Here is a 57,671-nt window from a genome sequence, read left to right on the forward strand (position 1 = left end):
ACCGCTGCCAGCACCGCGCCCACGACTGCGGATCCGGTGGAGCTGCCGATCTGGCGCATGAGCGTGTTGAAGCTGTTCGCAGAACCGGTGGCCGCGGGATCCACGGATCGCATGATGAGAGCCGGCATCGCGCCGTACGCGATGCCGATCCCGCCCTTGATGATCATGTGACCGATCATCAGCCCGACCGCGCTGGAGAGGACGACCTGCATGGTGCCGTAGCCGGACGCGATGATGAGGATGCCGGTGATGAGGGCGACCTTGGGTCCCTTCGCGTTTATGAGGCGACCGCCCACGGGCGCCAGCAGCATCTGGATGACACCGCCGGGCAGCAGGAGGAGACCCGCGGCGAGCAGGGAGATTCCCAGTCCCGGTCCGTCGCCCACCGGCAGCTGGAGCAGCTGCGGCGTCGCGACGAGTGTGATGTACATGGCCATGCCGGTGAAGATCGACGCGATGTTGGTCAGCAGGACGACGGGTGTGAGCGCTGCCCGGAGGTCGACCAGGGGCTGGGCGGTCCGCAGCTCCCACGCGGCCCAGGTGACGAGGGACGAGGCGGCGAGTGCGAACGCGCTGATCGTCACCCAGGCGGTCCACCCCCACACGGATCCCTGCGACACGGCGATGAGGAACGAGACGAGCCCGACCGCCAGGAGCAGTGCCCCCAGGGCGTCGAAGCGCTGGCCAGGGGCCGGAGGCATACCTGCGGGCACGAAGAGTGCGATGAGAAGGACCATGATCGCGCTGAGTCCGACGAAGATCCAGAACAGCGCGCGCCAGTCGAAGAACTGCGCGAAGCCTGCGGACAGGGGCAGCGCGATGCCCCCGCCGATCCCCATCGACGCGCTGGCCAGGGCGATCGCGGTCGCACGGCGGTGCGGTGGGACGACGTCCTGGAGCAGTGCGATGGCGACGGGGATCGCACCGATCGACATGCCCTGGAGGGCCCTGCCGACCAGCATGACCGGCAGGTTCGTCGCGACTGCGGAGATCGCACAGCCGAGCAGCATGGGGATCAGGAGTCCGACGATGACGGTCTTCTTCCCGAGCATGTCGCCCAGGCGTCCGGCGATCGGGGTGGTCACTGCTCCGGCGAGCAGGGTCGCGGTGACCGCCCAGGTGAAGGCAGCGGGTGTGGTGCCCAGCTGCGGCGGGAGGATCGTGAGGAGGGGTGCGATGAGCGACTGCATCATCGCGACGAGTGTGCACATGAACGCGAGGAGTGCGATCACGCGTACGGGTGACTGGGCGCGCGGGGGAGCCGTGTGAGGACTGGATGAGTCGAGGTCGGTGGGGGACGAGGTGGCCGCAGCCGCGCGCATGGGTCTCCAGACGATCACGCATTTGTAGGATGCAATTTCATTGCAGTATACAAACCTCCCGGTGGGGCCGGAAGGGGCGGGTCGGGATGTGTGCGGCGAGCGCGACCCTGCGACAATGGCGTGATGCAGGACGATGTGCTCGAGACGCTCGTGCGGGAGCAGATGCTCTTCACACGGTTCGTTCTCCACGGGGTGGCCCCCAAGGACAGGGACGTGCCACTGGACCGCAGTGCTGTCATCCTCCTGTCGCGGCTGCAGGCGCAGGGGGCGATGACCGTGGCGGAACTCGCGGAGGCGTTCGATCTGGACGTCTCGACCATCCACCGTCAGACCGCTGCGGCGATGAAGGCGGGGCTGCTGGAGCGGATCGCGGATCCGGACGGCGGGATCGCGCGCAAGCTGCGACCGACCGATGAGGGGCGACGGCGCCTGTCGGCGGAGCTGGAAGCGCGGAAGTCGGGCTTCGGCCGGATCCTCGACGACTGGTCGGACGAGGAGGCCCGGGACTTCGTGCAGTATCTGCAGCGGTACAACGAGGCGGTGGAGCGGCGCCGCGGCAAGGGCTGGCCGCGCGACTGACGGTCGGATCAGGGAACCCGCGGCCAGCCGCCCACCCTCAGATTCCTGTAGCGCCTCACGCCCTCAGCGCGTAGTGCCGTCCCGTCAGTCCGTCGAGGATGATCTCGACCGGTTTGTCCTCCCGCGTGCCGGTGAGCCACCAGTTGGGCTTGCCGAACAGGAACGGCTCCCGCAGCGGGTGGAGCTTCCCGGGCGCCCCGAGTCGCCGCCCCCGCAGGAGGAAGCTGCGGACCAGGTCGCGTGCGGCCCGCTCCGCCCGCGCGTCGTCCAGCACGCGCACCGGATCGGTCACGGTCCCGGCAGCCGGTGATTCCGAACCAACCGTGCCCGAGGCGCCCGCCCCACCCGCGTGGGTCGCACCGTTCGTGGCCCTCGCGGTGGCTTTCGCCTCGGCGATCGGGACGAAGGTGATGTGGTCCCACGGTTCCGCGCCGTACGCGCGTCCGCCCACCAGGTCGACGATCGCGTGGGCGGTGGCGGACTCGTCGCGCTTCCGCACCTCGTACGCGGCGGCGAGCATCGGGTGGTGGTAGAGCTGTGCGCGCGCGTCCTCGATGCCGGACTGCCGCTTGCGCAGCCATGCGAGAGCACGCGTTTCGTCGATGCGGGTCGGCCAGGCCAGGGTGGGCGCCGGAGCACCCACCCTGGCCTGCTGCGGTGAGAACGTCACGCGGGGTCACCGGGACGCTGCGTGGCGAGCTTCGCGTCCTCCCCGATCGCCAGGTGCTTCGGGATGGGCGCGACCCGCATCGTCTCCTCGACGGCTGCGAGGACCTCGGGCGGGACCGGGTGCGACTTCTGGGTCGCCAGCGATCCGATGATGATGCCCAGCACGGAGGCGACGATGCCGGCCATCATCGGATCGATGCCGTACGCGTCGCCGGTGCCCAGCAGCTGGGCGCCCACGGCACCGGCGGCACCCGCGAGCATCGAGATGATGGCGCCCGGCGTGTTCGCCTTCTTCCACCACACGGCGCACACGTATGCCGGGACGAACGCGGATCCCATCGTGGAGGTCGCGAAGACGACCAGGTCGAAGACTCCCGGCGGCTGGATCATCGCGAGGATGAGTCCCACGATCGCGATGACGAAGATGACGATGCGGGAGATGTTGACCGCGGCCTTCTCGCTGAGGTTCTTGATGAGCGTCCCACCCAGATCCTGCGAGGCGATCGTGCCGGCCTGCAGGAGGATCGAATCCGCTGTCGACATGATCGCAGCCATGATCGCCGCCATCACCAGTCCCACCGCGAACGGCGGGAGGACGACCTGCGCGACCTCGAAGATCGCGAGCTCCGGGTTGTCGAGGTTCGGCACGATGAGCAGGGCGAACATGCCGATGAGGTAGGCGCCCGGGATGAAGAGCAGGTTGAACCCGGTCGACCAGAGGCCGGCCTTGCGGGCGATCGACGGACGCTTCATCGACATGTGACCCACGTTCACGTGCGGGTAGCCCATGTAGCCGATCGAGAAGATGAGCAGCGCGCCCAGGATGACGCCCCACTCGCCGAAGTACTGGTTGTCCGCGCCCCACATGGTGAGCAGGTTCGCGTTGAGCTCCCCGACACCTTCGTGGCCGGCGGTCAGTCCGCCCACGTGCTGGACGGTGGAGATGAGGATCCACAGCATGCCGATCACCATGATGATGGCCTGCAGGAACCCGGTGTAGGCGACGGCGAGGTAGCCGCCCAGGAACGTGTAGATGAGGATGATCGACACGGAGAGGATGAGCGAGGTGTTGAGGCCCAGACCGGTGACTGAGGACAGCCCCTGCCCACCGGCCAGCAGCTGCGCCAGCACGTAGAGGAAGAGGCAGATCAGTGCGATCGGTCCGGCGATGAGCTTCGTCCAGATGGACGGGTAGCGGCGCTCCAGGTAGCCGATCGAGGTGATCGACCCCAGCAGGTGTGACAGCTTGCGCATCCGCCTGCCGATGATCGACAGGTTGAGGACGCCGCCGCCCAGGTCGCCCAGCGCGAACCACATGCCGTAGTAGCCCTGGCTGTAGCCCAGGCCACCGGCGCCCAGGAACATGTAGCCGGACATCGATGTGGACTGCATGCGCAGCGCGGTGACGGGGGCGCCCAGGCTGCGGCCGCCCAGCAGGTAGCCCGTGCGGTCCTTCGAGCTGCGACGGCTCACGGCGATGCCGATGCCGATGACCGCGACGAAGTAGATGAGGATGAAGACGATCTCGACACTCATCAGATCCGCCCTCCTTCCGCAGCGGGCCCGTCGAGCGGACCGGCGGTGCCGGGCTGTGGGGCGGTGCCCTGTGCCCGGTCGGACGCGTCGTAGTCCGCGTCTTCGATCGCCCAGTTCGATGTCCTCACGTAGAAGACGATCGTGTAGGCGACCCAGAACAGCATGACGCCGCCCATGATCAGTGTGGTGCTCATCGGGAGCCCGAACATATCGGGGGTCCTCCTTCGACTTCGTTGTCTGTGAATATTCACAACATCACCTCACAGGAGGATGATGCGCGTCAACCGCGTCTCATGAGTGGCAGCGCCGTTGCTTCGTGCAGGTCGGGTTGTGATCGACGTGAACGGTTCCATCCCATCTGATGTCGCCCGCACACGGTCGGGTCAGCCGATCGGTCCCCTGGTCGGGCCCTCGTCCGGTCAGCTGATGGCGTTCGGGTCGTCGGTGATCTTGCCGAGGTCGTGCTCGGCACGCCAGTCGATCCAGAGCGCCAGCTCCTCGTCTTCGGGCGGGTCGGTCTTCTGGAAGGCCGCCCACTGCTCGTCGAGCTGCTCACCGCGCTCCAGGAGCTCGTCCTGCTTCTCCTGCGCCTCCGGCGTCCACCGGTCGTGCTCCTCCAGCCACCGGATGAGGCCGGGGTGGAACGGTGCCTCCCGCGGCACGTCCTCGACGTCCTCGGGGTTCCACCGGGGGGTGTTGATCGTCGTGTCCTCGTACAGCGGGAACCCTTCGGCCATCGCGGACACCAGGGCGTACACCTCGTCGTCGGGGGTGTCGTCGTACGCCGTGATGGGGAGGGTGTAGACGAAGCCGTAGGTCTCCTCGTCCTCCTCCTGCGCGGGCGCGTCCTCGAACGGGAGGATGTTGACGGACGGGGCGAGCTCGTCGACCCGCTCGACAGCCTCCTCGTCGTCCGGGTCGAGGCCGACCCATGACACGTCCACCTGGGATTCGAGCTCGTAGAGCGTCGCGCCGTACACCTGCTGGTAGAGGACGTCGATCTGGCCCTGCTGGAGAGCCTCGGGCTGCTCGCCGTAGGCGATGTTCACCTCGGTGACGTCGTCCCGCGTGAGCCCGCCGTAGGCGAGGTACGCGTCGATCTTGCCGTTCACCGACGGGTTCGCGGTCACCTTGGGGATCTTCTTGCCCTTGAGGTCCGCGGGCGACTCGATGCCGTCCGCGGTGCGCGTCAGCAGGGAGTGCGGGGACAGCGGCGCCCACACGACACGGGTGTCCTGGGGTCCCCAGTCCTCGTTCGCGAACTCGTTGAGGCCCTCGAATCCGAAGATGTACTCGTCGCCCAGACGGCCCATCGCCGCGGCACCGGACTTCATCGCCGCCATGCGGCCGATCGCCGTGTCCGAGGTGATGATGCGAACGCGTGCGCCCGTCTCCCGGGAGACGGCGTCAGACACCGCCGCAGTGTCCGCGTACGTGGACGTGCCCGTGCCGTAGGTGGAGATGACGAAGGGGTCGCGGATGCCGCCGATCATCGTCGTCTCGCTGGTTCCGCAGCCGGACAGCAGCAGCGCCGAGGCCGCGGTCGCCGCGGCGAGGATGCGCAGTCGTCTCATGCGTCAGCCTTCTTCCTGGAGTTCGTGGTGAGGTTCTTCGCTGCCGGGGTGATGTGCGGTCCGCGCGTGCCCATGACGATGGCGAGGATGATCGCGACGACTCCCAGCCCCACCCCGATGAGGTGCGAGGTCATCTGCGGCCACAGCAGGAACGCACCGGCTGCGGCGGCCACGATGCGGACCAGGATGCCGATCCTGCGGCTGCCGATCGTGAGGTAGCCCTCGAACGCACTCGCGAGGAAGTAGATGCCGATCATCGCGGTCACCAGCGACAGCAGGATCTCGCCCACGGAGGACTCCTGTGCGACCAGGGCCGGGTTGACGGCGAACGCGAACGGGATGATGTACTTCACCGCCCCCAATCGCATCGCGGTGATCGAGGTCGACATGGCGGGAGTCCCCGCGATGTTCGCCGCGGCGAACGACGCCAGCGCCACCGGTGGGGTGATGTAGGAGACCGTCGCCCAGTAGATGACGAACAGGTGGGCCGCGATCGGGTTGACGCCCAGGGCGACGAGTGCCGGCGCCATGACGATTGCCAGCAGGACGTACACCGCGGACACGGTCATGCCCATGCCCAGCACGAAGCTCGTGAGCGCACCGGCGATGAGGATGAGGGCGAGGTTGTCGCCCACGAGGTTGACCAGCTCACGGGCCAGCGACAGCGAGACACCGGTCATGGACAGGCCACCCACGATGAGGCCCACACCCGCGATGATCCCGATGATCTCCGCGATCGTCTTGCCGGAGGCGTAGACGAAGTTGAGGAACGAGGTCGGGGTCAGCCGGAAGCGCTTCATGAACAGCATGCAGACGAGCAGGAACGCGATCGTCCAGAACGGCGCCTGCGATTCGTTGTTCATGACGACCAGCAGGAAGATCAGCCCGACGAGCGCCACGATGTAGGGCAGGCCGAAGACGACGGTGCGCCCGATCTTGGGCAGTTCCGCCTTGGGCATGCCCCGCAGCCCGGACTTCGCGGAGTACGCGTCGACCTGGAGGAAGATGCCCCAGTAGTAGAGGAAAGCGGGGATCGCGGCGGCCAGCGCGATCTGTGCGTAGGGCACACCGACGAAGGAGACCATGAGGAACGCGGCGGTGCCCATGATCGGGGGCGTGATCGTGCCGCCCGTCGCGGCGGTCGCCTCGATGCCCGCGGCGTACTTCGGGGGGAACCCGGAGCGCTTCATCGCGGGGATCGTCATGGGCCCGGTGGTGAGCACGTTGGACACGGCCGAACCGGACATCATGCCCATCGCGGCCGACGACACGACGGAGACCTTCGCGGAGCCGCCGCGGTAGCGGCCGAAGGCGCTCATCGCGAGGTCGTAGAAGAACAGGGCGCCGCCGGAGAACTGCAGGGCGACACCGAACATGAGGAAGCCCACGAGGATGCTGGCGGCGGTCTGCAGGGGCAGGCCCAGGATGGAGTCGACGCCCATCGCGTGGATCTGCGCGGTGAGGTCCATGCGGAAGGGGATGCCCTGGAGGAAGCTCACGGGGATACCGGCCGCGAAGACGGGGTAGAGGGAGAACACGAGCGCGATGCCGGTGACGATGAGGCCCGCGGTGCGGCGGAGGGTCTCCAGCACGAGCACCCACAGGAGGAAGGCGAACACGGTCGCGGTCGGGGGCGCGACGTAGTCCCAGCCGCGCTCGAAGATCCGCTGGCCGTTCATCCCGTAGTAGATCGTGGTGATCATGATGAGGACGGCTAGTGCGATGTCGTACCAGGGCACGGAGGTGCGTGCGGTCTTCCCGCCGGGCAGCTTCTTGATCGGGTAGATGATGAACACGATCGGCAGGAACGCGGCCAGCAGGTAGTACAGGAAGCTGTTGGTGAGGATGTTCGTGCCGCCAAGGTTCCAGAAGAACACCTGGTTGAGGACGAGGACGACGCCCACGACGGTGAGGACCATGACCGTGACGCGCCAGAAGAGGGGCAGGTGCGTCCCGGTGTTCGCCGGGTCCCGGTCGAAGTCCAGCTGCTCGTCCACGTCGACCGTCGCGTCGGCAGGCGCGCCTGCGGGGGCGGTGGCGGTCGCTACTGCGCCGGGGTCGGTGTCGGGCGCCGGGTGCTCCGTGCCGCCGTCGGATCTGTTGTCTGCTGTGCTCATGAGCACCTCTCCGTCGAGGACGTGTCCGGGATGGTCGATATCACACGGGAAGGCGAGGAAGAAGGGGGTTCGGTGTTCCTCGTCACCCGTGAAGAACGTCGGCAATGCTACCCAAGATGTGAGGTGGCTCAATGGCGTCTCAGCGGCCCGACCGGTCAGGCGTGAACCGTCATATTCACGATGGAGAGCACTCATGACGGACGCTCGACCAATGAGTGGTCTTATGACCGAAGTGGATCGAATATGCTGTCATTAGATTCACACCCACATAATTGCGTGTGAATTCACCCACAGTTTCAGTGAGAGGGAGTTCACACCCGAACGGAGGCGCGATGTCGCTCAGTGAGGGAACCGCCGCGCGCGGTCTTCCGGACGACCAGGTGAAGGCGATTGCAGACGAACTGGCGGATGCCGCCCGCACGGGCACGCGCATCGATCCGCCAAGCCGGCGCTTCCCGGCGATGACGGTCGCCGACTCCTACGCTGTGCAGCGCCTGTGGCGGGATCGGCGGGAAGCGGAGGGCGGAACGGTCGCAGGCTTCAAGATCGGCCTCACGTCCGTCGCGATGCAGCAGGCTTTCGGTCTGGACGAGCCGGACTACGGCGTGATCTTCGAGGATCAGGTGCTGGCCGCAGGCGTCACCGTGCCGGCAGCGACCTGGAACCACGCGCGCGTGGAGGTGGAGCTGTCCTTCGTCCTGGACTCGCCTCTGGTCCCGGGGGCCGGTTCGGATGCGGGTGGGACGTTCACCGCGGCGGATGTCCTCGCGGCCACACGCTGCGTCGTGCCGTCGTTGGAGGTGCTCGACTGCCATGTCGTCGAGGACGGGATGACCGTCGTGGACACCATCAGCGACAACGCGGCACTGGGCGCGGTGATCCTGGGAGACGAGGAGTTCGATGCGACGGTGTTCGACCTGTCGTGGATCGGCGCCAAGCTGTTCGTCAACGGTCTGATCGTGGAGACCGGGGTGTCCGGCGCGGTGCTGGGCCACCCGGCGGCCAGTGCGGCGTGGATGGCGAATCGTTTCGCGGAGCGCGGCGAGGAGATCCCCGCCGGCGCACTCCTGCTGTCCGGATCCTTCACACGCCCCGTCCCCGTCGCGGCCGGAGACACGGTGATCGCGGAATACCAGGGGATGGGCGAGGTGCGCGTGCAGTTCACCTGACCGGTCACCTGACCGGAGCAGCGCCTCAGGGGCGCGGTGAGGTCGTCCCCGCGATGACGGCTGCCGCACCTGCCGCGGCCACAGCGGCGGCGGTCTGGAGGACGGCGGTGCCCAGCGCCTCGGCGCCCCATTCGCCCTTCTCGAACTCCTTGCCGCGGCTGTGGATGGTACCGGACCAGCGGGGCTGCGGGTGCAGCGACGGGAGGGTGCCGCTCGCAGAGACGAGCCCGATGAGCGCGGCGGTGCGCGCGTCCGCCTCGTGCCCCAGTTCCAGGATGTCGGCCACCCGCTTCCGCAGGGCCGGTTCGTAGGGGTCGTCCGTGGCGGGGTAGGTCGTCGTCGGGATGATGCCCAGGAAGCGCCCCTTCTCCTGGGACACCAGCCCGCGGTCCGCCAGGCGGTGGAGGAGCGTCGTCCACAGGTCCGCGCCGATCGTCATGAGGAGCGATGTGACCGGCTGCGGCTCCGCCGCGATCGCGTCGTAGGCCTCCTGCAGGAGCGGATCCGGAAGCGGACCGTCACCGGTCGCATGGACGACGACCCCGGACAGCCACGACTTCTGCCGCGTCTCGACGCGACCCAGCAGCGCCAGTTCGACCAGCACGGCGGCGCCCAGCGAGCAGTGCAGAGTGCTCGCGCCCGCGGGTGTGCCGGTGCTGTCATCGGCCAGCAGCAGCGCGAGGTCCTCGACGAGGAGGAGCGGCCCGTCCGGATCCGGAGGATGTTCGTCGGTCATCGGGGGGACTCCTCAGCAGGCAGCACGGGTCGTAGGGTGGCGCCTCGTCCCGCGGCAGCGTCGCCGGGCGGCAAGGTGTGAGGGCGACGATACCGGCAGCGGCGGCCCCGCGCGCCCGCCGGCGGGGAGAAGCAGGGAAATCCCCCGACCGATGGTCAGCCCCGTCACGAGCACGGTCGGTCTTCAGCCTACTCAGGGTCATCGGCATCCCGGGCGGTCGTCGTCACCGGAGGGCTGACGTCGTCGACTCTGCTGACGCAGGTGCTCGTTCCGGTGCTGCACACGCTCGCGCAGCGCTGGAAGCTCCGCCGGTCCGCGCGGGCGCAGGCGCCGAAGGAGCGGACGAGTCGTCGGGCGCCCTTCCCGACGATTGCGGAACCGACGACTGCGGAGCCGACGACTGCGGAGCTGGCGAGGGGAGTGACGGCGCCCCTCGGAGAGAACCTGGGATCACGAAGCGGCGGAACAGACTGAGGCTCATGGACGGCGACTGCTCGAGGTGGTCGAACCGCGCGACCGCACCACATGTCACGGGCATGAGGGAGGTGAACGGTGCGATGCGCTGAGCGGGCGAGTCCTTCTCCCACCGCCCGTCGCCGCGGAACTCCATCCCGGTGTCCGTGAGTCGCAGCAGCGCGAGCACCGGTTCGCCGTCCATCGGGTCGATGACGAGCCCCAGGTCGCCGGGCCGCTGCAGACCGAACCGGTGGCGCGTGTGCCTGCCCGCCGCGGTCGCCGCCGTGAGGCGGTGGACGATGTGGGCGGCTTCGCCGAGGTCCGCGAACTCCACGCCGGGCAGGCGCGTGCGCTGGTCGTCCGCCGTCGCCGGCATGAGGACCGTGACTGCGGGATGGTCCGTCCCGTCCACCTGCGTCCCCAGGATCCACACGATCGTGCCGTCCGGTGACATCTCCACGGTGAAGCGGTCCGGGGAGAACCGCTGGTGCCCGGTTGGGGTGGTGAGCCCCAGTCCGGCGTCCTCGACCCGGAGGTCGATGCCGACGGTCCAGTCCGTCGCGTCCGGGGAGTAGACCTTGAACGGACCGGTGGCGACGACCTCGGCGGCGGTCGCCACGACCGGGGTGGCGGTCGCAGACCGGACAGGGGCCTCGGCGGCGGTGGGGGCGGCGGGGCTGAGATCGGGATGGACGGCGCGGGGAAGGCCGAACGGTGTCTGCGACGTAGCCATGACTGCTCCTGCGGTGGTGCTGAGGACCAGCGGATGCCGATCCATGTGCACACAGTAGGAAGAGGCACGGACGCGGCGACTCGTGCTGCCGCGGTGGAGCGTCGCATCTCGTCATGGAGTGGCCGTGGCGTGTGTGGCGGGCCGATGATGGCGGGGAACGGACCATGGCACCGGCGCCACCCGGGGAGGAGAGAGATGAAGTTCGGCTACTGGACCCCTGTCTACGGAGGGTTCCTCCGCAACGTCGAGGACGAGGGGATGCCCGCCACCTGGGACTACATCAGGCAGGTGAGCACCCTGGCGGACGGGCTGGGCTTCGATCTCACGCTGGTCCCGGAGCTCTACCTCAACGACCGCAAGGGGCCGGAGGCTCCCAGTCTCGAGGCGTGGTCGCTGGCCACCGCGATCGCGGCCGTGACTGACCGGCTGGAGATCCTCACCGCGATCCGCCCCGGCTACCACAACCCGCAGGTGACGGCGAAGCGGCTGTCGACGCTCGCGGACATCAGCAGCGACCGCGTCTCCCTCAACGTCGTCGCCGCTTGGTGGGCGGAGGAGGCGAAGCAGTTCGGGGGAGTGTTCCCGTCGCACGACGACCGGTACGTGCACTGCACCGAATTCGTCGACGCGCTGCGCGGCCTGTGGACGCAGACCCCCTACAGCCAGCACGGCGAGTACTTCGACTTCACCGGCACCGTCGTCGAACCGAAGCCCGCTCGGCTGCCCCGGATCTACGCGGGAGGGGAGTCGGAAGGAGGGCGCGAGGCGATCGCGCGGTTCGCGGATTCCTACGTCACCCACGGCGGGACGGTCGCCGAGCTCACGGAGAAGACCGCAGACGTGAACGCGCGACGGCAGCGGCTGCAGGGTGCGCCGTTCGACACGATCGGGATGAGCGCCTACGTGATCATCCGCGACACGGAGGCGCAGGCACGGGCGGAGCTGGAACGCATCACGACGATCGACCCGCACTCGCCGGGCTACGCGTCGTTCGAGGAGTTCACGAAGCACTCGAAGCTGGACGTCGAGGTGTCCGCCCGCGAGTACTCGGTGGGCACGCGGGCGCTGCGGCCGGAACTGGTGGGCACAGCGGAGCAGGTCGCGGAGAAGATCCGCGCGTACGAGGCCGCCGGCGTGAATCTTCTGCTCATCCAGGCGTCGCCGCTCCACGAGGAGCTCGAACGGATCGCCACGGACCTCATCCCGCTGATCCGCGACGGGTCCGGTGAGGCAGTCGTAGACTCGGTGCAGATGGAAGCGTGACCGTCGACACACAGGGTCGCTCGGACGGACGGTGTCCTGTGGTCGTCAGGCGACGGAAGGGGCTGCACCATGATCGACTTCAAAGCAGGGGGACAGGAACTGCTGCCGGGGCTCAAGGAGCTGCGGCGCGACCTGCACGCTCATCCGGAGGTGGGTCTCGACCTGCCACGGACCCAGGGGAAGGTGCTGGCGGCACTCGAGGGGCTCCCGCTGGAGGTGACGACGGGGGTGGAGACGACCTCGGTCGTGGCGGTCCTGCGGGGCACCGGGCAGGGGCGGCCGGCGGAGGGCGCACCGGCGGTGCTGCTGCGCGGCGACATGGACGCCCTGTCGATCGAGGAGCGGACGGACGAGCCGTTCCGGTCGGAGAACGGGAACATGCACGCGTGCGGCCACGACCTCCACACCGCCGGTCTGGTGGGGGCGGCCCGGATCCTGTCCGCGCACCACGACCAGCTGGACGGGGACGTCGTCTTCATGTTCCAGCCCGGCGAGGAGGGCTTCAACGGGGCCTCCGTCATGATCCGGGAGGGAGTGCTCGACGCGGCCGGTGTGCGGGTGAGCGCGGCATACGGCGTGCACGTGCACATCGACGACGCGGGTGTCGTGTCGACGAAGCCGGGCACCCTGCAGGCCGGGTCCAACGTCCTCACCGTCACGGTCCACGGGGAGGGCGGGCACGGGTCGCAGCCGTTCGCGGCGGTCGACCCTGTGCCGGCGCTCGCGGAGATCGTCGTCGCCCTGCAGACGATGGTGACCCGCAAGTTCGACGTGTTCGACCCCGTCGTCCTGTCCGTCACCCAGCTGAGCGCGGGCGACATGGTGAACGTCATCCCTCCCAGCGCGACCCTGGGTGCGACCGTGCGGACGCTGTCCGATGAATCGGTCGCGCGCTTCCGTGCGGAGGCCACCCGCATCGCGGACGGCATCGCGTCCGCACACGGCTGCACCGCCGAGGTCGTGTTCGAGGAGCAGTACCCGGTCACCGTGAACGACACGGACGAGACGGCGTGGGTGGCCGACGAGATCCTCGAGTTCTTCGGTGAGGACCGGCTGAAGATCGTCGAGGACCCGATCATGCCCAGCGAGGACTTCTCGTTCGTGCTGCGGGAGGTGCCGGGCACCTACCTCATGCTGGGTGCCAAGCGGGCGGACGTCCCGGAGGAGGAGCAGGCGGACAACCACTCGCCGCACGTCGTGTTCGACGATGCGGTGCTGGGGGATCAGGCGGCGCTGCTCGCGCACCTGGCGGTGCGGAGGCTGCGGCGCGGTTCTGCGGCGGGTGGTGGTGACAGTGGGGCCTCGGGACGGACGCCGCGTCACTGACGGGCTGGCGGTGCGGCCTCGGGCGCATTGACGGAAGCGCCAACAGAGTGACGGCAGCGCCAACAGACTGACGGAAGAAGCAACGGACGACGAAGGGAGATTCCATGACGGACACACGCGTCATCACGGGTGCTCAGCTGTTCGACGGCGAGGAGTTCCGGGGGCGGCACGACGTCCTCGTCCGGGACGGGGTGATCGCAGAGCTGCGGGCATCGGGGACCGGTGGGACACCGCTGGCGGCGGAGGCGTCGACGGACGGGCGGATCGTCGATGTCGTCGATGCGACGGGGAAGACGCTCACCCCGGGTCTCATCGACTGCCACGTGCACGTGGCGACGGACGGGGCGGGCAGTCTGGACGCGTTTGTGGAACCGTTCTCCCTGCAGTTCTTCCGGGCTGCGCGGAACCTCGAGCGGACACTGCAGGCGGGTGTGACGACGGCGCGGGACGCCGGTGGTGCGGATGCGGGTGTGAAGGCTGCGCTGTCGGACGGGTTCGTCGATGGGCCCACCCTCTACGCGGCGATCTCCATCATGAGCCAGACCGGTGGGCACGGCGACGGCCGGATGGCTTCCGGGGCGCACATGCCGATGCTGACGGGACACCCGGGCCGGCCCGATGGTGTGGCGGACGGTGTGGACGCGGTGCGTGCGAAGACGCGGGAGATCCTGCGTGCGGGTGCTGACCACATCAAGATCTGCTCGACGGGTGGAGTGCTGTCGCCCACGGACGATCCCCGGCACAGCCAGTTCACGGTCGCGGAGATCGAGGCGATCGTGGAGGAGGCTGCGGCACAGGGCACGTACGTCATGTCTCACGCGCAGGGTGCGGAGGGGATCCGCAACGCGCTGCGGGCGGGGGCTCGTTCGATCGAGCACGGGATCTTCCTTGACGAGGAGACGATCGAGCTGTTCCTCGAGAAGGACGCGTTCCTGGTCCCCACGCTGCAGGCGCCGTTGGCGGTCATCGCTGCGGCGGATGCGGGGGCGGCGCTGCCGACGTCCGTCGTCGCGAAGGCGCGGATGGTCGCGGAGACGCACCGGGAGTCGATAGCGCAGGCGTATGACGCGGGCGTGAAGATCGCGATGGGCACGGACGCCGGTGTGGGTCCGCACGGGGAGAACCTCGAGGAGCTGGAGCTGATGGCCGCGGTGGGGCTGTCGACGCGGGATGCGCTGCGGGCGGGCACGACCGTGGCGGCGTCCCTGCTGGACCTGCCGACGGTGGGGCGGGTGGCGACCGGGTATGCGGCGGACCTGGTCCTGTTCGACGGCGACCTGGAGCAGGCGGGTCTGTCGGAAGCCAGGCGGCGCGTGTCGCAGGTGTATCAGGGCGGCATGCGGAAGCGGTGACGCCGGGACGCAGAGAGAACCCGTCGACCCACGGTGTGGGCCGACGGGTTCTCTCGTGTGTTCTTGAGGGCTATGCGGCGGAGACGCCCGTCAGAGGAAGCTCACCAGCACGCTCGCGATGACGACGGAGCCGGCGCTCACCGAGGTGAACCCGCCCACCAGCATGGCGGGGAGCATCGCGTTCGTGAGTTGGTCACGCTCCTCCGGAGTGCGTCCCACGGAGCGGGCGACTTCGTTGGTCAGCAGGTAGTCCGCTGGGAAGCCGTACATGGCGGTGAGCGCGACGGACATGCCGAGGGTGGGCTTCCACCGCAGCAGCTTCGTCGCGATGAAGCCGCCCAGCATGATGCCGATCCCGCCGACCACCAGGATGACGACCATCGGCAGGAGTGCGGCGATGACGTCCGACAGCGATGCTTCGACGAGCGGTGCCATGACGATCGCGATGACACCGGCCATGGCGATGCCGAAGGAGCTCGACTTCTCCAGAGCGCGCTCCGGGGTGAGGCCGATGGCGGTCGAGACGATGCCCAGGAGCAGCGCCAGGATGGACGAGGGGATGTGCGTCGGGACCGCCAGCAGTGTCGCGACCGAGCCGCCCACCAGCACGGCGAAGAGGTTGAAGAGCTCGTTGTCCACGAGGAACTGCGGCAGGGTCACGAGCTTCTTCTTCGAAGCTGACTCGTCTACGGCCTGGGCCTCTGCGGCGAGCTTCTCCAGCTCACCGCTGTCGCGCAGGCCGATCGCGAACCGGCGCAGCAGGAAGTTGGTCATGGGCATCGACGGCAGTGACTGCATCATGAGCACCAGTGCCGGCAAGACGACGATGACGGAGGACACGCCCGCGGCGGTGAGACCTTCCGTCGTGAGACTCGTCGCGACGATGCCTCCCGCCAGCGGCCCTGCACCTGCGACGAAGAACTCGAAGCCGAAGAGCGGTGCGACAGTGACTGCCAGGAGCCCGACCGCGACGACCATTCCGGCCACTGCGATGATGACGGACCGCCATTGCTGCAGCAGCGTGGGCAGTGGGATGAGCGAGCCCATGTGGAAGAGGATCGGAGCCACGAGGATCGTGTAGACCTGCGGCATGAGCGAGTCGTCCACGACGGTGGTGGGCACCAGACCCAACTGCGCGAAGATGAAGATGCCGAGCATCGCGACGAGCAGGCTGGGCACGCGTGCCTTCGACCAGATGGAGGCGAGCTCGCCGACCGCGATGAACGCGAGCACGATGGCGGCGCTGTAGATGGGTTCCATGTGTCAGCCCTTCCGTGAGTTGTGGTGCCAGGCCAGTGCTGCGAGCGACGCCGCCTGGTCGGCCAGCACCGCGTCGTCGAACTGCACCAGCGGCGAATGGTTCATCGCCGCTGTGGCCGGATCGATGCCGGCAGGGGTCGCCTGCAGGAAGTAGAAGGCGCCGGGCACCTCGTTGAGGACGAAGGAGAAGTCCTCCGATCCCATGAGCGGGTCGTCTGCTTCGACGACGCGGTCGGTACCGAAGAGATCGGTGAGTGTGGAGAGCGCGAACGCGGCCTCGTCCGTGTCGTTCACGGTGGGCGGGTAGAGGGCTTCCCAGGTCACCTCGGCGGTGCAGCCGAACCCGGCGGCGGTCGATTCGGCGAGCTCCTGCGCATAGCGCGGGAAGTCGCGGGTGGTGGCCTCGGAAAGCGTGCGCACGGAGGCGCCCATCGACGCCTCGACGGGGATGACGTTGACGGCTTCACCGGCGGACAGGTTCGTGATCGCCGCGACGACGGGGTCGAACACGCTGAACCGGCGGGTGACCATCACCTGGAGGGCCTGGCAGAACTCGACGAGCGGGGCGACGGGGTCCAGCGCGTTCTCCGGCTGTGAGCCATGGCCGCCTGCACCGTGGAACGTCACGCGCAGCACGTTGGACCCGGCCATGATCGGGCCGGGGCGGCTCACGAAGACGCCCTGTTCGCCGGGTAGGACGTGGACCGCATAGGCGGCGTCCACTCTGGTGCCCGCGGCGTCGAGCAGGCCTTCGGCGAGCATGGGCGCTGCGCCTCCTGGCCCTTCTTCGCCGGGTTGGAACATGAAGACGACAGTGCCGGGGAGCTCGTCGCGGTGTGCGGAGAGCAGTCGCGCTGCACCGACGAGGCCCGCAGTGTGGAGGTCGTGGCCGCACGCGTGCATGTTGCCGTTCGCCGAGGCGTAGGAGAGGTCGTTGTCCTCCTCCACCGGCAGCCCGTCCATGTCCCCGCGCAGCAGGACCGTGGGGCCGGGGTGTGCACCGCGGAGCACTGCGACGACGGAGGACAGGGAGTCTCCGGTCGTGATCTCCAGCGGCAGTCTTTCGAGGGCGACGAGAACGCGGGACTGGGTCCAGGGGAGATCGTTGCCCAGTTCCGGGTTGCGGTGCAGTTCGCGCCGTAGCGCGATGAGGTCTGCGGAGAGGGCCTGGGCCTCACGGACGAAGTCGATGATCAAGCTGGTGTGCCCCTTTCAGAAGTGGTCGGAGGGGGCGTGGACCTGGCATGTGACTGCGTGACTCACCTCACGCTAGCGCGATCACGGCTTTCCGTCACTCACTACGTCGCAGTAGGTCAGCTCCATGGAGGTGTTCAGGGCGTTCTCGTGGTGTTGCGGATGTTCCGCTGTCAGTCGACGCAAGACGGTGGTCACATCTTCAGGCACTTCCTCCCAAGGTTGCTGAGCAGTGCCAAGCGCTTTGCGGCACCCGGGCGACGCAGCACTTGTCGATCGATCACTCACTTTTCTATTGACACCTATGACGGACATCACTAATTTGAGACGAGGCGACCGACGCGGGGCACATTCAACGACGAGTGCTCATGAGCCCGATGGGTAGTGATGACGATGAGTTTCAGCGGATCCGTGATGCGAGCAAAGGGGGTGCGAGTAACTCGCACTGCGCTGGCCATGTGTGCCACCACTGCACTGCTCGCCACTGCTGGATGCGTTTCTTCAGGTGGTTCCGGCAGTGATGGTGACGCTGTGACGATGCGGATCAATACAGGAGTGCCTCCCAGTCATCACTACGTGAAGAATGTCTGGGACCCGTGGACGGAGAAGGTCGACGAGGAGACCGACGGGGCGGTCACCATCGAGATCTATGACGGTGACACTCTTGGGTCTTTCGGCACAGCCTTGTCCGATATTCAGGGAAACGTGTACGACGGCACCTTCATTATTCCGGAGTACTTTGAGGATAGTGACCTCTTTCCGTACACGATCGGACCGATGCCTTACGCGTACCCGGATATCGACACCGGTAACGAAGTGCTGGAGAAGTTCGTCGACAAGTATGAGGACGAGATGACCGCAGACGGAGTCGTGCTGCCGGCTGCGACTGTTTCGGATCTCTACAACATCTACTCGACTAAGCCAGTCGAGAAGCTCGATGACCTGGCGGGCATGCAATTCCGTGCGTCCTCTGAGTCGAATGCGGATCTGATCAAGGCATGGGGTGCTGCGCCTGTGCAGACGACCACCGGCGAGGTCTACCAGGGTCTGGAACGAGGCACCATCGACGCGACTGCATACACGAACGTTGGCGCGCTGGGATTCAAATTCTATGAAGTCGCTCCGCACATCTCGGCGGTTGAAGCATATGGAACCCTCGTCGCGCCCGCGATCAGCCAGCAGTTCCTCGATGGTCTGCCAGACGATACGCGGCAGGTCTTCGAAGACTCCTTGTTGCCGGAGCTCGGAGAGCTTGCACGCGCCACCTACGGCATGGAAGTCGACGATGCGAATGACACTCTCGCGTCGGAGGACGGTGTCGACATCATCGAGATGTCAGACGAGGACCTGAGCGAGTTCAAGGAAGCTTCGGAGCCCGTCTGGGAAGACTGGATCGAAGAAGCCGACGAGCGCGGGCATGACGGGCAGGAGATGGTCGATACGTGGATGGACCTGCTTGAGGAGGCAGGCGGCGAACGGCCGTTCTGATCCTCATCCGATCCTCTTCTCACCGCCGCCGACACCCGATCGGTCGTGTCGGCGGCGCCCCTCCTGCTGACTGGAGAGAGCAATGACGACCCTATGGTCAGGTATCGATCGAACCGCCGGATGGATGTCGAGGCTCTGTGGCTGGGGAGCAGTGCTCCTCACTTTGACGGTAGCGGCGCTGCTCGTGTCCAACGTCGTGCTTCGGATTGTCGCGCAACCCATCTACGGTGTCGTTGACTACACCAAGTACGGAATGCTCGCCATCGTGATGCTCGCGTTGCCGTATACCCACCGTGAGCATGCGCATATTGCGATCCGATTGGTGACAGATCGGTTCCCGCCACGGGCTCGGCACGGCTTCGAACTTCTCGCACAACTGCTCACCGCCGGAACCACCGCCTATATTTCATATCTCTATCTCGCCAGAACATTGATGGGGGCGAAGAGCTTCTCCGGAGGACTCATCACTCTGCCAGAGATGCCGTTTCGCGTACTCATCATCGTGGGGTTCGGGCTGTGGGCAGTCGAAGCTCTCATTGACGCGGTGAACGCCGCACGTCGTTTGGCGGGATCAGAAACTGCAGAGACCGACAGCCCGGAGATAGACCCTGACGACCCACTAGCTGCAGACGACAGCCTCGTAGCGGGGAAGGGCCCGGCAGGACTACGGGACGCAGTCACGGATGCTGATCACGCTGGCAACTCAGAGCGCGGAACGAGGGGGCAGTCATGACTGAGATCGTCCTGGTCGGGACCATCGCGATCGTCGCGATGCTCGTCCTCATGGCGCTATCAGTCCCCGTGGCGGTGGCGATGGCTCTTCCAGCGCTTGTGGGTGTCATTTACGTTCTTGATCCGAATGTGTTGGCCGCGAGTATCGACAGCATCTTCGTGAATCATGCGGCAAGTTACCCGCTCGTCACTATCCCGCTCTTCGTGCTCATGGGCGAGATTCTGTATGAATCCGGACTCACGGCGAAGCTCTATGACGCAGTCCGAGTGTGGTTCGGGCGGGTTCGAGGAGGACTTGCGTTCTCTTCGATCGGAGCGTCCGCGATGTTCGCCGCGTCGTCGGGGTCCAGCGTTGCGACGACCTCGACGATGGGTGTCGTTGCGTCCAAGGAGATGCTCAACGCGAAGTACGATCAGAGGCTCATCTCCGGTGCGATCGTCGCTGGCGGTGGCCTCGGGATCCTCATCCCGCCATCGACCATCATGATCGTCTACGGGACGATCGCTGAAGAATCGATCGGAAAGCTGCTCATCGCCGGTCTTGTCCCGGGCATCCTCCTTGCCCTTCTGCTGATGGTGACGGTTGCAGTGATCGTGGCGATCCGCCCCTCGTTCGGGCCCGGGGGTGATCCGGCGACCTATGCGGAGAAGTTCCGAAGCATCACTCCGATCTTTGCGATCGGCATCCTGTTCGTGCTGGTCGTCGGCGCGATGTACTCCGGCTTCGCCTCTCCGACAGAGTCGGCCGCAGTCGGAGTCGCTGGGGCGATCATCATTGCCGCAGTGCGTCGGAGCCTTTCTCTTGCGAATCTCCTCAGTGCGGTCGCTCGCGCCGTTCGCACGACGGGCTTCATCTTTGCGATCATCCTCGGCTCGTTCATGCTCAACTATCTGCTTGCGATCACGCGGATCGCGAACAATCTGGCGAGTTTCATCAGTGGGATCGCTGCCCCGACGGCTGTGATCTTCGCAGCGATCGTGGTCCTTTATCTCATCCTGGGTGCTTTCATGGACGCCTTTGCGATGGTCGTCATCACTGTGCCGATCATGCTTCCGATCGTCGATGCGTTGAACCTCGATCCCATCTGGTTCGGAGTCATCGTGGTGCTCATGGTGGAGATGGCTCTTATAACTCCGCCAGTGGGCATGAACAACTTCATCCTGCACGGTGTGGCGCCCCAGTTGAAGCTTGGAAACATCATGAAGGGTGCTGTTGTCTTCTGCATCCCAATCCTGGCCACCGTCGTGCTGCTTTACATCTTCCCGGAGATCGCTCTGTTCCTGCCGTCGCGGATGTAGTGCAGGTGCGATTGACGGTCGAGCTTCCGGACGAAGGCTCTCAACTTTAACCCTTAAAGTTGAAGCGCTGGCTCGGCGCACACGACTTAAGCGCTATCTCAGTGCCCCATCGGCACGGCCCGCGTTACCCAGCAGCGAACAGACGGATCGTGAGGGGCATGGTCGAAGAGGATGAGCGGTTCCTCGTCGTGAACGGCCGGCGGTGGCGTCGTGCGGATCCTTCGCTGCCGGACGATGTCGTAAGTGCCCTCACTTCCCATCTGGGCCGTGCCCGCAACGCCGTCAAGCAGGCGAAGCGGGCTGGCGACGAGGACGCCCTGGCCAGTGCTCGAGGTCGTGTCCAGGTGGCGAAGGTGGGGTTGGGGGAGCGCTCCGATCCCTGGTGGGAGCTGAGCGAGGAGGCCAGGCAGGAGCGCGCACGTGAAGCCGTGGAGCAGCTGGAAGAGTCCGGAGGATGATCCGGGAGGCCATCTTCACGCCATGGAGTGTTCCGCGCGAAGTTCGTCGATGAGTGCGACTTTGCGGATCTTTCCTGTTGCTGTCATTGGCATCGCATCGACGATCACGACGTCGGGCACCTTGTAGCCAGCCATCTGCTGTGCCGACCACTCGCGGATGTCATCGCCGGTGGCCGATGCCTCCGCCCGCAGTTCGACGAAGGCGACGGGTTTCTGGCCGGTGTCCGCATCCTCGCGTGGGGCCACCGCGACGCGTTCGATTGCAGGGTGCGCACGAAGGAAGCTCTCCACTTCGGAAGGGAAGACGCTCATGCCGTTCACCTTGATCATCTCCTTCGTCCGCGCGAGATAGGTGAGGGCGCCGTGCTCGTCGAAGCGTCCGGTGTCGCCGGTGAGCAGCCAGCCGTCGACAAGAGTGTCCCGGGTGGCGTCCGGCTTGTTGTAGTAGCCGGTCAGCAGGGAAGGTGAGTGCACGAGTATCTGACCTGTCTCGCCGACGGGAACGGGGTCGAGGTTCGCATCGACCACGATGATCGACGTCCCAGGAACGGGGTAGCCGCAGTACACCGGATCCGCGCGCAGATCCTGATCGTCGAATCCCAGCCCGAAGGTGAAGGTGTCGGATGTGTGTGACTCCGTCATGCCGTACGAGGCTTCGCGGAGTGTCACGCCCGTCGCCTCCTTCCACTGGGCGCGCAGCTCGACGTCTAGTTTCCGTACGAACGAGACGGCGTTGCAGGTGTGCAGCGACGCTACGGCGGCCGGCGTGAACTCCGGCAGCTCCATGAGTTCCATGTAGTTCTCCGCAGGGCCGACCATGAATGTCACCTTCTGGGACGTGATGAGGTCCAATGCCGCGCGGGCGTTCCAGCGATTCATGATGACGACGGTCGAGCCGTCGACGATCGGCAGCAACAGGGAGAGGTTCTCGCCGGCGATCCAGAACATCGGGAGGAAGCCTAGGGAGGCGTTGTCGCCCACACCAGGAGCTCGCCCCTGGCCGGCGAGGGACGCGAGAGCTGTGTAGACCATGTGGCCCTGGGTGTGCTCGCACCCCTTCGGCATGCCGGTCGTGCCTCCGGTGTAATTCAGTGCGGCGAGCGAATCGGCATCGATGTCGACGACCGGCGCCGGCGCATGCGCGAGGATCTCGGCCCAATCCGTCGGGAGGTCTGCGTCCGCGGGCCCGAATGGGGCAGGTGGCGTCGCTGGTCCTTCGAGCATGTCGGCCAGCTGCGTGTAGCCGACTATGAGGTCGATGCCCAGTTCGCTGCGGACCTCCTCGATCTGTGGCGCGAAATCGGGAAGCGCCAGCAGGGCAGTGATGCCGGCATCGCGGACCTCGTGCGAAAGCTCCTGGGTGCGGAACATCGGGTTGACGGGAACATGCACAGCGCCCGCGCGGAGGATCCCCAGGAAGGCGATCATGAACTGGGGGCAGTTCGGAAGGTAGACGCCCACCCGGTCGCCCCGGTCGACTCCCTGAGAGTGGAGCCATCCTGCGAAGGCCGCGGAGCAGCGGTCGAGCTCTGCGAACGTGATGTCGCGACCGTAGAAGTGGATCGCTACGGTCTCGGGTCGCTCGCTCGCCCACTTCTGCAGGTAGTCGATGAGGCTTCCGCCCGGGATCGGCTCTTCCAGAGTGCGTGGCACCTCGGCTGGCCAGAGATCGCGTAGGCCCGCCAATTCGGCCGCGGCTGCTTCCCATGTGTGCGTCTTCGACATCATTGTCTCCGTTCGTTCGTCGGGCGTCTCTGCCCAGGGCGCCGGCAGGTCTCGCTGTCGCTCCACTGGCTGGTGGCATCGACCGCGGTCAGGAGGCGCACGTGCCGCCCGCACAGCGTAGGGCACTGTTCCGCAACCGATCATCGCGCTGATTGACAGGTGAGTCAACCGGTGATTGACTTGTGAATTGACATAGGTGTCAATCGGTGGAGGGTCCTGATGTCGACTGTTCTCGTGGCTAATCGCGGAGAGATCGCGGTACGCATCATCGATGCTGTGCATGCAGTGGGGATGTCTGCGGCGGTGATCCACACGTCTGACGACGACGCGCATATTCGCCACGCGGACGAAGCGATCCTGCTCAACGGAGTGGGTGTCGCCCCGTATCTGGACATTGACCAGGTTGTGGCAGCGGCGCGCGCGGCCGGAGCGACCCACCTCCACCCCGGTTACGGGTTCCTGTCTGAGAACGCCGGACTGGCCCGCGCCTGCGCGGAAGCGGGGGTCGTCTTCATCGGCCCGTCGCCGGACGCTCTTGACGCGTTCGGGGACAAGTCCCGCGCCCGGCGCCTCGCGGAGTCCGTCGGTGTGCCAGTCGTACCGGCGACTGATCTCAAGCCGTCGGTCGATGAGGCCGAGGCGTTCCTCCGTGAGCACGGCGCGGTCATGGTCAAGGCGACCGCAGGGGGCGGTGGGCGCGGCCTGCGTCGTGTCACCGACCCAGCAGACCTCGCTTCCGCCATGAAGGACTGCGCGCGTGAGGCGCAGCTGTACTTCGGGTCCGACGATTTCTTCATCGAGAAGCTCGTCACGCGTCCGCGTCACGTCGAGGTCCAGGTGATCGGTGACGGTCGGACGCAGCAGCACCTGTGGGAGCGGGACTGCTCCGTGCAGCGCCGCAACCAGAAGATCGTCGAAATCGCACCGAGCCCATCCTTGTCGCCCGAACTGCGGGCCGGAATGACGGAGGCGGCTCTGAAGATCGCAGCCGCCGTGGACCTGTCGTCGCTGGCAACGGTCGAATTCCTCGTCTCCGAGGATGCCTTCTATTTCATGGAGGTCAATCCGCGGCTGCAGGTCGAGCACACAGTGACGGAGGAGATCACGGGTATCGACCTCGTCGCCGCTCAGCTGCGTGTCGGAACGGGGAGCTCACTGGCTGACCTGTGCCTTGCAGCCCCTCCGGAGACCCACGGGTTCGCCGTACAGGTGAGGCTGAACGCGGAGACGATCCAAGAGGACAGCGAGATCACGCCGAACGCGGGGCCGGTCAACGACCTGGTGCTCCCCGCTGGTCGTTACGTCCGTGTCGATACCGCGCTGCGGGGCGGAGGCCGCGTCAGCCCGCGGTTCGATTCCCTTGTTGCCAAGATCATCGGCCGGTCGGAGACTTTCGCCGGCGCTGCGGCCGTGACGGCGCGGGCGCTGGAAGACCTGACGATCGCTCCCGTGCAGACGAACAGGTCGCTCCTCCATGCGGTCCTCACGGATGAGACGTTCCTCCGGGGGGATATCGACACCGGCTACCTGGAGGCGGAGCTCCCGTCGCTGGTCGACCATTCGCTGGCCGGCGACAGCATCGAGACCGCACCGTCGGAATCTACTGCGGTCGACGTGCCGGAAGGGGCCCAGACCATCGAGGCGAAGCTCGCCGGTGTGGTCGTCTCCCTCCACGCCGATGCGGGTGACTCGGTATCCTCGGGGTCCGTTCTCCTCGTCGTCGAATCGATGAAGATGGAACACCCCGTGTCCGTGAGCAGCGGGTTGACGATCGACAAGATCTTCGTCGCTCCGGGAGACGTCGTCGAGGCTGGGCAGGTGCTGGCGTACGGGCAGAAGGCCGACGTCGCGCAGGTAGTCGCGACGGAAGACGAGAGCATGCCGCGCGATGAGGGTTGGGGCGCAGAGGTCGAGGAGATTCAGCGCAGGCTGGATGACGCGCACGCGCACGGCGGCCCGGACAAGGTCGCGCGTCAGCACGACACGGGCAGGCTCACGGCGCGCGAGCGGATCGCGGCGATCGCGGATGAGGAGACGTTCGAGGAGATCGGCCCGCTCGCCGGCTACGGCGACTACGACGAGGACGGCAATCTGGTGCGTGTCCAGCCGTCCAACTACCTGTCCGGCACCGCGCGGGTCCGCGGGAGGCGCGCTCTGCTGGGTGTGGACGACTTCAGCATCCGCGGGGGGTCAGGCGATGCCGCTGTCCACGGGAAGCAGATCTTCACTGAACAGCTCGCCGGGGAGATGCGTGTGCCCATGATCCGGGTGCTCGACGGGGCGAGTGGCGGAGGCAGTGTGAAGAAGGTCCTCACTGCGAAAGCGATGTATCTGCCGGTTAACCCCGGCTGGAACCATGTGGTCGAGAACATGTCTCGTGTGCCTGTGGTCTCCGTGTGTGCGGGCCCCACTGTCGGGTTGGGAGCTGCGCGCTTCGTCATGTCGCACTTCGGTGTGATGGTGCAGGGCATCGGACAGCTCTTCACTGCCGGCCCTCCCGTGGTCCGTGCAGCGACGGGCGAAGACGTCGACAAGGACGGTCTGGGCGGCGAGGACATCCACCGCACGAACGGCACGGTCGAAAGGTTCGTCCCGGACGAGGCGACCGCGTACGAGGTCGTCGCTGACTTCCTGTCCTATCTCCCGCAGTCTGTGGACGGGCTGCCTCCCGTGGTGGAGAACTCGGACCCCGTGGACCGCTCGGAAGAGCACCTCATTCGCGCAGTACCTCGCAACCCTCGCCAGATCTATGCGATCGAACCGATCCTCGAAGCGGTCTTCGACCGCAACTCCGTGTTCCGCTTCGCGGAGTACGGCGATGGCACATACACGGCTCTTGCACGGTTGGACGGCCATCCCGTCGGAGTGGTGACGGCCGACCCCTCGAAGGGCGCGACACTGTCACGGGAGGGAGCCCAGGCCGTCGAACGACTCGTGGACATCTGCGAAGCCTTCAACCTGCCGCTGGTGAGCCTCACCGATCAGGCGGGGATGACGATCGGCGTGCAGGCGGAACGGGATGCCACCATCCGCACGGGGGCACGCGCGATCGCCGCGATCTATCAGGCCCGGATCCCTCAGGCGGAGATCATCTTGCGGCGGGTCTACGGTGTGGGCGGCGCAGGGATCGTCAACCGCCACCGTGCGGTGCGCAGCTGGGCCTGGCCGTCAGGGGACTGGGGCTCTCTTCCGCCACAGGGCGGGATCGAAGCGGCCTTCCGTGCCGAACTCGCTGCGCACGATGACCCTGACGCACGGCTTGCGGAGATCACGCGTGAGCTCGAGCAGGTGTCGTCGCGCTTCCGCACAGCGGAGACGTTCAGCGTCCAGGACATCATCGATCCGCGGACGACCCGGCGGCGGCTGTGTGAGTGGGTCGTCGATGCGTATGCGGTTCTTCCCCGGCTGGTCGGTGAGCCGTGCTTCGGCGTCCGGCCGTGACAGGCGACTGACCACCGGAACATCTCACACACGAAGGAGTGTCGACATGGAGACAGATTCTGCAGCTCAGCTGGAAGCCCTTCTGACTGCCGATGGCAGCACGCTGCCCGAACGACTCGATCACTGGGTGGACCGCAGTCCGCACGCGGTCTGCGTATACGACGGCGAGACGGACACCGAATACACGTATGAGGAATTCGGCGCGATTACCGACAGGATCGCGGGGAACCTCGCCCAGTGGGGGATCGTCCCGGGGGACAGGATCTCGGTCTTCACGACGAACAGCCTGTTCGCTGCAGAGATGATGTTCGCATGCTGGAAGTCCGGCGCCGTCTACAGCCCCGTCAACTTCTCGTATCGAGGACGGCTCCTGTCGTATCAGTTGAAAGACACCTCGCCGCGGCTCCTCCTCACCGACGCGGACCTCGTCGAGAGGATCCCGGAGATCTGGGAGGACGTCAGTGACGCCACGCAGATCCAGGTCATGGTGTTCGACGACGATGCAGAGGGAACGGTGGACGGGGTGCCGCGCCTGCCATGGTCATCCATGACCAGGAAGGCGGCGCGTCCCTCGATCGACATCGCTCCCGGCGACGCCGCGAACATCGTCTACACCTCGGGCACCACGGGTCCGGCAAAGGGAGTTCTGCAGCCTCACCTGTGGATCAACCAGTACTCGTATGGGTTGCGGTCGTACATCAACGCCGACGATGTCGTCTACAACGACCTCCCGATGTACCACGTCGGTGGTGCGTTCGCGAACGTCGGACGAGCGATCTGGAAGGGCGCCGAGGCAGCGATCTGGAACAAGTTCTCGCCCTCCGAGTTCTGGGATCGGATCAATCGCAGAGGAGCTACCTCTGCGATTCTGCTCGATGTGATGATCCCGTGGCTCATGAAGGCTCCAGAATCCGAAGCAGACCGGGCGAACACCCTGAATAAGGTCCACATGCAGCCGCTCCCGCTGCAGCATTCGGCCGTCGCACAGCGATTCGGGATCGACATCGTGAGCGCCGGCTTCGGCCAGACGGAGTCCGGTGGACCTCTCAAGATCGTCATGCGGGAGACGGAAGAGGGCGAAGGGACGCCGGACGATCTTCGCAAGGGGCTGATGGGGGCCGACCTCGAGGCTGCATGCGTGGAGCGCGGATTCAGCGTCGTCGACGGAGCCTCTGTCACAGAGAAGGGCGCGATGGGGTATCCCAGCCACTTCGTCGACGCCATGATCGTCGACGAGAACGACGACGAATGCCCACGTGGCGTGCCCGGCGAACTCGTTGTCCGGCCCAAGATCGACCACATCATGATGACGGAGTACATCGGGAAGCCCGAGGCGACAGCAAAGGCCTGGCGCGGCGGTTGGTTCCACACCGGGGACTCGGCTCTCCAGAACCCTGACGGGTCGTTCCGCTTCGTCGATCGGATGGGCGACCGCATCCGTGTGAAGGGTGAGAACCTGTCTTCCTTCCAGGTGGAGGATCTGCTCCACGGACATCCGGACGTCCAGATGACGGCGGTGTTCGCGGTCCCGAGCGAGGAAGGAGATGAAGACGACATCGTCGCGTTCGTGGTGCCGACTGACGGGTCTGAAGTCTCGGAGGAGGGCCTTCGCGATTTTGCGCAGAAGGCGATGCCGAAGTTCATGCGTCCCGCGCATTACAGGGTCGTCAGCGACATTCCTCGGACTCCCACGAATAAGATAGAGAAGTACAAACTGAGGAAGCAGTTCACAGCCGCCAGCGCGACGACGGGAACACCGTGAACGCGCGCGGTATGAGACCGCCCGTCTAGACAGGACGCGCGCGATCGAAGGAGGTCCCTTGAAGGCACAGCCGATTCGTGACGTGAATTGGACGGCGGCGCGGGATATCCGCAGGGAGCTCGAATCGGAGACGAAGGACGCCCTCATCGCAGCTGCACGATCGGTGTTCCTGTCCAAGGGCTTCGACGGGGCGACGATCGGGGAGATCGCTGCAGTCGCTGAAGTCTCGCGACCGACCTTCTACGTGTACTTCGCCACGAAGTCAGAGATGTTCCGCGTCGTTGCGTCGCGGTTGCGCGATGAACTGCTCGATGCGCACCATCACCCCCGATCCGTTGCAGATGATCCTGTCGTTCTTTCTCGCGCTTCCGTCGAGGCTTTCGTCGGTCTCTACGTTGAGAACATCGAGCTGTTGGACGAAGTAGCGAAGCAGTCGACGTCCGATCCGGTGGTCGCGACGCTGCTTGATGAGATGGTCGGCAAGCCGTTCCGGAGGACGCATCGGCACATCATCCGACTGCGTGAAGCGGGGGACGCGCACCCGATCGTCAACGAGCAGTACGTCGCACACCTCATGCGCGCGGTGAACATCGACGCTGCCGGCGAGGTCCGGAAGCACCCAGAGCTCAAGGAGTTCTACATCGACCAGGCGACCCGCGCCTACCTAGCGATGATCGGATACACGGGTGACATGTCGAAGTTGCGCATTTCACCGGATGAGAGCCGCATCGTTGAGGAAGATGCGCGCGAGGATGCTGGATCGGAACTGGTCGTCGACTGACCCTGCCCGATCGATACGTCATCCAGATGAATGGCTGTCACCGACGTGAATATGTGAGGGGCCGGAACACCACACGGTGTCCCGGCCCCTCACCCTTTCAGCGACGGCGCTTGGGATCGAGCCAGTCCTGCGCTTCGTCAGCCATGATGTTCGCCGCGAAGACCATGAGCGCGATGGCGATACCCGGGATGAGGATGGCCATCGGTGCCTGGCTCATGAACGAGTACGAACGGGAGAGCACTGCGCCCCACGAAGAACCGGGTGCCTGCACACCCAGCTGGAGGAAGCTCAGGCTCGCTTCCGCCAACATGGCGTGGCCGAAGATCACGGAGGTCTGGACGATGACCGGCTGGATCATGTTGGGCACGATGTGAGGAAGGATCAGCCCACTGAATCCCTTGGCACCGAAGGAGCGGGCGGCCTCGACGTAGGTCATCTCCTTGACGCTCAGCGTCTGTGCTCGTGCCAGTCGTGCGATGGCGGGAGCGAGCACGATGCCGACGGCGAGCATGGCGTTCACGAGGCCGATACCCATGGATGCGGTCACGCCGATGGCCAGAACGATCGCGGGGAAGGCGAGGAAGGTGTCCACGACCCGCATGAGAGCCGTGTCGACCCAGCCGCCGAAGTATCCGGCGGCGATCCCGACGGGCAGTCCCAGGACAAGGGCGACGAAGACCGCGAAGAGAGAGGCCGCGATGGTTGCCTGCCCGCCGGCGATCATGCGGGAAAAGATGTCGCGGCCCAGGTCGTCGGTGCCCAGCCAGTGCTGCCAGGAAGGGCTGGCGAACACGGACGTCAGGTCTTGAGCTGTGGGGTCGTAGGGGGTGAGCCAGCGTCCTGCGGCGAGGAGGACCAGCGCGGCGAGGAGGATGATGATGCTCGCCCAGCGGACGATCGGCAGCCTGCGTGCCTTCGGTCGTGTCGTGGTCAGCGCTGCCGCTGCGGCGGAGCTGGGCGGTAGCGTCGTAGCAGTTGCACTCATCACTTGATCCTGGGGTCGATGACGCGGTAGAGGACGTCCACCACGAGATTGGTGAAGATGACGAGCAGGGCCATGATGAGGACCACTCCCTGCACGATGAGGTACTCGCGCTGATTCGTCGCGGTGACGATGAGCGTGCCGAGCCCCGAGAGGCCGAACACTGTCTCGACGACGACCGCTCCGGAGAGAAGGCGGGAGATCTGCAGGCCCACGATTGTGAGGAAGGGCAGGCTCGAGTTCTTCAGGGAGTGGACCCAGAGGATCCGGCTCCAGGGAATGCCCTTCGCCTTGTGTGTGCGGACGTGGTCACTCGAGAGGTCTTCGACCATCGCACTGCGGACTTGCCGGCAGATCTCTGCACCGCCGACCATCCCCAGTGCGATGGCCGGCAGGACGGTCGCCCGAATGGACCCGACTGGATCGGCGAGGAAGAGCGGACCGCCTGGCCCGGGCAACCAGCCCAAGGAGATGCTGAAGACCAGGATGAGGACCATGCCCAGCCAGAAATTCGGCATAGCGAGTCCTAGCGTGGCCGCGGTGGTGAGGAACCGGTCGAGTCGGCCGCCGGACCTCGACGCGGACAGGATGCCGGTGGGGAGGCCGATGAGGACGGCGACGAGCAGCCCCATGGTCGTGAGGGTGATCGTGACCGGGAGGCGCTCGAGGATGAGCCCCAGAACGCTCTGGCCCGTCATGAACGACGTGCCGAGGTCCCCGGTGAAGAGGCCACCCAACCAGCCCAGGTACTGGAGTACCAAGGGCTTGTCGAGGCCCAGCTGCGACCGGATCTCCGCCAGACGTTCGGGTGTCGCATACTCACCGGCGATCGCGTTCGCAGGATCGCCCGGGATGAGCCGGATGAGCATGAACACGATGAGAGTGGCGAGGATGAGCGTGGGGATCATCGACAGGAGGCGTCCTGTCACAACGGAGCCGACTTTCATGAGTGGACCTCCGCCTCGGCAGCGCTGTCTTCTCTGGCCGTCTGCGCACCGTCGACGGTGAGCTGAGACGCGAGCAGCTTCTTGGTGTATTCGTGTTCAGGTGCGGACGTGATCTGCTCCATCGAGCCCTCTTCGACGGTTTCACCCAGATACATCACGTGCATGCGGTCGCTGATGTGGGCCACGACTGAAAGGTCGTGGCTGATGAAGACGAGCGCCAGATCGAGTGAGTCGCGCAGGTCGCTGAGCAGGTTGAGTATCTCTGCCTGCAGTGCGACGTCCAGTGCGGCGACCGATTCGTCGCACACGAGGATCTTCGGTTCGACGATGAGCGCTCGCGCAATGCACGCACGCTGCTTCTGACCTCCACTCAGCTGATGGGGAAATCGATTGGCCTGGTCCATGCGGAGCCCGACCAGTGAGAGCATTTCTTCCGCGCGGTTCTGGCGGTCGGCCTTGGTCCCGATGCCCAGGACTTTCAGGGGCTCGATGATGCTGGTGAGGATGCGTCGTCGGGGATCGAGAGCGCTGTGGGGATCCTGGAACACCATTTGTGCGGTGGTGCGGAATCTGCGCATCTGTGCGGCAGAGAGCTTGCTGATGTCGTGGCCCTCCCACTCGACGGACCCGGACGTGACGGGGACGAGTCCCAGGAGTGCCCGGGCCAGAGTCGACTTGCCGGACCCGGATTCGCCGATCAGTCCGATGGAGGAGCGGGGGGTGACATCGATACTCACGTCCGAAACGGCTGTGACGGTCTTGTTTCGCTTGATCTTGAAGTCGACCGACACGTTGCGTGCCCGGATGATCGGTTCTGCTCCGTTCGTCTTCACGTCGGCAGGGGCGGTAGGGGCAACAGACATCAGTGGCCTCCTGTCGTGTGAGCGCTCTGTATGTCCCTGCGAGGGCCGGTGGTCGCGGCGAGGGCGGGTGCGATCTCGTCGATCCGCGCGCATCGGGTGAGGGTTCCGGCGGGCCCCGTTTCGAGCGAAGGATGCGATTGGCGGCACTCATCAGCGACGAAGGCGCAGCGGTCTGCGAACCAGCATCCTTCCGGTTCTGTGCCGGGGATCGGCACACGTCCGGGAATGGTCGTGAGCTTCTGTCCGCGCGTTTCTGGCCGTGGCAGCGCACCCAGAAGTGCTGCGGTGTACGGGTGCTGCGGTGCAGACAGAACGCGGGAGACTTCTCCTGTCTCGACGATCTCTCCTGCATACATCGTTGCCATGCGGTCGCAGACGTGGCTGACGACGCCGAGGTCGTGGGTGATGAAGAGCACCGACGTGCCGGTTGCTTCGCACGCGTTCTTGATGAGGTCGAGGAGCTGCAGTTGGACTGTCGCGTCGACGGCGGTGGTGGGTTCGTCTGCGATGAGCAGTTCCGGACCGCAGAGGAGGGCGATGGCGATCACCACGCGCTGGCGCATGCCTCCGGATAGCTCGTGCGGATAGGAGTAGAAGCGAGCTTCCGGGTCGACGATGCCGACGGAATCGAGCATCTCGATCGACTTCCGCTTCGCCTCTTTCGCTGAGATCCGTGTGTGTGCACGCAGGGTCTCCGTCAACTGGCTTCCGACTGTGAAGACAGGGTCGAGAGCCGTCATCGGCTCCTGGAACACCATGGAGACGCGAGACCCGCGCAGTGCACGTGATGTTCCGGGACCATGACCCAGCAGTTCGTCCCCTTGAAGGCGGATGGAACCGTCGATGAGGGCGGACCGGGGGTCGAGGAGCCCCATGATCGACAGTGCGGTGACCGATTTTCCGCTGCCGCTCTCACCGACCAGCCCGACGATCTCTCCGGGCTCAATGGTCAGATCGATGTTCTTGACGATCGGAATCTTCGTATCGGGGTTCTTCGGATCGGAGAAGGACACACTCAAGTCAGAGACGCTGAGCACGCTCATATGCTTTTCACCCGGCTTCGATGACGTTGGTGAACTTCGGCTTGCCGAGCAGGTTCGGCTCATAGCCCTGGACATGGTTCGCGTACGCGACGATCGCGTCTTCGAAGACGAGAGGTACGAATGTGGAGAACTCACGGTCGAGTCGACCAGCTTCCTTGAGGCTCTCTGCGCGAGCGTCGTTGTCCGTGTACTCGTTGGATTCGTTGACTGCTTCCTCGAGGCCGGGCGGCGGCACGCTGCCTGCGTTGTAGTAGCCGCTTTCGGCGAGCAACTGGGCGTAGGTCTGGGCAGGGTCCGGGCGTCCCGTCCATGCTGAGAGCAGTGCAGGGTCGCGATGCTCGTCGAAGTACTCCGTCGTGGACTGCACGAGTTCTCGCGGCTTCATCGTTACGGACAGCCCAACTTCGTTGAAGGAGTAGCGGAGGATCTCCGCGATCCGCACGGTGTTCGCATCATTGGGGAGCAGGATGGAGATCTGCTCTCCTTCTGCACCCGCTTCACTGATGAGTTCACGCGCCCGTTCAGGGTCGTACGGGTACGCGGACTCTTCTTCGACCGACGCCCAATGGGTTGTCGGGAAGTACGTGGACGCCGGCTGCGCATACCCGAAGAAGCCGACGTTCGCGAGCTGTTCCCGGTCCACCGCGAGATTGAGGGCTTCGCGGATCCGCTCATCCGCCATCACGTCATCGGAGAGGTCCAGGTACACCATCCGTACGCGCATGCTGGGGTCGGATCGGACGGTGATCGCTTCGTTGAGAGCGAGTCCTTCCGCATCCGCCGGGCCCACCTGGTAGGAGAAGTCAACCTGGTTGGTGATGAGCGAGTCGACGCGGGTCTTGGGGTCGGTGAGCACCCGGAACGTGAGGTTCGGGGCGACTTCGACGTCGTCATTCCAATAGTCGGCGTTGGCCGTGTACTTCACCGCGCTGCCGCGGTTCCAGTCGACAAACTTCCACGGACCGGTGCCGACGGGAGTCGATGCGAGGGTGTCTGGGTCCTCAAGCGCCGCGGGGGAGACCATCATGCCGGAGCGGTCGGAGAGGATGAGGGGTAGTGCCGAATCCGGTTCTGACAGTCGGATTTCGACGGTGTAGTCGTCTGTCGCGACGACATCGCTGATGGAGCCCAGCTCGGATTGGAGGTTGGAACCTTCATCCCGTGACCGGTTGAGGTTGGCGACCACGGCGTCTGCGTCGAACTCTTCACCGTCGTGGAACGTGACGTCTTCGCGAAGCTTCAGTTCGAGTGTGAGGGAGTCGGTGTAGTCCCAACTCGTTGCCAAGCCCGGGATGGGTTCCGTCGTCTCCGGTTCGAAGTCGATGAGGGTGTCATAGACCGGGTAGAGGAACACGTGGTCTGTACCAGCGTTCCCGGTGGCGGGGTCGAAGGACGACAGATCGGACGGCATCGCGACGGTCAGCTCGTCGAGCTGTGATTGGGCGGATCCGAATGACCCGCAAGCGACGAGCAGCAGACAACTCAGTAGGGCTGTGCTCCGTGAGAGCCATGATCGCATGCATCCTCCTAGGCGTCTTTGCCGTGGCACGGTTCACATTAACGGCGGTTGACACCCCCGTCAACCGTAAATTGACGAGAGCGTCAACCGCCTTGGCTGTATCCGTGGATCAGCTGAGGCGGCTATGAGCGGATCGTTAGTGTTGTTGCCCTGGAGCCCGCATGTTGGGCGAAGGTGAGGAAGCTCCACTTGCTGGTGCTGCCGCGCGCGACTTTGCGGAACTGGAAGCGGTGACCGCGGGCGTGGGCAGGTGCATCACCGAGCGTTCGGGATTCGCAGTCCTGGCGAGATCTGCTTAGGTGACGGACTGTAGCCCGATCCCTCGCGCTTAAAGTGGCTTATCGTCTGAGTCGAATTACGCCCGTATCTTTGCGAATTAGCGATCGATGGTTGCGGCGTCCTGTTCACTGGGTAAGAAGGAGGCGGTGATTGAGTCCGCGCAATGCGGGTGTGTAAGGCGCCACAAATGAGTGCGCGGGCGGAGGCGTCGGGGAGCGTAGCCTCGGTTATTACATCTCCTAAGGTCCGCGATTCCGTTGAGCCTTGGTTAGTATCGGGAAGGCCCGTCAGGCAGAATCGTCGTTCGAGGCGAGAATTTTTCTCGCTTCTTCATCAGGGGAAGAGGAGAGCGGGTTGAAATCGAAGAAGTATTCCCCAGTTGAGTTCTTACTGGCTGTGACGTACGTGCGGCCGTATTCGACCAACGTCTTGAGGTCGATGCGGGAGCCCGGCGGCACCCCGAGGCGCCTACGCAAGTAGGTTCCCAACTCAGAATTGGAGGGAAGTGTCGAGAGGTCCTTCCCTGAGCGGTCAGTGCCGCTTGCGCCGCGCATGACCATGGAGGTCCCATCGTCCCAGACCACGGTGAACGGAGTGTTCTTCTGTGGGAAAAAGTCGCCGCGTCCGATATCAGCAGGAATCGCAACATACGCTTCGTCTTGAGAACTGCGCGAGTCACGTCTGCCCCAGTTGACCCCTGCTCCATCCCCGTAAGCCTGCATCCGCGTCCGGCTATACAGGTAGAAGTTCTCCGATGCAGTGAAGGAGGCGCCATCCGCTGCCTCATACTCGCGCGCGAAGTTCGAGTCTGCGATTTCAGGGAACGAGATATACTCGTCAACTTCAGAGTCGTTGCAGTTGACGGATGTGACAGCGCGAATGTCTGCATACTGGCTGGCTGATATCGGATCCACAGGATGCATGACGTTCTCCTGGGTGTGCCCGCCGATTCCTAGCCCGGGGTTCGTAAAGTTCGCAGAACCTGAGAACGCGTGGATGGGCGCTCCTGCGTGATCGCGCCACACGTACACCTTCGAATGGATTGGACGCTGTGCAGAGCGCGAGGGGTACCGGATGTCGAGCTGAGCGCCTAGCCGAGCGGCCCAGGTCCGGAAGCTGTCATGCTGCCCCTGCGAGACGCCACCCGCGGTGGCCATGCCCACAATGACTCGCACGGAGATGTTGGAAGGTCCATAGGGCGTCGTCCCCTGCGGCATTGAACTCGGCACTTGCCCTTGGTGCAGACACCAGAGCGCGGCACTGACTGAGAGGTACCCGGTGACGACATCCAGATGTGTTGCGCCTTGGGGCGGTGTGAGGATCACCGGTGCGAGGTCTTCGATTAGCACTGAGAGCTCCCTTCGCGTCGGGGCGGCGTCTGCATCGCTGCCGGGGTAGTGCTTTCAGGCTACTTGAGCGGCGTCACACTGTGGCGAAGGAAGGGTCGATCCACTCGTACTCTTCTTCGGCGAAGGACTTCAAAACGGCTTCGAGGATAACTTGTGCGCCGCGGACTGGGACAGCCATGCCGATCTGCTTCCGGACAGACTCTTTCGACCCGCAGAACTCGAATGAATCGGGGAATGTTTGCAGCCGTGCGCGTTCACGGTTTGTGAGTGCTCGTGGCTCGCTCCAGTGATAGACATGTGTACCGCCTCCGCCGGATCCTGTGACGGTGTAGCTGGGCCTTGCTGGGTCAAGTCGCCTGTAGATCTGGGAGATCCGTGTTCGCGTATTAATTTGCAACCGCTGAGGTAAGTCGGCGGTGAACGCATTTTGGCCCGGTTCGATGAGCTTGAGTCGCTCGACGACTCTTGCGGACTGTCGTGTGAGTTCCTGGTTGGAGGCTTCGGCGGGGATCCCTGCCAGTGCAGACCGCGCTGATACGTCCAACTCGGCGTATGGGGCAGGGGAGGGGACTCTGAATCGAGTGCTCAGGTCGTCCCGTATACCGATAATGATGATTCGGTGGCGTGCTTGGGGAACGCCGTACTTCTCGAACTTGTATAGATGAGGCGTAAGACGATATCCGACGGCGCGCATGTCTTTCAGGATCTGTTTGAAAGCTTCTCCCTCCTTGTTGGAGGAAAGGCCGCCAACATTCTCCGCGATGAAGAAAGCAGGCTGGAAGCGCTTGAGCGCCTTGATGCCATACATATACAGAGGGCCGTACTCCCCGTCAAACCCCTTCCGCTCACCGACTTGTGAGAAATCGTTGCAGGGAAAGCCGAAAGCGAGGGAATCGATGTCCCCGTGCGCCGCGAACTCGTCATAGTTTAGGGCCCGGATATCACCATGAATCACGCTTGGTGCATCGTCTCGACCGACGATGTTTCGAGCGTAAGTGTGACAGGTGTCGAGGTCGAAGTCGTTGGACCACTGGTGGACGAATCGATAGTCCGTATCTTTGATCCGTGCTTGAAGTGCGCCCATCCCAAGGCCTCCGGGGCCGCTGAAGAGCTCGCCGAGTCTGAAAACACGACGTTGTGTATCCGCGGCCGTCCGTTCGTCGGGTACGCCGCGAGCAGTGACAGCTTGCTCCGCGGCTACGAGGCTGGCCTCAAGTGCCAGTTGCTTCTCCCGGAGCTCATCTGACTGCGTATCGTCATGTGTAGTCACCTGTCGCGTGCTCCTTGCTTGTGTCGTCGGCGTACGCGCTGTCGCTCGTAGCGGCCGTGCGTCGCGATCGCGACCCTACACGAAGGGTCAGACACGAGCAGCTCGGATGACTGGGCCGTCACCCGCGGTCCAGAGTGGTTCACGACGGCTGTACGTTCTGCCAAGCTCTTCGTGCGATTGTCGAAGGGCGCGTTGGGGGCCACGTCAGTCGAAGCCGCGATATGGAGTGGACGATGCGGCCTCGGTCGATGGTGGCTAACCCGAAAGTTGGAACTTGTGATGGAATCGACCCTGTTGCGGGTCTGTCTTGGTTAGCATGGCAGGGACAGTCGAGCGGAAGAGGGATTGTGGGCGTTTATTCGGAATCAGTCCGGGCGATGATCGATAATGCTCGGCGGGCCAACAGGCTCTCGTTCGACGAGGCGGTTCTGCAGATCAGAGAGCAGTTGGTCGCGCTGCAGCCGGCCGCGATCGACGACCTCGATCTTCTCGTTTCTGAACATCAGGCTGAAGTCGCCCATGCGACGAAGCTTTCAGAGAAGTCGACGTCTTTCGTCAAGGATGACATCGCGCGGGGGTGGTATACCCCGCACACACGACCCGGCGGGATCTGGCAGAAGCTCCGCGATCGGATGTCGAGAGGCAGCTTGGCGGATGCCGTTGAGTCAATCGATGAATCGAGTAATGCGATCGTCGCGCACCTAGCTGAGCCGAACGTTTCGGATGATAAGCGCAAGGGCCTTGTGATTGGGAACGTCCAATCAGGGAAGACCGCTAACTATGCGGCGGTGATCGCCAAGGCGTTTGACGAGGGCTACAAGCTGGTGATTGTAATGTCCGGCGTACATTCCAACCTCCGGCGGCAGACTCAGCGTCGGCTAGAGAAGGATCTCCGGACGGTCGAAGACAGTGCGGAGTGGTTCCGCCTCACGTCTACAGACGGTGATATCGGTCGAGCAGATATCAAGAACGCCGCGAATATCGTCGACACGAACAGCCGGACGCTCGCCGTGGTCAAGAAGAATTCCCGCCGGCTGAGCAACCTGCGGGACTTCCTCCGCGCGGTCGATCCGGGCACGATGCGCGACACTCCGACGCTCATTATTGACGACGAGTCCGATCAGGCGACTCCTGATTCGTCGGCTGACGGTGCAGACACGCCGACTGCGATCAATAGGCGAATGCGAGAGATCTGGGACGAGGTAAGTAACGCCACATATGTTGGATATACAGCGACGCCGTTCGCGAACGTCTTCATGAATCCTGCGGAGTCAACCGATCTCTATCCCTCGAATTTCCTCTCGGTGATGCCAACTCCAGACAACTATTTCGGTGCGGAGCGCCTTTTCGGGCTCTCCGATGCGTCGACGGAGGCCCCCGACGTTCTCCGGTACATCGATGATGCTGAACTCGAGCACCTATTGCCGAAGACGGCAAAGGATGCCGCGGACTTCGATCCACAAGTGACGGAGTCGCTCGAATCGGCGATTCGCTGGTTCATTATCGCGGCCGCGGTACGGAGGTTGCGGGGGCATGCGGGCAAGCACTCGACGATGCTCATTCACACCACTCACAGGGTCGAACCGCACTTCCTCATGCGAGACGAGGTTAACCGATTCCTCAAGCCCCTTCAGGATGAAGCTCTCGACGGAGATACCGACTCGTTCTACGACGTCTTCCACGCTGAGATGAACCGCGCCGCTGAACTGTACACGGGAGATGGCCCAGCCCCGACGTGGCCCAGTGTGAAGGCAGAGATACTGAATGTGCTGCGCACGCTGAGAGTCGCGGTCGACAACGGGTCTGCGGACGAGTCGGAACGACTGGACTACGAGACCGAGACGGCCCAGACGGTTATTGTCATCGGCGGCGGGACACTGTCGCGGGGGCTGACGCTTGAGGGTCTGTTCGTGTCGTTCTTCACGCGTACCTCGAATACCTACGACACACTCCTTCAGATGGGACGTTGGTTTGGCTATCGTACTGGTTATGAGGATCTCCAACGTATCTGGGTCAGTCCCGGACTCGACAGCAATTATCGGTTCCTCGCGACGGTCGAGTCAGACCTCCGCATAGAGGTCGAGCGAATGGCGGCTGCAGGGCTCACGCCCGATCAGATAGGCCTCCGCATTCGACAACATCCCGGTCGTCTACAGATCACGTCTAAGAACAAGATGAAGCATGTCGATGAAGTGGAGGTCGACTTCGAAGGGCAGCAGTTCCAGACGACGAAGTTCGACGTTTCGGACCCGGACGCACTTCTCGATGCTGAAGCTTCTGTACGCGCGTTCCTTTCTGGTCTTCAACCCTACGGCTTTGGTGCACCCGAAAAGACGGGCGGTCTGCTCTTCGACCAAGTGCAAGCCTCGAAGGTCCTTGACTTCCTGGAAGGTTTCGAAGTGCACGAAGACCTTAAGGGTCTTCTAGCCGGAGCGATCCAGTGGACCCGAGAGAAGCTCCCGGAGAGGCCTTGGAACGTCGTGGTGGCGGGCAACAGATTGACTGATGATCCCTACACGGTTGGAGACGTGACCGTCAATGCAGTGAATCGCGCTCCATTAGCGACGAGTACCCACAAGGCGGACGATCCAACGATCAACATCCGTGCGCTTATGAGTGCGGGTGATCTCGTATCGGACCTCTCGATCCTAGACCGACTGCCTGATGTGGATCGCCAGGTTTTAACCAATGAGAAGCAGAAGAATCTTCGATCCCTCAAGGGGTGCGGGGACGGCGTTGGGTTGCTCGTGCTGTATCCGATCAGCCGGACATCCCGCTCGACTACTAAGACGAGGCGCCACATGTCAGAGATGCTCGAGTCAATCGACTCGCGTCTCGTTGCTCCAGGGGCGCCGCCGATTTTTGGGATCGGCCTCATGACGCCGTTCGATGTCGACGGTGTTATTCGGAACAAGGGCAGTTACGTAGCTGTGCGCCCTCCCTATACTGATGACGTGGAGGAGCCGATGACCGAGGCTATTGTCGACGACGAACGCGATTTCGATGGCGGTTCCGCATGAGCGTCAGGTCGACAATGGAGCGAGCGCACACGTTGGGTTCCGTATTGGGTGAGCGCGAGGCCCGCGTTGCGCCGGCTCCTGGGCTTCAAGATGGACGCCGTGCTTGGTTCGGCACCGACTTCCATAGCCGTCCCGTTGCATACTTTGAGATCGGTAAGCAGAAGCTCGCCCCTTTCGCGGTCAGTCAAGTTATCGATGTACTGCCAGTGGAGACAGTCGTCGGAGGCGTTCCAGAAGACGTCCGTGCCGCAAAGGTCACCTGCCGTGATTCGCGGTTGGACGACGTATTCATCGCGTTCATGGATGACGTGACGTCGCAACTGGACAAGCAGAATGCCGTCGAAGTTCTAGTGAGTTCTGCCGCAGCGTGGCGAAACCTGCTGCGAGTGGTGAGCCATGGCCTCAGTGATAGTGCTGCCGCGGGGTTGTACGGCGAGCTCCGTTTCCTGGAAGAGCTGATACATAGCGGCGGGCCGAAGCTGATCGAAACGTGGCAGATAGACGGTCACGATGTCCACGATTTCATTGCGGATCGCATCCGTGTGGAGGTTAAGACCTCCTCATTCCAGAACCGGCAGGCAGTGACCATCCATGGGCTGAAGCAGCTCGAAGTGCCTGCGACGGCGAGGCTCGTGCTCGCTGTGGCCGAGATCGAGAAGCACGGCGACGGCGAGACGATCGATGATGTCGTTGACCGCGTTCTCGAAGTCGGGGCCCCGATCGACGTTCTATCGCAGAAATTGGAAGCCGGCGGGTTCGTGCGAGGGATGAGTTCATTCGAGTCCGCTCCGACCTTCTCTCTGAAGTCGTGGCGGTATTGGGAGATGACCCCGGACTCGCCAGTGCTCTCGACGCAGAAGGTCGGCCCTGATGTGTCGACCGCAATCAGCGATGTGCAGTACTCGCTCAACTTATCGTCTCTCGCCGGGGGCGAGTCTGAATTCGACTGGAGTTTGTTCCAGCCCGAAGCAGACCACCGATCCTGAGGAGGACTCTTTGACACGGCTCAAGATCTATTCGAAGCCGCGAGGGGCCGGTGATCAGACCAGCGGCGGTCGCGGCAAGTTGTTGCGGTCTGCGTCGGATCTCACGCGTGTTCAGGTCCTCGTACGCGAGACGCTGCAGAATTCGTGGGACGCCAAGCTCGACGAGTGGGTTCCCGCTTACGGAGTCTATGTCCACAAGCCCTCGGCGGAGGCGAAGCGAACACTCTCCGAAGACGTCTTTACGGACGTACCTCCGTCCCTGGAAGTTCTCCGAAAAAGTCTCGAGCACCCAGAAACCCGTGTCATGGAGATCTATGATCGCGGCACAACGGGGCTTGACGGTCCTTTTCGTGCAGGTGAAGCCGCGGATCCGGGTGCCCCGAACAACTTCAATTCCTTCGTCTTTGATATAGGAACGACGAAGGCGGGTGGAAACTCTGGCGGGACGTTCGGCTTCGGCAAGACAGCTACATTCGAGGTCTCCCATGCTCATAGCGTTGTGTACTGGTCCGTCTGCAGGAATGATGAGGGGGAGCTCGAGAACCGACTGATCGCGGCCGCTCTGCATGATCCGTATGACGATGGTGGTGCCCGGTACACCGGCGCCCATTGGTGGGGTGATCCGGGTGAGGATGAGATCGTCCCGCTTCGAGGTGACGCGGCGCGTGAGCTCGGAGAACGGCTCTTCCGGACACCATTCAGTGAGGAAGACGAGGAGACGGGGACTTCAATTCTGGTCATCGATCCCGAGGTCCGGGTGCGGTTGGAAGAAGAATCCGCAAACGAGCGCGTGCAGGTGCATGATGAAGTGCTTGAGGATCTCCTCGTCGACGAGGTAGTGAAGTCACTTGCGGAGAACGCGTGGCCGAAGGCAATCAGTAAGGGCGGCGACTATCCACCCATGATCTTTCATGTCTACAGGAGGGGTGAAGAGGTCGAGGTCTCAGAGTTGATTCGCGTGGCATTTGAGCGCTACGCGAACTCCCTGACGACGGTGCGCAGCTATCTCGGGCAACTGGAGGGCGATGCACCTCCGCAGACGATCCAGGTGCTGAAGGAGAAGCTTGAGCCGATCGTACTCCGACCTGCTCGTTCATTCCCCGATTCGCATGAGACGTTCTTCGGCGAGCGAACCGACAACATCGCCGGTTATCTCCATCTCATGCTCACACTGGATAACCCCACCGATCGAACTGCGGAGGGTTCCAAAGGCTTGTCCGCGCCTAAGGATCGACTCTGTCTCATGCGTTCGGGGCCGGAGCTGGTTGTCTATTACGATCCGGTCGTCGATGTCGAGTTCTCGGGTCTGCAGTGGACCGGAGTCTTCAAGCCGACACCGGAATGCGACTTCCACTTCGCGTCCTCCGAGCCGCCGACCCACGACACATGGATGCCTAATACTTCAGATACAGAGACATCGGCGTACATGGTTCGCAAAACGTTGGACCAAATCAAGCGAAAGACTAGGTCGTTCCTCGAGATGCAGAGGGTCGGCCAGGCCGCGGAGAGCCGATCAGTTCGTGATGTTGCGAATGCGCTCAGGGGTTTCGTGCCGCTCGGAACAGAGGAGCCCGAAATGCAGGAGGAACCTGCAAGCCGGAAGCGCTCCGCGCGGAGAGCGAGAACGATCAGTGACCGGCCTCGCGTGGAAGTCATTGATTATCATGCCGCTCCGACAGGAGACGGCTTCATCATTCAGTTCCATGTTGAGGGGTCTGAAGAAGACGAGTACGTCGTCCGAGCGAGCCCGTCTGCGCAAACCGCGGATGGGTCAATGTTGCTCGAAGAGAGAGAATTTTCAGTAGCTTGGGAGGGTGGCGGATGTCTGAGTGAGCATCGCGACGAAGCTGTTTACCGAGGCGGCTCACGCGGCGAGCTGACGGTCCAGACTGCATCTACCGTCGCCCTCGATATGAAGATCGATATCGAGGAGCGCGCATGAGCAGCATCAAGCTCTATCCGTACCCTCGGATCGATCGGTCGGTGGAGTGGTCTGAGACCGCAATTGCAGTCGATGGTCGTGCAGTTGACCGCGCTGAACTTGCAGATCGCTGGGACCCGCATTCGACCATCTCTCTGTCAGTGACCGCCGGAGTGCCGCTTGACGAATTCGAGAGGTATCAGGTCGCACCAGTTCTCACACTCACTGCCGGTTGCTACAGCACGGCAGAAACGGTGTCTTCGCGAGCTCAGTTCGTACGCGGAGCGCAGCGAGCGAGCGCGTCTGCACAGATTTCAATTGACGGTAGTCGAATTGCTCAGGAACTCGACGTCAAAGCCTCGCTCACAGCTCCGTTTGGGGATGAGGCATGGCTTGGCCGGCGCATAATCGCGCAACGGCGACCGGAGAAGATCAACGTTGATTCCGAGCTGTCTGGCTTCCCGACCTCGGCGGTCTCCTTCTCGGAGAATAATTTTAGACAAGCGCCCTGGATGATCAGCATCAGCGCCGTCGACCTCACGGATCCATTCATGCACTCGGTCCGCCTAACCTTAAATCTCGACTACCCGAGAGTCGTCGAGCTAATTGATGGCCGAGCGGAGCGGCACGTGGAAACGATGCTCGACGCCGCAATCATCCGGACACTGTTGCAAACTGCCCGGAGGCTGGCTGACGATTCGGACCGCGACGATTCCGTCCATCGAGCGGTTGAAGAGTTCCCAGACTCAATCGGGGCGGCCGCGGATAAGACCAGCCGGCATTACCTGAAGCGGCCTCTTAACTCGATCATCACATTGATGCGCTCAAAGCCCGAGGAGGTCGAGATGCTGATACTCAGCGCAACGTTGGCGCTCCAGGAGAAGCGATGAGACCCTACAGACTTTACCCTCGACTCTCAGCCGAGCATGCTGTGTCACTGCGAGAGCGAGCCCTAGTAGGAGGCCTCGAGTTCGACTTGTCGTTGTTTGAAGACTCGCTCTCCGAGACTTCGGCGTTCCCGCCCACTGGCGGACGGCGACTGACTGAAGACGACCTCCTCGGGTTCCGTGAGAGGTGTGTGACTGCGCTCGGACGCTCTTTGTCGAATGAAGCTTGTACCGACCAGGCGTTCGATCTGCGGGTTGGTCGGATTCTCTTCAATGAATCGCAGGGCAGCGAGGGCGAGTTCGGAAGTGCGCAGGTGTGGGACTTCCTCACGCTGATCGTGTTGCCAGATCTCGCACTTGAGCGCTTTCCGCCGAGTGGGAGGGGCGGTGTTGCACGCCTGACAGGCGGCAACAGGCGGCATGTGTTCCAGCGCCTGTGGCGTCGTTGGAATGTCTTCGGTGAGGACATTGTTGAAGCTCAAGAACTCACGGAGGACGATTATGTCGCGTTGCTGGAGCGTAGGCTGACCGGTCAGAACCGGGCGCTGGCAACTAAGACGGTTGCGGAGATTCGACGCACAAGCAGGACTGGTCAGTCGCGGCGTGACTTCACCAGAGTCTTCATGCGACAGCTCGTGCAGATGTCCGGTCTAGTAGAGATCGGCGACGAGGATCCGGAGCACCTCAAGGCGCTCTTCGCACACGTCACTGACGTGACGGAGCGTGCTCTCTCGGATGCCTGAGTCATGGGCGTCATCAGTCGGCGCACGTCTCACAATGCAAGCCAACCGACGTCGCGATACGGCACCCGAATTGAAAATTCGGCGTATCCTCCACGCCCGTGGGCTCCGGTATCGAGTTGATTTCGCGCCCGGGGAAGACCGCCGGAGGAAGGCGGACATCGTCTTCACTCGTGCGCGGATCGTAGTATTTGTCGATGGGTGTTTTTGGCATGGTTGTCCAAAGCATTTCATAGCGCCGAAGTCGAATCCCGAATATTGGGGACCTAAGATCGGGGCCAATCGCCGACGTGACGCGGAGACTACCGAACGGTTGCAAGTGGCGGGATGGACCGTGCTGAGGTTCTGGGAGCATGAGGATCCGGACGAAGCGTCGAAGGCGATTATCGCCGCTTGGTCGCAGCAACGTCACTGATGAGACCCGCGACCGGTGTGTTTCGAGAACCCGCGGGGCCCACGCTACGTGTCGTTGTCGCAAGACTTGGCAATTGAACCACTTTCGCGACGGTAGGCATTCCACGCAGCCTCCAGCTCGCGCACTCGTGTGGCATAGAGTCCCACCGTGTAGTGATCAAGCGCGGGGTCTGCGGGAACGGCCCGATCCTCCTGGGCGGCGTCGAGGGCGTCCAACAGTTGCTTCTGCACGGCGGGATAGAGGGCACGTCCTGGCTGGGTGTGGGCTCCACCTCTGGCAGCGGTCTCGATCTGCTCGTCCTGCAAATGTGCCACCCACTCCTCGAGAATCCGATCGTGAGACCGCATTGCGGCTTCCGCGGTGGTCCGCAGGCGGACTCTCGTGAGCTGTCGCTGCTCCTCTTGTTCCTCGTAGATGGGGGAGGGGTCATCGACGTGCGGGGCGGCCTCGGTACCATCGTGGCGGGCCAGCTCGTTACGAATTCGTGCCACCAGGACTACCGGCACGACCACGACCATGGCGACGGCCAACACCGCATAGACGAGGAACATCGTGCTGATGATCGCCCCGAACATGTGAGCCTCCCGGTCCCTCCGACCGTCATACCCGTTGTCTCCTCCCGAGCATACGGAAGCGAGGCAGGGCAGGGAAGGCCGCAGGCTACTCTGCCGAACTTGCCGTCGACTCGGCAGTTTTGACTGTGGAACAGGCTGTGGCTGTGGTTCTCACGAACTTGTTGCTCATGTGCGCCTCTCGGACTGTGCCGCCCGCTAATGCGGGTTTGTTCGGCACCTGGGTAGTTCATAAGTATTGACGGCGCCCCCGTATTATCCTCTGTCTACGTGAGAACGACGATGGTGACGGTCTGAGCCTCCCAGACGCTGACGCTGGCGAGGTGGCTGCACAGTGATGCTCGTTATGGGAGTCTGCCATTCGACGGGCATTTTCCTTGCGTCAGTCACCAGGTCCCCGGCGATGATAGCGCCCGAGTCCAGATGAAGATGACCCGGAGAGTTCCGTCGGAGTCGAAGACTAGAGCTTCGACCTCGGGGCGGGACCCGAAAAGCTCCATCCGTGGTTTTGGCGAAGGCTGGCAGTGCGGCGCAAATCGTCCTGTTCGACAGTGACCTGGTGAGCCGGCCTGAGTCATGTCCGTCGAAGCGCGTGGTGCAGACCTACTAGGGCGGTGCGCGTAAGCGGTGAGCTGAGCATTCACGCAATAGATCAGATCACCCGGTTGAGTAGCGGCTCCCCCTGGGAGAAGCGGCCAAGGTTTGCCTCGAACAAGAGGGCATATCGTTCGTGTCTATCCGGCGTGTCACCTGCCATGTGTGGGCTGATCACCAGGTTTGGGAGACCCCAGAGCGGATGCCCTGACGGCAGTGGCTCCGGCTCCGTGACGTCTAGAACCGCGGCCGACCGAGTGTGCTTGCTGAGCATCCTGGCTAACGCATGGTGATCCACACTCGCGCCTCGTCCCACATTGACGAAAACACAAGGGTCCGCGAATCCTGCAATCACGGTACTGCTAAACATGTTGGCGGTCGCAGGGGAGGACGGCAGCGAAGCCACGAGCACGTTGAAGTTCCCTACGTGTGACAGGAGGGCGTTGCTGTCCACATACTCGTCGAAGACAGGATCCAGTGCTGCGGGGTCTCGCCGCGCGCCGGCCAGGTGGGCGACCCCCATGCCGCGAAGCATTCGGGCAGCCGCGGTGCCGATTCCGCCTGCTCCCACAACGAGAACACGCAGTTGATCGTTGCTCAGTGGCTCGCGGTGCACCCGAAGTGCTTGAGAAGTGTCGTGCGCAGAGCGCAGGAGACCCTTCGACCAAAGAAGAACCGACCCTGCGACGTATTCGCCGATAGCCTGATCGAGTACGCCAGCAGAATTTGTCAGGATGATGCCCCGCTCCCGGAACACTTTCTTCGGTAGATGTTCAGTACCTGCCATCGAAATATGAATCCAGCGAAGGCGCGGAAGCCGACGCGCCACCTCCCCGAGTTCGCCAAAATACGCGGCTCGGATGAACAGAACTTCAGTGTTGGGTCGAATGTCGTGAACGTGGTGAGGAGAGATCCTCTGCACGTCGAATGATGAGGACACACGTTGCAATGGGGCGACGTCATGCCCCTTCCCGTCGACACGGTCGATCACACAGATCTGCATCGGGACCACAGTCAGCTCACTTTGGTGGGAGAAGAGAACACAAAAACAACACCGGACGGTTCCCGAGATGTTGCGAAGAAAGCAGCCCATTTCGTTCGGTGCACCCGTGGAGGCAACCTGTGGCACGACTTAAGACCATCCACCGCTTCCAGCGGTTGGCCGACATAGGCCCTTGGCGCCCAGGTGCTAGAACGGCCGTTGCACGCGACACTCCGCTGACAGCCCACTGACACCCGTGGGGTGGGACGGAACACTGCCGCTTCCTTCATTGAACACGTCGCTGACCGCCGGCCCGGGCAGATCACGATCACGTAACAGCCATTGACAGCGAGAACACCACGTTCAATCATGTGATCATGATCACATCTTCTGTTCACGGCTGTCAACACAGCCCGTACTTATGACCAGCGGTAGCGGGGGCGCGTCCAACAGCGCGATTGCGGGGCGAGTGCGGACGCTCCGTCGATTGAGGCAGTTCACTGTCCGCGACCTCGCGGCCATGACCGGTGTGAGCGCTGGGATGATCAGCAATATCGAAAACGATCGGACAAGCCCATCGATTGCAGTCGTTGCTTCGATATGTCACGCGTTGGAGGTCGAGGTGGCGGATCTGTTTTCTACGAAAAGTCTCACTGACCGTGCAACGAAAAAAGAAGACCGCGAAGTCCTGCACGCGGCGGACGGAATCGAGAAGACAGTACTCCTCAGGGAGCCGTCTAGGGGTGTGAGCTTTTACGAGGTCGATATACCGCCTGGCGCGACCACCGGAACGGTGAATAGCCACAAAGGCGCAATCGAGCTAATTATCGTTCTTTCAGGGAAAGTGTCCGTATTTCTCGACGATGTGCGGATTTCAGTGCAAGCTAGCGAGTCAGTGAAATTCAAATCTGAGATGAACCACTACATCGCGAATGAGACGACCGACAGCGCAACATTTCAATGGCTCATAACAAAGCGAGAAAGAAGTGAAAATGTCGAGAACCCGTAAGATTGCACAGATCACAGCACTCAGCGCGACCATGTTCCTCTTCGCAAGCGCGTGCTCGCCTCAGCCGGTGGAAGAGCCAGTTGAAGAGACTGATGCTAGCTTTACGGCTGGAGAGCGTCCAGTGAATGAGCAGGTGCAACAGATCCACGATGCGCTGCCTGAAGAGATCAAAGAACGAGGGTCACTGAACGTGGCAATGTCGCCCGGGATGGCGCCCTTGAACTACCCTGATGAGGCTAGTGGCGACTTGATTGGCTTCAACCCCGACATCGCGCACCAGCTTGGTGAAATCATGGGCCTCGAAGTCAAGCTCCACGCGGCGGACAACAGTCAGATGCTACCCGGCATGGAGGCCGGGCGTTACGACATCAATGTCAGTAATCAGGCTGTTACTGAAGAGCGGCTAGAGGTCGTGGACTTCGTCGAATACTACTTTTCCGATAGTCGCCTCGCGGTTCAGGCGGGAAACCCGAATGACCTGAGTGTCGACAATTTCTGCGGCATGACGATCGGCGTATCTATCGGCTCATTTCAGCAGACGGAAGTCTTGCCAGGCAGATCTGACGAATGCGAAGAAAATGGCGAAGAACCTATTACCCCTGAAAGCTTTCCGAACCAGCAGGACGGGATCTTCGCTCTCACTAGCGGTCGGATCGACGGGCTGGCAGGTGACGGCCCCGTGATTCTATATGCAGTCGACCAGGAGTCCGGGATCGAGGAGTTGGGAAGCCTGACGTCAGGCTCGAACCTTGGAATCGGCGTTACCAAAGACAGCGGTCTGCTGGATCCGGTGCAGATGGCCATGCAGGAGCTGATGGACAACGGGAACTACGCATCGACGTTGGATCAGTACGGAATGTCGGACGTGTCGCTGGATGAGGCGAAGGTGCAGACCGAATGAGCGCGCAGCCTGAAAGCAACATTCAAAATGGAGAGCCCTCCCGCGACGCGCCGAGCCAAGCGTATGTAAAAAAAGTCCTACCGCCCCGGAACAGAAAAACGACTATCTTTGGCGTACTCGTCACAATAATTGTGACCCTGTTCCTTGTCTCGATCGCAGTGAACGAGAACTTCCGCTGGCCGATTGTGGCGGAGTACCTGTTCCACCCTAACATCCTCATTGGAATCGGCAATACGATCGCGCTCACCGCAATATCAATGTTCCTCGGGACAATCCTTGGCGCGATCTTGGCCCTGATGAAGCTCGCGCCGACAAAGACGCTTCGCTGGATATCGGAAGGTTATGTCTGGTTCTTTCGGGGAGTGCCGCTACTCGTTCAGTTGCTCTTCTGGTACAACCTCGCGGCGCTGTTCCCCCAGATAGGATTGGTTCTCCCAGATGTGGGTCTTGACCTGACGCTGAACACAAATGCTCTCATCACGCCCTTTACGGCTGCGATAATATCTTTGACTCTACATGAATCTGCATACATGGCGGAGATTATCCGCAGTGGAATCCTGTCGGTGAACAAGGGGCAAAAGGAGGCGGCAGAAGCTCTGGCGATCACACCGTTCCGGGCTATGACCAGGATCGTGCTCCCGCAGGCTATGCGCATCATTATTCCGCCCACCGGAAATCAGATTATCTCAATGCTGAAAACGACATCGCTTGTCAGCGTTATTGCGCTGAATGATCTTCTTTACTCCGCGCAAATAATCTATTCCGTTAACTATCGAGTCATTCAACTACTACTTGTGGCCTCGATCTGGTACATCGTGATGGTCACCGTCCTGACTTGGGTGCAGAGCAAGGTCGAAAGCCATTACGGAAAGGGATACGTTCCGAGGAAGGTGCGGAAAAAAATTGGACGCTGAAAACGACGGTGCTGAAATTGTCTCCGTGCGAGATGTCACGAAATCGTTTAGCGACAACGTTGTTCTGTCTGATATTAACTTGTCGGTTCGTGAAGGTGAGGCTGTCGCTGTTGTAGGGCCATCCGGGTCAGGTAAATCGACCCTGTTGCGTTGCATCAACCGACTTGAAGTCATTGACAGTGGTGAGGTTCTAGTCAAGGGCGAGCTGGTCGGCTATGAACGGAGTGGTGACGACCTCCGAGTTGCGTCAGGGAAATTGACGTCTCGTCAGAGGTTGAACATAGGGATGGTCTTCCAGCAGTTTAATCTATTCCCACACAAGAGTGCCCTGCAGAACGTGATCGAAGCTCCGATACTGTCTCGACGGATGTCAAAGGCTGACGCCATTGGAAACGGAAAGGATTTGTTGACGAGGGTTGGCTTGGCAGAAAGGGTCGACTATTATCCGGCTGAGCTGTCCGGTGGTCAACAACAACGCGTAGCGATCGCTCGAGCACTGGCGATGAAGCCTGATGTCATGCTTTTCGATGAACCGACGTCCGCGTTGGATCCTGAGCTTGTCGGTGAAGTGCTGGCCGTCATCAAAGATCTTGCTGAAGGCGGCATGACGATGATGATTGTTACGCACGAGATGCAGTTTGCGGCGGATGTAGCCGACAGGACGATTTTTATGGACGAAGGGCGAATTGTTGAAGAGGGTCCTTCTCGACAAGTGATTAACTCACCGTCTTCACAGCGCGCAAGAGAGTTCTTCACTCGAGTGAAGATGGTCGACATCTGATCTCCAAGGCTCGACTCGAAGGAGGCGTTTGCTTAATGCATGATTACGATTACGGAGTGATCGGGGTCGGTTCTACCGGATCAATGGCGCTGCGTAAGATTGCAAGTGCATCGTCGTCAGTCCTCGGAATAGAGGGTGGAATGATCGGGCACGACAATAGCGCCGTGGGGGGTGACACTCGTTTATTCAGGCGTGTGTACCGCGAGGGGGCGCAGTTCGAGTCATTGTTGGAGAGTTCTCTCAAGGGTTGGAGCGATCTACAGGCTCGTTCCGGACAGAGGATCTTCACGGAGACAGGCATGCTTAGCATCTTTGACGACTCCAGTCGTGACAAGGACGTCCTGTTAGGGCATGCTGCAGCTGCCGGGCTGAGGCATGAGTATTTGACTCCTGACGACATCAACTCGCGGTTTCCGCAGTTTCGTGTCGGAGCTCATCAAGCGGGTATTTATGACCCTCAAGGCGGGTTTATAAGAACTGATGTTGCAGTCCGTGCCGCAGTCGATCTGGCTACTGAGGATGGTGCTGAGGTTAAGGAGTGTTCGATCGTAGCAGCTGTAGAGTCGACCCGATCCGGGGTTGTCGTGACGCTCTCGTCTGGTGAAACCATCTCGTTCGGGAAAGTGGTGTTGACGTGCGGCGCCCGGACTGTCCCGCTCGTCGCTCCACAGCTTGCTCAGCATCTCGCGCCAAAGCGCGTGGTGATGACGTGGTTCGGTATGGATGCCCCCGATGACTATAGGATCGGCAATTTTCCCATTTTCGGGTATCGGAACTCTGATTCTGAACAGGGCGTCTACGGCGCCCCTTCCATTGACGGAATCTCTGTGAAGGTCTCAGGGTTCATTCCTAACGGTCCTTTGGAGCTCCCTCAGTTCCAGTTTGATCAGACTGTGAGTATGGAGGAGAGGTGTTGGGCGGGTGCGGGTGCAAACAAGGTTTTGCAAGGCCTGTCGGACGGTCCCACCCGGGCAACAGCCTACGCAGACCTGTACTCAAGCGATCACCTGCCGATTATCGATTGGGTCGACGATTACCAGCGGATATGTCTGTGTAGCGGCTTCTCCGGTAAGGGCTTCAAGATGGCTGTAGGCGTTGGTGAAGTTGTTGCCGACGCTCTGTTGGACAGTGTGCCGCTAGATCCAGCGTTCAACTCTGTCCGATTCTGCCGCCAGTGAGCTGGTCGTGGTGCGCTGCGCGATTGGCAGTCGACTCTCACTCAGGATCACGGTAACGCCACGGAACTGGTCTCCACGCTTGAATCGATCGACGACGTTCGCGTGGTCAATAGTTCTGTGGCGATCTACATTCTCAATGTGGCGGAGTCATAGACACCGACGGTAGTACCGACGGCTTCGTTGAACGCCTGCGTATGAGCGGAGCGGTGGCGAAGCCAATCGGTCCGGCGGCGGTTCGTCTGGTGACCCATCGAGAGGTTGAAGAGTCGATTTGGAGCGCTTTGTGCACGCGATATCCGCCGCCGTGTGAGGAGGCGTGTGTTGGCGGCGCGTGTGTTAGCCGACACAGCCGCGTGCAGAAGATGAAGGCTCTGGTCTAATTTGCCGTGGAGATTCGGCTACGGTAATTCGTTGCTACTGCTTGCCAGGATTCAGGTTACCCACCGCGACGCTCGCGATGTCAACACAGCCCGCACTCACGGACGTGTAGCCATTGAAGACGTATTGGCGTGGGTATGGAAATGCGAAGCCACCAAGCATGATGTCGGCGTCGTTTTTTGCACAAGAAGACGATAGCTGGATCAGTGGTCGAGTGTCGCGCCGTCGCCGTGTTCATGTGTTGCTTCGCTCACCGCTCCGCTCGCGACAGAGATCTCATTCGGCACCTGAGGCAGTTCGTAGGTGGTGACCACGGCCTCGGCGCCGTCCTCCGTCTTCGTGAGATCCACGATGCTGACGGTCCGAGTCTCCGGGTCCGTGATGAAGGCGAGGTCGTCGCTCACGGTGAGGTTCGGCATGGGAGTCTGCCATTCGGCGGGCTCCTCCCATGCGTCGGTGACCGGGACCTCGGCGGCGGTGTCGCCCGAGTCCGGGTCGATGACCCGGAGCGTCCCGTCGGTGCCGAAGACCAGGGCTTCGCCTTCGGGGCCTCGGGCCAGGGAGCAGAACGAGTAGCTGGCGGGCAGGTCGACGATCCGGATCTCACCGGAGTCTGTGTCCGTCAGGCTGACCTGTGTGGGGTGCTCCTGCTCCGCGTCGGGGTCAGTCTTGTAGTCGCCCAGCACGACCGGCGACTCTTCCGAGCCGGCCTGATTGCCGATGCGGGCGTAATCCTGAGCTGCGTCGATGTGCTCGATCGTGTCGCCGTCGACGACCACGATGCCGTTCTCGCAGCCAAGTGTGATGACGCCATCGGCGGCGACGGCCTCCCCGTGGACGCCCGGGCAGTCGTCGGTGCGGGCGATCTCCTCACCATCCGCGTCCTGGAGGAGAACGGTGCTGCGGGATTCCTCGGTGCCCTCCGTGAGCACCACGCTTCCGTCCTCGCGGGGGACCGCGACGCCGTGGTGGGGGTCGGGGAGCGCCTGGTCGTCGGTACTGATGGGGGTGCTCGCGTCCAGAGCGGTGGGGTCGAACGTCTTCACCGCCCCGTCACCGTCGAAGAACGCGGCCGCGATTCCGTCGTGTACGACCAGGTGGCCGGGGTGACTGCCCTCGACGCGCTGATCACTCAGCACCGGATCCGTCGTGTACGAGTGGCTGTGGTCGCCGTGCGGCTCCGACCACGTGCCGGTGTCCAGCAGCCGGAAGGAGTCGCCTTCGGTGAGGAAGAGGTGACGGTCGTCGCCGGCTTGGTTGAGGCGGGTGAACCCGTTTGCGGGAAGGTCCGCGAGTGGGTCGCCGGTGAGCGCGTCGACGACAAGCACCCCGCCGTCGTACGTGACGGCGAGGCGGGGGTTGGCGCCGGCGGCTTCGTGCGTCTCCCTGTCAGAGGGGTCGACGGCGGGTGCGCCCTCTGCGTGGCTTCCTGAGGCGGTCGATCCGGGAGATGCGGGCTGGCCGCAGCCGGCCAGGAGGGCCACTGCTGTGATGGCCGCGAGCGATCCGAAGATGCGGGCGGACCGGGGCGTGGCGCGTAGGGACTGGGCGTCTGGGTGTGCGGTGGGGTGTGAAGGAGTCATGGGGGAATGAAAGCCGCCCCCAAGGGTCATTGTCATAGGTGGATATGTAGATGGGTGCATGTGACAGGCCGCGCCACTCGACGCCCGGCGAGATGCGGAGCATCGCGTACCATTCGGATCGAGCGCAGGGAGCGCAAACGACGAGCGCAGGGAGCGCAAACGACGAGCGCAGGGAGCGCACACGACGAGTGGGAGGTACCGTGACACGGACCCGACGCCTGACGATGACCGCGATCGCAATAGGAGTGGCAGCGATCCTCACCGCATGCACGGGAGGCACCGATGAGGGCGGCGGTGCGCAGGATCCGACGTCGGCAGCCGGCGCAGAAGCCGGTGGCGACGAAGTCGAGGGTTCGGCGAAGGCGGCGGGCCTCGACCCCGAGAATCTTCCGGACCCTGTCCACACGGTGGACGTTCCCGCGACCGTCGACGACGATCCCGACGCAACCATGACCGTCGACTTCTACGGTCTGACACGCGACGAGAAGACCGTCATCGCGCAGTTCGGTTTCACCGTCAACAGTGATGCCGACGTGAACAAGGACCTGTGGACCTACCTGGATGGCGTCGCGTGGAGCCCGCACCTCATCGACACCACCAACCTCACGAAGCACACCGTGCTGACCAACGTCCGCGAAAGAGCGCAGAGCGCGTATCAGTCGGTCAAGTTCGAGCCTGGCGAAACGTACTACGCGTTCGCCGTCTTCGCCGCTCCGCCGAACGACGTGAAGACCGTCGCCGTGAACGCCGTCGACGGAGCACCGCTCATCCGAGATGTGGTCATCCAGTGACTCCACACGCCGCAGATTCCACGGGTACCCGCACGCGCCACCTGCCTGCGCGCAGCATTGCTGTGGCGACGGCACTCATGCTGGTGTGCGGGGTGTTCGGGACGAGCACCGCGTTCGGTGCGGGGGATCGGGACGTGACGGCGGCTTCGGCGACGTCGACCGACCTGGAGCAGGTGAGCGACTACGTGAACCCGGATTCGGTGAGTCTGCAGGAGAGCGTCGTCGACCTGAAGGAGGGCCGCGTGGCCCTGAACGACGGAGTCGTGGACCTCACGGAATCCGGCGACGCGATCGAGCCCGTCGAGACCGTCGAGGAGAGCGCCAGCGGATCGATGATCACGCTCGACACCGACATCCTCTTCGACTTCGACTCCGCCGATCTGAGCGACGACGCGCAGAAGAAGATCGAAGAACTCACCGAGGACATCCCCACCGGCGCGACCGTCACCGTCGCGGGGCACACGGACTCCCGCGGCGAAGACGACTACAACCAAGACCTCTCCGAGCGACGCGCGGAAGCAGTCGCCCAGGTGCTGACCGACGCGGAAGGGAGCCTCACGGTCGAGACCGAAGGCCACGGGGCGAAGGACCCCGTCGCGTCAGAGACGACCGACGGTGAGGACGACCCGGACGGACGAGCTCAGAACCGGCGGGTGGAGATCACCTTCGACGACTGAGGCGGGGCCGTCTGCGGGGCTCGTCTCGACTGATGACGGGCACCTGACGCCGTCCGAAGGTGAGGCGCGCAGAAGTGCGACGCGAATCACCCCGCGGGACCGCACTTTTCGTCAAGAGTGCGAACGGTTCTCACCCATACTTCTTCCAGGTAGCAAGTCTTCTTGGGAGTTGGCAGTGGTAGGTCCTCGTTCTCGTCGTCGCGGGCTCAGCGTGCTGGGCGTGGCGTTCGTCTTCCTCACCGGGTGTGTCAGCACCGACCCCGCCGAGGTGGCGGAGGATGCGATCGCCACGGCCAATGAGATCCCCACCGCGTCGATCGATCCCATGCCGACGCCCCCGGCGGAGGATGACGAGGACGATCGCGAACGCGACGCCTCCGACGCGGAATCGGACAGCGCACTGCGCATGCTCTACGAGCTGGACGTCAAGGGACGCGCCCCGAAGACCGGGTACGACCGGGACCTGTTCGGCTGGCGCGACGACGTCGACCGCAACGGCTGCGACACCCGCAACGACGTGCTGCGCCGCGACCTCGCGGACATCACCCTGCAGTCCGGCGGGTGCGTGGTGCTCGCCGGATCCCTCACGTCCGACTACACCGGCGACACCTTCGACTTCATCCGCGGGAGCGGGAACAACATCGACATCGACCACGTCGTGGCCCTGTCGAACGCGTGGCAGACGGGCGCGCAGGAGCTGTCCTACAGCGAGCGCGTCGAGCTGGGCAACGACCCGGTCAACCTGCTGGCCGTGGAATCGAGCGTCAACCGCTCCAAGGGCGCCAGCGACGCAGCCACCTGGCTGCCGCCTCGCAAGAGCTACCGCTGCGAGTACGTGGCCCGCCAGATCCAGGTGAAGCACGACTACGACCTCTGGGTCACCCCGCCGGAGTTCGACGCGATGGAGGGCCTGCTGCTGGACTGCGACCAGGACTCCTTCGGGGACGACGTCTGGCCGGGACGCGGCGGCGGCGACGTGACGTCCGAGCCGCTGTATGAACCCGAAGAGGAGCCGGTGTCGAGGGCTGAGTCCGGGTCGTCCGGTGGCGGCGTCTACTACAAGAACTGCACCGCCGCCCGCAACGCGGGAGCAGCGCCCGTGCACGCCGGTGACCCGGGATACGGGAAGCACCTCGACCGCGATGGCGACGGAATCGGCTGCGAGTGAATCAGCCCACGAGGGCGTTCGCGGCAGGGGCCTCTCCATGCGGCGGCTCCGCACGGGTGGATGCGGATCGTCAGCTCACCTCCCGGGTGACGGGCGCGGCGAGCCGACTCCGCGCAGGAGCTCAGCGGGTGGAACCCCCAGCCCGTCCGCCAGCCGCACGATGACATCCAGGGTGGGGTTCCGCCGTCCGCGCTCGATTCCCCCGATGTAGGTCCGGTCCATCCCGATGTCGTCCGCGAACCGCTCCTGCGAACGCGGGCGCTTTCCGGTCGACCGCCTGGGGTGCATTCTCAGCTCACGCACGCGCAGACCGAACTGGACACGATGGTCAGTGCTCTCCATGGAGACAGCCTCTCCTGCATGATGACTATGAGTCAACGGATTATAAGCACCTGATAGGGTGGCGGCGAGTTCGATACATCTGCTCTTCATGAACTCGTTCTCGCGGCGGCAGCGCAGCCCCCGTCGAATAACCTCTCACCTCGATTGATCGGTGCATTGCGCCTTGTCACGATGGCCCGGAACTACAGCTTCCGAGCAGACGAGGTCCACCGATGAACTCCACAGCACACTCCCTGAGCCGCACCACTGCGTTCCGCACGGTCGCAGTCGTGCTCAGCTCACTCACACTGGCCCTGGGCCTCACCGCATGCGGCGGAAACCCCGGCGTCGAGGGGACGTACACCGGCAGCGCGGGAACCACGATGCTGGTCCTCAAAGGCGACGGATCGGCCCTGTACTCCCAGCAGAAGCGCGCGGGCCTGGAGACGGGGGCCGGGACATGGTCGGTCGATGACGGCGTCCTCCGCGTGGATGTCGATTCGCTCTCCTACGAGATCTTCGCGAACGCCGATGGGTTCGACGGGACGCTGCTGGTCGAATCGGACAGCAGTTCCTGGAACGAGGAGATCTACACGCGGCAGGAGTGACACCCCGCCTGGTCCGGGCCA

Annotated in this window: 49 protein-coding genes (1 of these 49 cut by a window edge); 27 read left to right on the forward strand and 22 right to left on the reverse strand. The window is 63.4% G+C overall.

Translation table 11 applies throughout. The features are described 5' to 3' along the window. A protein-coding gene (locus JFC09_RS02425; RefSeq protein ID WP_332839616.1) for an MFS transporter crosses the window boundary here: on the reverse strand, positions 1–1,340 show its 5' portion. It extends 151 nt beyond the left edge of the window; 1,340 of the gene's 1,491 nt are visible here — the first part of the coding sequence; it begins with the start codon at positions 1,338–1,340; the stop codon falls past the left edge of the window. A 105-nt stretch (positions 1,341–1,445) separates the two neighbouring features. On the opposite strand from JFC09_RS02425, the gene JFC09_RS02430 reads away from it, so the two are divergent. Continuing rightward, positions 1,446–1,901: a MarR family winged helix-turn-helix transcriptional regulator gene (locus tag JFC09_RS02430; RefSeq protein ID WP_198392367.1), complete on the forward strand. Its 456-nt coding sequence runs from the start codon at positions 1,446–1,448 to the stop codon at positions 1,899–1,901. Positions 1,902–1,956: 55 nt separating this feature from the next. Here the strand turns inward: JFC09_RS02430 and JFC09_RS02435 are convergent, their stop codons facing one another. The 5 genes from JFC09_RS02435 to JFC09_RS02455 form a co-directional block, all read right to left on the reverse strand. Continuing rightward, a complete protein-coding gene (locus JFC09_RS02435; RefSeq protein WP_198392368.1) occupies positions 1,957–2,571 on the reverse strand; it encodes a hypothetical protein in 615 nt (204 codons plus the stop codon). After that, the gene (locus JFC09_RS02440) at positions 2,568–4,106 is read right to left on the reverse strand and encodes a sodium/proline symporter (RefSeq protein ID WP_198392369.1); all 1,539 of its coding nucleotides are present in this window, start codon (positions 4,104–4,106) and stop codon (positions 2,568–2,570) included. The genes JFC09_RS02435 and JFC09_RS02440 overlap by 4 nt, the downstream gene beginning before the upstream one ends. Continuing rightward, positions 4,106–4,300: a hypothetical protein gene (locus JFC09_RS02445; RefSeq protein WP_198392370.1), complete on the reverse strand. Its 195-nt coding sequence runs from the start codon at positions 4,298–4,300 to the stop codon at positions 4,106–4,108. Before JFC09_RS02445 ends, JFC09_RS02440 begins: the two co-directional genes overlap by 1 nt. A 225-nt stretch (positions 4,301–4,525) precedes the next feature. Further along, positions 4,526–5,680, reverse strand: a complete 1,155-nt coding sequence (locus tag JFC09_RS02450; protein WP_198392371.1) for a TAXI family TRAP transporter solute-binding subunit — start codon at positions 5,678–5,680, stop codon at positions 4,526–4,528. Further along, positions 5,677–7,797, reverse strand: a complete 2,121-nt coding sequence (locus JFC09_RS02455; RefSeq protein WP_198392372.1) for a TRAP transporter permease — start codon at positions 7,795–7,797, stop codon at positions 5,677–5,679. Before JFC09_RS02455 ends, JFC09_RS02450 begins: the two co-directional genes overlap by 4 nt. A gap of 332 nt (positions 7,798–8,129) precedes the next feature. On the opposite strand from JFC09_RS02455, the gene JFC09_RS02460 reads away from it, so the two are divergent. Next, positions 8,130–8,966, forward strand: coding sequence for a 2-keto-4-pentenoate hydratase (locus JFC09_RS02460; RefSeq protein WP_198392373.1), 837 nt, complete (start codon positions 8,130–8,132; stop codon positions 8,964–8,966). 25 nt (positions 8,967–8,991) lie between these two features. Here the strand turns inward: JFC09_RS02460 and JFC09_RS02465 are convergent, their stop codons facing one another. Together JFC09_RS02465 and JFC09_RS02470 are read right to left on the reverse strand one after the other, a co-directional pair. Beyond that, entirely contained in the window at positions 8,992–9,702 is a 711-nt protein-coding gene (locus JFC09_RS02465; RefSeq protein ID WP_198392374.1) for a GOLPH3/VPS74 family protein, read from the reverse strand. 223 nt (positions 9,703–9,925) lie between these two features. Continuing rightward, on the reverse strand, positions 9,926–10,936 hold the full coding sequence (locus JFC09_RS02470; protein ID WP_198392375.1) for a hypothetical protein: 1,011 nt from the start codon (positions 10,934–10,936) through the stop codon (positions 9,926–9,928). A gap of 150 nt (positions 10,937–11,086) precedes the next feature. On the opposite strand from JFC09_RS02470, the gene JFC09_RS02475 reads away from it, so the two are divergent. The 3 genes from JFC09_RS02475 (at position 11,087) to JFC09_RS02485 (ending at position 14,832) form a co-directional block, all read left to right on the forward strand. Further along, the gene (locus JFC09_RS02475; RefSeq protein ID WP_198392376.1) at positions 11,087–12,154 is read left to right on the forward strand and encodes an LLM class flavin-dependent oxidoreductase; all 1,068 of its coding nucleotides are present in this window, start codon (positions 11,087–11,089) and stop codon (positions 12,152–12,154) included. A gap of 69 nt (positions 12,155–12,223) precedes the next feature. Continuing rightward, complete coding sequence (locus JFC09_RS02480) at positions 12,224–13,480, forward strand: M20 metallopeptidase family protein (RefSeq protein ID WP_198392377.1); 1,257 nt, start codon at positions 12,224–12,226, stop codon at positions 13,478–13,480. Between the two features lie 104 nt (positions 13,481–13,584). After that, positions 13,585–14,832 carry a metal-dependent hydrolase family protein gene (locus JFC09_RS02485; RefSeq protein ID WP_198392378.1) on the forward strand — a complete coding sequence of 416 codons (1,248 nt, stop codon included), beginning with the start codon at positions 13,585–13,587 and terminating at the stop codon, positions 14,830–14,832. A 90-nt stretch (positions 14,833–14,922) separates the two neighbouring features. Here JFC09_RS02485 and JFC09_RS02490 read toward each other — a convergent pair whose 3' ends face one another. After that, positions 14,923–16,092, reverse strand: coding sequence for a hypothetical protein (locus tag JFC09_RS02490; RefSeq protein WP_198392379.1), 1,170 nt, complete (start codon positions 16,090–16,092; stop codon positions 14,923–14,925). A gap of 3 nt (positions 16,093–16,095) precedes the next feature. Then, positions 16,096–17,283, reverse strand: a complete 1,188-nt coding sequence (locus tag JFC09_RS02495) for a M20 metallopeptidase family protein (RefSeq protein ID WP_198392776.1) — start codon at positions 17,281–17,283, stop codon at positions 16,096–16,098. A gap of 540 nt (positions 17,284–17,823) precedes the next feature. Here JFC09_RS02495 and JFC09_RS02500 point away from each other — a divergent pair. The 4 genes from JFC09_RS02500 (at position 17,824) to JFC09_RS02515 (ending at position 21,263) form a co-directional block, all read left to right on the forward strand. Continuing rightward, positions 17,824–18,774: a TRAP transporter substrate-binding protein gene (locus JFC09_RS02500; RefSeq protein WP_232483120.1), complete on the forward strand. Its 951-nt coding sequence runs from the start codon at positions 17,824–17,826 to the stop codon at positions 18,772–18,774. Positions 18,775–18,856: 82 nt separating this feature from the next. Next, positions 18,857–19,507 (forward strand): TRAP transporter small permease subunit, encoded by a 651-nt coding sequence (locus tag JFC09_RS02505; protein ID WP_198392381.1) that lies wholly within the window; start codon positions 18,857–18,859, stop codon positions 19,505–19,507. A gap of 38 nt (positions 19,508–19,545) precedes the next feature. After that, positions 19,546–20,805, forward strand: a complete 1,260-nt coding sequence (locus JFC09_RS02510) for a TRAP transporter large permease (protein WP_198392382.1) — start codon at positions 19,546–19,548, stop codon at positions 20,803–20,805. 158 nt (positions 20,806–20,963) lie between these two features. Next, positions 20,964–21,263 carry a biopolymer transporter Tol gene (locus JFC09_RS02515; RefSeq protein WP_198392383.1) on the forward strand — a complete coding sequence of 100 codons (300 nt, stop codon included), beginning with the start codon at positions 20,964–20,966 and terminating at the stop codon, positions 21,261–21,263. Between the two features lie 15 nt (positions 21,264–21,278). Here JFC09_RS02515 and JFC09_RS02520 read toward each other — a convergent pair whose 3' ends face one another. Next, a complete protein-coding gene (locus JFC09_RS02520) occupies positions 21,279–22,988 on the reverse strand; it encodes an AMP-binding protein (RefSeq protein ID WP_198392384.1) in 1,710 nt (569 codons plus the stop codon). A 219-nt stretch (positions 22,989–23,207) separates the two neighbouring features. Between JFC09_RS02520 and JFC09_RS02525 the strand changes: the two genes are divergently transcribed. The 3 genes from JFC09_RS02525 to JFC09_RS02535 are packed head-to-tail and all read left to right on the forward strand — an operon-like array spanning position 23,208 to position 28,972. Further along, positions 23,208–26,429: an acetyl-CoA carboxylase family protein gene (locus JFC09_RS02525; protein WP_198392385.1), complete on the forward strand. Its 3,222-nt coding sequence runs from the start codon at positions 23,208–23,210 to the stop codon at positions 26,427–26,429. A gap of 46 nt (positions 26,430–26,475) precedes the next feature. Continuing rightward, the gene (locus JFC09_RS02530; protein WP_198392386.1) at positions 26,476–28,191 is read left to right on the forward strand and encodes an AMP-binding protein; all 1,716 of its coding nucleotides are present in this window, start codon (positions 26,476–26,478) and stop codon (positions 28,189–28,191) included. Between the two features lie 58 nt (positions 28,192–28,249). Then, a complete protein-coding gene (locus JFC09_RS02535) occupies positions 28,250–28,972 on the forward strand; it encodes a TetR/AcrR family transcriptional regulator (RefSeq protein ID WP_198392387.1) in 723 nt (240 codons plus the stop codon). Positions 28,973–29,069: 97 nt separating this feature from the next. On the opposite strand, the gene JFC09_RS02540 is transcribed toward JFC09_RS02535, so the two are convergent. From JFC09_RS02540 to JFC09_RS02570, 7 genes are all read right to left on the reverse strand, one after another. Further along, entirely contained in the window at positions 29,070–29,957 is an 888-nt protein-coding gene (locus JFC09_RS02540; protein ID WP_198392388.1) for an ABC transporter permease, read from the reverse strand. Next, positions 29,957–30,901 carry an ABC transporter permease gene (locus JFC09_RS02545; RefSeq protein ID WP_198392389.1) on the reverse strand — a complete coding sequence of 315 codons (945 nt, stop codon included), beginning with the start codon at positions 30,899–30,901 and terminating at the stop codon, positions 29,957–29,959. Before JFC09_RS02545 ends, JFC09_RS02540 begins: the two co-directional genes overlap by 1 nt. Beyond that, complete coding sequence (locus JFC09_RS02550) at positions 30,898–31,764, reverse strand: ATP-binding cassette domain-containing protein (protein ID WP_198392390.1); 867 nt, start codon at positions 31,762–31,764, stop codon at positions 30,898–30,900. The genes JFC09_RS02545 and JFC09_RS02550 overlap by 4 nt, the downstream gene beginning before the upstream one ends. After that, positions 31,764–32,777 carry an ABC transporter ATP-binding protein gene (locus JFC09_RS02555; RefSeq protein ID WP_332839645.1) on the reverse strand — a complete coding sequence of 338 codons (1,014 nt, stop codon included), beginning with the start codon at positions 32,775–32,777 and terminating at the stop codon, positions 31,764–31,766. The genes JFC09_RS02550 and JFC09_RS02555 overlap by 1 nt, the downstream gene beginning before the upstream one ends. A 37-nt stretch (positions 32,778–32,814) precedes the next feature. After that, positions 32,815–34,218, reverse strand: a complete 1,404-nt coding sequence (locus tag JFC09_RS02560) for an ABC transporter substrate-binding protein (RefSeq protein ID WP_198392392.1) — start codon at positions 34,216–34,218, stop codon at positions 32,815–32,817. A 674-nt stretch (positions 34,219–34,892) separates the two neighbouring features. Further along, positions 34,893–35,954, reverse strand: a complete 1,062-nt coding sequence (locus JFC09_RS02565; protein WP_198392393.1) for a restriction endonuclease PLD domain-containing protein — start codon at positions 35,952–35,954, stop codon at positions 34,893–34,895. Between the two features lie 73 nt (positions 35,955–36,027). Continuing rightward, positions 36,028–37,224, reverse strand: a complete 1,197-nt coding sequence (locus JFC09_RS02570) for a DNA cytosine methyltransferase (protein ID WP_332839617.1) — start codon at positions 37,222–37,224, stop codon at positions 36,028–36,030. 377 nt (positions 37,225–37,601) lie between these two features. Here JFC09_RS02570 and JFC09_RS02575 point away from each other — a divergent pair, with 377 nt between their 5' ends. From JFC09_RS02575 to JFC09_RS02600, 6 genes are all read left to right on the forward strand, one after another. Further along, positions 37,602–40,244 (forward strand): Z1 domain-containing protein, encoded by a 2,643-nt coding sequence (locus JFC09_RS02575; protein ID WP_198392394.1) that lies wholly within the window; start codon positions 37,602–37,604, stop codon positions 40,242–40,244. 206 nt (positions 40,245–40,450) lie between these two features. Beyond that, complete coding sequence (locus tag JFC09_RS02580) at positions 40,451–41,230, forward strand: PD-(D/E)XK motif protein (protein ID WP_198392395.1); 780 nt, start codon at positions 40,451–40,453, stop codon at positions 41,228–41,230. A 10-nt stretch (positions 41,231–41,240) separates the two neighbouring features. Next, the gene (locus JFC09_RS02585) at positions 41,241–43,172 is read left to right on the forward strand and encodes a hypothetical protein (RefSeq protein ID WP_198392396.1); all 1,932 of its coding nucleotides are present in this window, start codon (positions 41,241–41,243) and stop codon (positions 43,170–43,172) included. Next, positions 43,169–44,041 carry a hypothetical protein gene (locus JFC09_RS02590; protein WP_198392397.1) on the forward strand — a complete coding sequence of 291 codons (873 nt, stop codon included), beginning with the start codon at positions 43,169–43,171 and terminating at the stop codon, positions 44,039–44,041. The genes JFC09_RS02585 and JFC09_RS02590 overlap by 4 nt, the downstream gene beginning before the upstream one ends. A 188-nt stretch (positions 44,042–44,229) precedes the next feature. Beyond that, positions 44,230–44,781 carry a hypothetical protein gene (locus JFC09_RS02595; protein ID WP_198392398.1) on the forward strand — a complete coding sequence of 184 codons (552 nt, stop codon included), beginning with the start codon at positions 44,230–44,232 and terminating at the stop codon, positions 44,779–44,781. A 34-nt stretch (positions 44,782–44,815) separates the two neighbouring features. Continuing rightward, positions 44,816–45,193, forward strand: coding sequence for a very short patch repair endonuclease (locus tag JFC09_RS02600; protein WP_332839646.1), 378 nt, complete (start codon positions 44,816–44,818; stop codon positions 45,191–45,193). A 44-nt stretch (positions 45,194–45,237) separates the two neighbouring features. On the opposite strand, the gene JFC09_RS02605 is transcribed toward JFC09_RS02600, so the two are convergent. Beyond that, positions 45,238–45,768, reverse strand: a complete 531-nt coding sequence (locus JFC09_RS02605) for a hypothetical protein (RefSeq protein ID WP_198392400.1) — start codon at positions 45,766–45,768, stop codon at positions 45,238–45,240. A gap of 649 nt (positions 45,769–46,417) precedes the next feature. Continuing rightward, the gene (locus JFC09_RS02610; RefSeq protein WP_232483123.1) at positions 46,418–47,362 is read right to left on the reverse strand and encodes an NAD(P)-dependent oxidoreductase; all 945 of its coding nucleotides are present in this window, start codon (positions 47,360–47,362) and stop codon (positions 46,418–46,420) included. Positions 47,363–47,762: 400 nt separating this feature from the next. On the opposite strand from JFC09_RS02610, the gene JFC09_RS02615 reads away from it, so the two are divergent. From JFC09_RS02615 to JFC09_RS02635, 5 genes are read left to right on the forward strand one after another with little or no spacing between them, the layout of a single operon-like run. Beyond that, positions 47,763–48,350 (forward strand): helix-turn-helix domain-containing protein, encoded by a 588-nt coding sequence (locus JFC09_RS02615; protein WP_269770434.1) that lies wholly within the window; start codon positions 47,763–47,765, stop codon positions 48,348–48,350. After that, positions 48,334–49,251: a transporter substrate-binding domain-containing protein gene (locus JFC09_RS02620; RefSeq protein WP_198392403.1), complete on the forward strand. Its 918-nt coding sequence runs from the start codon at positions 48,334–48,336 to the stop codon at positions 49,249–49,251. Before JFC09_RS02615 ends, JFC09_RS02620 begins: the two co-directional genes overlap by 17 nt. Further along, a complete protein-coding gene (locus tag JFC09_RS02625; protein ID WP_198392404.1) occupies positions 49,248–50,165 on the forward strand; it encodes an amino acid ABC transporter permease in 918 nt (305 codons plus the stop codon). The genes JFC09_RS02620 and JFC09_RS02625 overlap by 4 nt, the downstream gene beginning before the upstream one ends. Next, complete coding sequence (locus tag JFC09_RS02630) at positions 50,155–50,946, forward strand: amino acid ABC transporter ATP-binding protein (protein WP_269770435.1); 792 nt, start codon at positions 50,155–50,157, stop codon at positions 50,944–50,946. The genes JFC09_RS02625 and JFC09_RS02630 overlap by 11 nt, the downstream gene beginning before the upstream one ends. Before the next feature lie 35 nt (positions 50,947–50,981). After that, positions 50,982–52,124, forward strand: a complete 1,143-nt coding sequence (locus JFC09_RS02635; protein WP_198392405.1) for an FAD-dependent oxidoreductase — start codon at positions 50,982–50,984, stop codon at positions 52,122–52,124. Positions 52,125–52,705: 581 nt separating this feature from the next. On the opposite strand, the gene JFC09_RS02640 is transcribed toward JFC09_RS02635, so the two are convergent. Beyond that, the gene (locus JFC09_RS02640) at positions 52,706–54,085 is read right to left on the reverse strand and encodes a hypothetical protein (RefSeq protein WP_232483025.1); all 1,380 of its coding nucleotides are present in this window, start codon (positions 54,083–54,085) and stop codon (positions 52,706–52,708) included. Positions 54,086–54,285: 200 nt separating this feature from the next. Between JFC09_RS02640 and JFC09_RS02645 the strand changes: the two genes are divergently transcribed. From JFC09_RS02645 to JFC09_RS02655, 3 genes are all read left to right on the forward strand, one after another. Next, positions 54,286–54,876 carry a hypothetical protein gene (locus JFC09_RS02645; protein WP_198392406.1) on the forward strand — a complete coding sequence of 197 codons (591 nt, stop codon included), beginning with the start codon at positions 54,286–54,288 and terminating at the stop codon, positions 54,874–54,876. A gap of 62 nt (positions 54,877–54,938) precedes the next feature. Then, positions 54,939–55,553 carry an OmpA family protein gene (locus JFC09_RS16830; RefSeq protein WP_198392407.1) on the forward strand — a complete coding sequence of 205 codons (615 nt, stop codon included), beginning with the start codon at positions 54,939–54,941 and terminating at the stop codon, positions 55,551–55,553. A 220-nt stretch (positions 55,554–55,773) separates the two neighbouring features. After that, complete coding sequence (locus tag JFC09_RS02655) at positions 55,774–56,721, forward strand: GmrSD restriction endonuclease domain-containing protein (protein WP_198392408.1); 948 nt, start codon at positions 55,774–55,776, stop codon at positions 56,719–56,721. 75 nt (positions 56,722–56,796) lie between these two features. On the opposite strand, the gene JFC09_RS02660 is transcribed toward JFC09_RS02655, so the two are convergent. Then, entirely contained in the window at positions 56,797–57,063 is a 267-nt protein-coding gene (locus JFC09_RS02660) for a helix-turn-helix domain-containing protein (protein WP_198392409.1), read from the reverse strand. Between the two features lie 212 nt (positions 57,064–57,275). Between JFC09_RS02660 and JFC09_RS02665 the strand changes: the two genes are divergently transcribed. Continuing rightward, entirely contained in the window at positions 57,276–57,650 is a 375-nt protein-coding gene (locus tag JFC09_RS02665) for a hypothetical protein (RefSeq protein ID WP_198392410.1), read from the forward strand. Positions 57,651–57,671 lie beyond the last annotated feature (21 nt).

The organism is Brevibacterium yomogidense, assembly GCF_016107685.1.
GTDB lineage: Bacteria > Actinomycetota > Actinomycetes > Actinomycetales > Brevibacteriaceae > Brevibacterium > Brevibacterium yomogidense.

Coding starts and splice junctions, on each gene's coding strand:
- JFC09_RS02605 (WP_198392400.1), bottom strand. CDS start 45,768: ATGTTCGGGGCGATCATCAGCACGATGTTCCTCGTCTATGCGGTGTTG.
- JFC09_RS02515 (WP_198392383.1), top strand. CDS start 20,964: ATGGTCGAAGAGGATGAGCGGTTCCTCGTCGTGAACGGCCGGCGGTGG.
- JFC09_RS02550 (WP_198392390.1), bottom strand. CDS start 31,764: ATGTCTGTTGCCCCTACCGCCCCTGCCGACGTGAAGACGAACGGAGCA.
- JFC09_RS02590 (WP_198392397.1), top strand. CDS start 43,169: ATGAGCAGCATCAAGCTCTATCCGTACCCTCGGATCGATCGGTCGGTG.
- JFC09_RS02545 (WP_198392389.1), bottom strand. CDS start 30,901: ATGAAAGTCGGCTCCGTTGTGACAGGACGCCTCCTGTCGATGATCCCC.
- JFC09_RS02530 (WP_198392386.1), top strand. CDS start 26,476: ATGGAGACAGATTCTGCAGCTCAGCTGGAAGCCCTTCTGACTGCCGAT.
- JFC09_RS02430 (WP_198392367.1), top strand. CDS start 1,446: ATGCAGGACGATGTGCTCGAGACGCTCGTGCGGGAGCAGATGCTCTTC.
- JFC09_RS02525 (WP_198392385.1), top strand. CDS start 23,208: ATGTCGACTGTTCTCGTGGCTAATCGCGGAGAGATCGCGGTACGCATC.
- JFC09_RS02520 (WP_198392384.1), bottom strand. CDS start 22,988: ATGTCGAAGACGCACACATGGGAAGCAGCCGCGGCCGAATTGGCGGGC.
- JFC09_RS02460 (WP_198392373.1), top strand. CDS start 8,130: ATGTCGCTCAGTGAGGGAACCGCCGCGCGCGGTCTTCCGGACGACCAG.
- JFC09_RS02500 (WP_232483120.1), top strand. CDS start 17,824: ATGCGGATCAATACAGGAGTGCCTCCCAGTCATCACTACGTGAAGAAT.
- JFC09_RS02610 (WP_232483123.1), bottom strand. CDS start 47,362: ATGCAGATCTGTGTGATCGACCGTGTCGACGGGAAGGGGCATGACGTC.
- JFC09_RS02510 (WP_198392382.1), top strand. CDS start 19,546: ATGCTCGTCCTCATGGCGCTATCAGTCCCCGTGGCGGTGGCGATGGCT.
- JFC09_RS02475 (WP_198392376.1), top strand. CDS start 11,087: ATGAAGTTCGGCTACTGGACCCCTGTCTACGGAGGGTTCCTCCGCAAC.
- JFC09_RS02440 (WP_198392369.1), bottom strand. CDS start 4,106: ATGAGTGTCGAGATCGTCTTCATCCTCATCTACTTCGTCGCGGTCATC.
- JFC09_RS02560 (WP_198392392.1), bottom strand. CDS start 34,218: ATGCCGTCCGATCTGTCGTCCTTCGACCCCGCCACCGGGAACGCTGGT.
- JFC09_RS02445 (WP_198392370.1), bottom strand. CDS start 4,300: ATGAGCACCACACTGATCATGGGCGGCGTCATGCTGTTCTGGGTCGCC.
- JFC09_RS02490 (WP_198392379.1), bottom strand. CDS start 16,092: ATGGAACCCATCTACAGCGCCGCCATCGTGCTCGCGTTCATCGCGGTC.
- JFC09_RS02615 (WP_269770434.1), top strand. CDS start 47,763: ATGACCAGCGGTAGCGGGGGCGCGTCCAACAGCGCGATTGCGGGGCGA.
- JFC09_RS02640 (WP_232483025.1), bottom strand. CDS start 54,085: ATGACTCCTTCACACCCCACCGCACACCCAGACGCCCAGTCCCTACGC.
- JFC09_RS02635 (WP_198392405.1), top strand. CDS start 50,982: ATGCATGATTACGATTACGGAGTGATCGGGGTCGGTTCTACCGGATCA.
- JFC09_RS02660 (WP_198392409.1), bottom strand. CDS start 57,063: ATGGAGAGCACTGACCATCGTGTCCAGTTCGGTCTGCGCGTGCGTGAG.
- JFC09_RS02625 (WP_198392404.1), top strand. CDS start 49,248: ATGAGCGCGCAGCCTGAAAGCAACATTCAAAATGGAGAGCCCTCCCGC.
- JFC09_RS02540 (WP_198392388.1), bottom strand. CDS start 29,957: ATGAGTGCAACTGCTACGACGCTACCGCCCAGCTCCGCCGCAGCGGCA.
- JFC09_RS02505 (WP_198392381.1), top strand. CDS start 18,857: ATGACGACCCTATGGTCAGGTATCGATCGAACCGCCGGATGGATGTCG.
- JFC09_RS02485 (WP_198392378.1), top strand. CDS start 13,585: ATGACGGACACACGCGTCATCACGGGTGCTCAGCTGTTCGACGGCGAG.
- JFC09_RS02455 (WP_198392372.1), bottom strand. CDS start 7,797: ATGAGCACAGCAGACAACAGATCCGACGGCGGCACGGAGCACCCGGCG.
- JFC09_RS02465 (WP_198392374.1), bottom strand. CDS start 9,702: ATGACCGACGAACATCCTCCGGATCCGGACGGGCCGCTCCTCCTCGTC.
- JFC09_RS02575 (WP_198392394.1), top strand. CDS start 37,602: ATGATCGATAATGCTCGGCGGGCCAACAGGCTCTCGTTCGACGAGGCG.
- JFC09_RS02480 (WP_198392377.1), top strand. CDS start 12,224: ATGATCGACTTCAAAGCAGGGGGACAGGAACTGCTGCCGGGGCTCAAG.
- JFC09_RS02600 (WP_332839646.1), top strand. CDS start 44,816: ATGCAAGCCAACCGACGTCGCGATACGGCACCCGAATTGAAAATTCGG.
- JFC09_RS02620 (WP_198392403.1), top strand. CDS start 48,334: ATGTCGAGAACCCGTAAGATTGCACAGATCACAGCACTCAGCGCGACC.
- JFC09_RS02470 (WP_198392375.1), bottom strand. CDS start 10,936: ATGGATCGGCATCCGCTGGTCCTCAGCACCACCGCAGGAGCAGTCATG.
- JFC09_RS02450 (WP_198392371.1), bottom strand. CDS start 5,680: ATGAGACGACTGCGCATCCTCGCCGCGGCGACCGCGGCCTCGGCGCTG.
- JFC09_RS02665 (WP_198392410.1), top strand. CDS start 57,276: ATGAACTCCACAGCACACTCCCTGAGCCGCACCACTGCGTTCCGCACG.